At 67.3% G+C, this 55,710-nt stretch carries 56 protein-coding genes, 1 tRNA gene and 2 pseudogenes (1 of these 59 running past the window's edge); 20 read left to right on the top strand and 39 right to left on the bottom strand.

The features are described 5' to 3' along the window. The 4 genes from ABZW11_RS21720 to ndhC all read right to left on the bottom strand — a co-directional run. Positions 1-558, bottom strand: the 5' portion of a protein-coding gene (locus ABZW11_RS21720; protein ID WP_355419718.1) for a 2-oxoacid:ferredoxin oxidoreductase subunit beta. 489 nt of this gene lie to the left of the window's left edge; only the first 558 of its 1,047 coding nucleotides appear in the window; it begins with the start codon at positions 556-558; the stop codon falls past the left edge of the window. Next, a complete protein-coding gene (locus ABZW11_RS21725; protein WP_355419720.1) occupies positions 551-2,395 on the bottom strand; it encodes a 2-oxoacid:acceptor oxidoreductase subunit alpha in 1,845 nt (614 codons plus the stop codon). Before ABZW11_RS21725 ends, ABZW11_RS21720 begins: the two co-directional genes overlap by 8 nt. Positions 2,396-2,644: 249 nt before the next feature. Beyond that, a complete protein-coding gene (locus ABZW11_RS21730; protein WP_355419722.1) occupies positions 2,645-4,126 on the bottom strand; it encodes a polysaccharide deacetylase family protein in 1,482 nt (493 codons plus the stop codon). Positions 4,127-4,210: 84 nt separating this feature from the next. After that, the gene (gene ndhC / locus ABZW11_RS21735) at positions 4,211-4,582 is read right to left on the bottom strand and encodes an NADH-quinone oxidoreductase subunit A (RefSeq protein ID WP_345394563.1); all 372 of its coding nucleotides are present in this window, start codon (positions 4,580-4,582) and stop codon (positions 4,211-4,213) included. Between the two features lie 221 nt (positions 4,583-4,803). Between ndhC and ABZW11_RS21740 the strand changes: the two genes are divergently transcribed. The 5 genes from ABZW11_RS21740 to ABZW11_RS21760 all read left to right on the top strand — a co-directional run bounded on the left by ABZW11_RS21740 (position 4,804) and on the right by ABZW11_RS21760 (position 7,357). After that, positions 4,804-5,286 (top strand): NADH-quinone oxidoreductase subunit B family protein, encoded by a 483-nt coding sequence (locus ABZW11_RS21740; RefSeq protein ID WP_355419885.1) that lies wholly within the window; start codon positions 4,804-4,806, stop codon positions 5,284-5,286. Then, entirely contained in the window at positions 5,283-5,837 is a 555-nt protein-coding gene (locus ABZW11_RS21745) for an NADH-quinone oxidoreductase subunit C (protein WP_355419724.1), read from the top strand. Before ABZW11_RS21740 ends, ABZW11_RS21745 begins: the two co-directional genes overlap by 4 nt. Beyond that, on the top strand, positions 5,830-6,771 hold the full coding sequence (gene nuoH / locus ABZW11_RS21750; RefSeq protein ID WP_355419726.1) for an NADH-quinone oxidoreductase subunit NuoH: 942 nt from the start codon (positions 5,830-5,832) through the stop codon (positions 6,769-6,771). The genes ABZW11_RS21745 and nuoH overlap by 8 nt, the downstream gene beginning before the upstream one ends. Before the next feature lie 116 nt (positions 6,772-6,887). Next, a complete protein-coding gene (locus tag ABZW11_RS21755) occupies positions 6,888-7,019 on the top strand; it encodes a hypothetical protein (RefSeq protein WP_355419728.1) in 132 nt (43 codons plus the stop codon). 191 nt (positions 7,020-7,210) lie between these two features. Then, a complete protein-coding gene (locus tag ABZW11_RS21760; protein ID WP_355419730.1) occupies positions 7,211-7,357 on the top strand; it encodes a hypothetical protein in 147 nt (48 codons plus the stop codon). 32 nt (positions 7,358-7,389) lie between these two features. Here the strand turns inward: ABZW11_RS21760 and ABZW11_RS21765 are convergent, their stop codons facing one another. Further along, positions 7,390-8,640 carry a serine/threonine-protein kinase gene (locus ABZW11_RS21765; protein ID WP_355419732.1) on the bottom strand — a complete coding sequence of 417 codons (1,251 nt, stop codon included), beginning with the start codon at positions 8,638-8,640 and terminating at the stop codon, positions 7,390-7,392. Between the two features lie 167 nt (positions 8,641-8,807). On the opposite strand from ABZW11_RS21765, the gene ABZW11_RS21770 reads away from it, so the two are divergent. The 7 genes and pseudogenes from ABZW11_RS21770 to htpX all read left to right on the top strand — a co-directional run bounded on the left by ABZW11_RS21770 (position 8,808) and on the right by htpX (position 17,405). Further along, a complete protein-coding gene (locus ABZW11_RS21770) occupies positions 8,808-9,941 on the top strand; it encodes a 4Fe-4S binding protein (RefSeq protein WP_355419734.1) in 1,134 nt (377 codons plus the stop codon). Next, positions 9,938-10,684: an NADH-quinone oxidoreductase subunit J gene (locus ABZW11_RS21775; RefSeq protein WP_355419736.1), complete on the top strand. Its 747-nt coding sequence runs from the start codon at positions 9,938-9,940 to the stop codon at positions 10,682-10,684. Before ABZW11_RS21770 ends, ABZW11_RS21775 begins: the two co-directional genes overlap by 4 nt. Beyond that, positions 10,684-11,001, top strand: a pseudogene (nuoK, locus tag ABZW11_RS21780) (NADH-quinone oxidoreductase subunit NuoK); the annotation flags it as partial. The gene ABZW11_RS21775 and the pseudogene nuoK, both read left to right, overlap by 1 nt. Positions 11,002-11,162: 161 nt before the next feature. Beyond that, positions 11,163-13,076, top strand: coding sequence for an NADH-quinone oxidoreductase subunit L (locus ABZW11_RS21785; protein WP_355419738.1), 1,914 nt, complete (start codon positions 11,163-11,165; stop codon positions 13,074-13,076). Between the two features lie 84 nt (positions 13,077-13,160). Then, entirely contained in the window at positions 13,161-14,978 is a 1,818-nt protein-coding gene (locus ABZW11_RS21790; RefSeq protein WP_355419740.1) for an NADH-quinone oxidoreductase subunit M, read from the top strand. Beyond that, on the top strand, positions 14,975-16,450 hold the full coding sequence (locus tag ABZW11_RS21795) for an NADH-quinone oxidoreductase subunit N (protein ID WP_355419742.1): 1,476 nt from the start codon (positions 14,975-14,977) through the stop codon (positions 16,448-16,450). Before ABZW11_RS21790 ends, ABZW11_RS21795 begins: the two co-directional genes overlap by 4 nt. Before the next feature lie 103 nt (positions 16,451-16,553). Beyond that, positions 16,554-17,405: a zinc metalloprotease HtpX gene (gene htpX, locus ABZW11_RS21800; RefSeq protein WP_345394587.1), complete on the top strand. Its 852-nt coding sequence runs from the start codon at positions 16,554-16,556 to the stop codon at positions 17,403-17,405. Between the two features lie 3 nt (positions 17,406-17,408). Here the strand turns inward: htpX and ABZW11_RS21805 are convergent, their stop codons facing one another. Together ABZW11_RS21805 and ABZW11_RS21810 are read right to left on the bottom strand one after the other, a co-directional pair. Then, the gene (locus ABZW11_RS21805; RefSeq protein ID WP_355419744.1) at positions 17,409-17,873 is read right to left on the bottom strand and encodes an NUDIX domain-containing protein; all 465 of its coding nucleotides are present in this window, start codon (positions 17,871-17,873) and stop codon (positions 17,409-17,411) included. Positions 17,874-18,068: 195 nt separating this feature from the next. Then, positions 18,069-18,569 (bottom strand): YajQ family cyclic di-GMP-binding protein, encoded by a 501-nt coding sequence (locus tag ABZW11_RS21810; protein WP_355419888.1) that lies wholly within the window; start codon positions 18,567-18,569, stop codon positions 18,069-18,071. 272 nt (positions 18,570-18,841) lie between these two features. On the opposite strand from ABZW11_RS21810, the gene ABZW11_RS21815 reads away from it, so the two are divergent. Then, a tRNA-Tyr gene (locus tag ABZW11_RS21815) sits at positions 18,842-18,926 on the top strand. 245 nt (positions 18,927-19,171) lie between these two features. Here the strand turns inward: ABZW11_RS21815 and ABZW11_RS21820 are convergent. The 11 genes from ABZW11_RS21820 to ABZW11_RS21870 form a co-directional block, all read right to left on the bottom strand. Further along, complete coding sequence (locus tag ABZW11_RS21820) at positions 19,172-20,539, bottom strand: tyrosine-type recombinase/integrase (protein WP_355419746.1); 1,368 nt, start codon at positions 20,537-20,539, stop codon at positions 19,172-19,174. Between the two features lie 14 nt (positions 20,540-20,553). Next, positions 20,554-20,745: a helix-turn-helix domain-containing protein gene (locus ABZW11_RS21825; protein WP_345394610.1), complete on the bottom strand. Its 192-nt coding sequence runs from the start codon at positions 20,743-20,745 to the stop codon at positions 20,554-20,556. Continuing rightward, complete coding sequence (locus ABZW11_RS21830; protein WP_355419748.1) at positions 20,742-22,355, bottom strand: replication initiator; 1,614 nt, start codon at positions 22,353-22,355, stop codon at positions 20,742-20,744. Before ABZW11_RS21830 ends, ABZW11_RS21825 begins: the two co-directional genes overlap by 4 nt. Beyond that, positions 22,352-22,555 carry a hypothetical protein gene (locus ABZW11_RS21835; RefSeq protein WP_355419750.1) on the bottom strand — a complete coding sequence of 68 codons (204 nt, stop codon included), beginning with the start codon at positions 22,553-22,555 and terminating at the stop codon, positions 22,352-22,354. The genes ABZW11_RS21830 and ABZW11_RS21835 overlap by 4 nt, the downstream gene beginning before the upstream one ends. Further along, positions 22,552-23,970, bottom strand: a complete 1,419-nt coding sequence (locus tag ABZW11_RS21840; RefSeq protein WP_355419752.1) for an FtsK/SpoIIIE domain-containing protein — start codon at positions 23,968-23,970, stop codon at positions 22,552-22,554. Before ABZW11_RS21840 ends, ABZW11_RS21835 begins: the two co-directional genes overlap by 4 nt. 86 nt (positions 23,971-24,056) lie before the next feature. Next, positions 24,057-24,371 (bottom strand): hypothetical protein, encoded by a 315-nt coding sequence (locus ABZW11_RS21845; RefSeq protein WP_355419754.1) that lies wholly within the window; start codon positions 24,369-24,371, stop codon positions 24,057-24,059. Next, entirely contained in the window at positions 24,368-24,634 is a 267-nt protein-coding gene (locus tag ABZW11_RS21850; protein WP_355419756.1) for a hypothetical protein, read from the bottom strand. The genes ABZW11_RS21845 and ABZW11_RS21850 overlap by 4 nt, the downstream gene beginning before the upstream one ends. Beyond that, the gene (locus ABZW11_RS21855) at positions 24,635-25,060 is read right to left on the bottom strand and encodes a plasmid replication, integration and excision activator (RefSeq protein ID WP_355419758.1); all 426 of its coding nucleotides are present in this window, start codon (positions 25,058-25,060) and stop codon (positions 24,635-24,637) included. A gap of 122 nt (positions 25,061-25,182) precedes the next feature. After that, positions 25,183-25,899 (bottom strand): GntR family transcriptional regulator, encoded by a 717-nt coding sequence (locus tag ABZW11_RS21860; protein ID WP_355419760.1) that lies wholly within the window; start codon positions 25,897-25,899, stop codon positions 25,183-25,185. Between the two features lie 65 nt (positions 25,900-25,964). After that, entirely contained in the window at positions 25,965-26,444 is a 480-nt protein-coding gene (locus ABZW11_RS21865) for a hypothetical protein (RefSeq protein WP_355419762.1), read from the bottom strand. A gap of 298 nt (positions 26,445-26,742) precedes the next feature. Continuing rightward, complete coding sequence (locus ABZW11_RS21870; protein WP_355419764.1) at positions 26,743-26,919, bottom strand: hypothetical protein; 177 nt, start codon at positions 26,917-26,919, stop codon at positions 26,743-26,745. 358 nt (positions 26,920-27,277) lie between these two features. Here ABZW11_RS21870 and ABZW11_RS21875 point away from each other — a divergent pair, with 358 nt between their 5' ends. Further along, on the top strand, positions 27,278-28,495 hold the full coding sequence (locus ABZW11_RS21875) for an XRE family transcriptional regulator (protein ID WP_355419766.1): 1,218 nt from the start codon (positions 27,278-27,280) through the stop codon (positions 28,493-28,495). Here the strand turns inward: ABZW11_RS21875 and ABZW11_RS21880 are convergent. Both ABZW11_RS21880 and ABZW11_RS21885 read right to left on the bottom strand, forming a co-directional pair. Beyond that, positions 28,473-29,036: an NUDIX hydrolase gene (locus tag ABZW11_RS21880; protein WP_355419768.1), complete on the bottom strand. Its 564-nt coding sequence runs from the start codon at positions 29,034-29,036 to the stop codon at positions 28,473-28,475. The two genes, ABZW11_RS21875 and ABZW11_RS21880, sit on opposite strands and share 23 nt — an antisense overlap. 229 nt (positions 29,037-29,265) lie before the next feature. Beyond that, positions 29,266-30,582 carry a DNA methyltransferase gene (locus ABZW11_RS21885; RefSeq protein ID WP_355419770.1) on the bottom strand — a complete coding sequence of 439 codons (1,317 nt, stop codon included), beginning with the start codon at positions 30,580-30,582 and terminating at the stop codon, positions 29,266-29,268. A 216-nt stretch (positions 30,583-30,798) separates the two neighbouring features. Here ABZW11_RS21885 and ABZW11_RS21890 point away from each other — a divergent pair, with 216 nt between their 5' ends. Continuing rightward, on the top strand, positions 30,799-33,342 hold the full coding sequence (locus ABZW11_RS21890) for an ATP-binding protein (protein ID WP_355419771.1): 2,544 nt from the start codon (positions 30,799-30,801) through the stop codon (positions 33,340-33,342). A gap of 121 nt (positions 33,343-33,463) precedes the next feature. Here the strand turns inward: ABZW11_RS21890 and ABZW11_RS21895 are convergent, their stop codons facing one another. Beyond that, positions 33,464-35,299, bottom strand: a complete 1,836-nt coding sequence (locus ABZW11_RS21895; RefSeq protein ID WP_355419891.1) for an IS481 family transposase — start codon at positions 35,297-35,299, stop codon at positions 33,464-33,466. Between the two features lie 311 nt (positions 35,300-35,610). Between ABZW11_RS21895 and ABZW11_RS21900 the strand changes: the two genes are divergently transcribed. Then, the gene (locus tag ABZW11_RS21900; protein WP_355419773.1) at positions 35,611-35,745 is read left to right on the top strand and encodes a hypothetical protein; all 135 of its coding nucleotides are present in this window, start codon (positions 35,611-35,613) and stop codon (positions 35,743-35,745) included. A 699-nt stretch (positions 35,746-36,444) separates the two neighbouring features. Here the strand turns inward: ABZW11_RS21900 and ABZW11_RS21905 are convergent. Further along, a complete protein-coding gene (locus ABZW11_RS21905) occupies positions 36,445-36,714 on the bottom strand; it encodes a hypothetical protein (RefSeq protein ID WP_355419775.1) in 270 nt (89 codons plus the stop codon). A 256-nt stretch (positions 36,715-36,970) separates the two neighbouring features. On the opposite strand from ABZW11_RS21905, the gene ABZW11_RS21910 reads away from it, so the two are divergent. Beyond that, the gene (locus tag ABZW11_RS21910) at positions 36,971-37,438 is read left to right on the top strand and encodes an NUDIX domain-containing protein (protein WP_355419777.1); all 468 of its coding nucleotides are present in this window, start codon (positions 36,971-36,973) and stop codon (positions 37,436-37,438) included. 173 nt (positions 37,439-37,611) lie between these two features. Here the strand turns inward: ABZW11_RS21910 and ABZW11_RS21915 are convergent. From ABZW11_RS21915 to ABZW11_RS21950, 8 genes and pseudogenes are all read right to left on the bottom strand, one after another. Beyond that, positions 37,612-38,229: pseudogene (locus ABZW11_RS21915) on the bottom strand (transposase); the annotation flags it as partial. A gap of 147 nt (positions 38,230-38,376) precedes the next feature. After that, positions 38,377-38,664: a hypothetical protein gene (locus tag ABZW11_RS21920; RefSeq protein ID WP_355419779.1), complete on the bottom strand. Its 288-nt coding sequence runs from the start codon at positions 38,662-38,664 to the stop codon at positions 38,377-38,379. Beyond that, positions 38,657-39,475, bottom strand: coding sequence for a hypothetical protein (locus ABZW11_RS21925; protein ID WP_355419780.1), 819 nt, complete (start codon positions 39,473-39,475; stop codon positions 38,657-38,659). Before ABZW11_RS21925 ends, ABZW11_RS21920 begins: the two co-directional genes overlap by 8 nt. Before the next feature lie 6 nt (positions 39,476-39,481). Further along, the gene (locus tag ABZW11_RS21930) at positions 39,482-39,898 is read right to left on the bottom strand and encodes an RDD family protein (protein ID WP_355419781.1); all 417 of its coding nucleotides are present in this window, start codon (positions 39,896-39,898) and stop codon (positions 39,482-39,484) included. A gap of 30 nt (positions 39,899-39,928) precedes the next feature. Further along, a complete protein-coding gene (locus ABZW11_RS21935; protein ID WP_355419783.1) occupies positions 39,929-40,876 on the bottom strand; it encodes a hypothetical protein in 948 nt (315 codons plus the stop codon). Positions 40,877-41,282: 406 nt separating this feature from the next. Continuing rightward, entirely contained in the window at positions 41,283-41,975 is a 693-nt protein-coding gene (locus ABZW11_RS21940) for a GntR family transcriptional regulator (protein WP_355419785.1), read from the bottom strand. Between the two features lie 284 nt (positions 41,976-42,259). Continuing rightward, entirely contained in the window at positions 42,260-42,571 is a 312-nt protein-coding gene (locus ABZW11_RS21945) for a hypothetical protein (RefSeq protein ID WP_355419787.1), read from the bottom strand. Continuing rightward, positions 42,555-42,827 carry a hypothetical protein gene (locus ABZW11_RS21950; RefSeq protein WP_355419789.1) on the bottom strand — a complete coding sequence of 91 codons (273 nt, stop codon included), beginning with the start codon at positions 42,825-42,827 and terminating at the stop codon, positions 42,555-42,557. The genes ABZW11_RS21945 and ABZW11_RS21950 overlap by 17 nt, the downstream gene beginning before the upstream one ends. 138 nt (positions 42,828-42,965) lie before the next feature. Between ABZW11_RS21950 and ABZW11_RS21955 the strand changes: the two genes are divergently transcribed. After that, on the top strand, positions 42,966-43,421 hold the full coding sequence (locus tag ABZW11_RS21955) for a GntR family transcriptional regulator (RefSeq protein WP_355419791.1): 456 nt from the start codon (positions 42,966-42,968) through the stop codon (positions 43,419-43,421). Between the two features lie 1,447 nt (positions 43,422-44,868). Here ABZW11_RS21955 and ABZW11_RS21960 read toward each other — a convergent pair. Continuing rightward, positions 44,869-47,076: a helix-turn-helix domain-containing protein gene (locus ABZW11_RS21960; RefSeq protein WP_355419793.1), complete on the bottom strand. Its 2,208-nt coding sequence runs from the start codon at positions 47,074-47,076 to the stop codon at positions 44,869-44,871. Positions 47,077-47,208: 132 nt separating this feature from the next. Here ABZW11_RS21960 and ABZW11_RS21965 point away from each other — a divergent pair, with 132 nt between their 5' ends. After that, the gene (locus ABZW11_RS21965) at positions 47,209-48,012 is read left to right on the top strand and encodes a nuclear transport factor 2 family protein (RefSeq protein WP_355419795.1); all 804 of its coding nucleotides are present in this window, start codon (positions 47,209-47,211) and stop codon (positions 48,010-48,012) included. A 63-nt stretch (positions 48,013-48,075) separates the two neighbouring features. On the opposite strand, the gene ABZW11_RS21970 is transcribed toward ABZW11_RS21965, so the two are convergent. The 5 genes from ABZW11_RS21970 to ABZW11_RS21990 form a co-directional block, all read right to left on the bottom strand. Next, positions 48,076-48,318: a hypothetical protein gene (locus tag ABZW11_RS21970; protein ID WP_355419797.1), complete on the bottom strand. Its 243-nt coding sequence runs from the start codon at positions 48,316-48,318 to the stop codon at positions 48,076-48,078. A 97-nt stretch (positions 48,319-48,415) separates the two neighbouring features. Continuing rightward, positions 48,416-50,101: a hypothetical protein gene (locus ABZW11_RS21975; protein ID WP_355419799.1), complete on the bottom strand. Its 1,686-nt coding sequence runs from the start codon at positions 50,099-50,101 to the stop codon at positions 48,416-48,418. Beyond that, the gene (locus ABZW11_RS21980) at positions 50,098-51,228 is read right to left on the bottom strand and encodes a serine protease (protein ID WP_355419801.1); all 1,131 of its coding nucleotides are present in this window, start codon (positions 51,226-51,228) and stop codon (positions 50,098-50,100) included. Before ABZW11_RS21980 ends, ABZW11_RS21975 begins: the two co-directional genes overlap by 4 nt. After that, positions 51,212-51,592 (bottom strand): CU044_2847 family protein, encoded by a 381-nt coding sequence (locus ABZW11_RS21985; RefSeq protein ID WP_355419803.1) that lies wholly within the window; start codon positions 51,590-51,592, stop codon positions 51,212-51,214. Before ABZW11_RS21985 ends, ABZW11_RS21980 begins: the two co-directional genes overlap by 17 nt. A 570-nt stretch (positions 51,593-52,162) precedes the next feature. Further along, positions 52,163-52,783, bottom strand: a complete 621-nt coding sequence (locus tag ABZW11_RS21990) for a TIGR03086 family metal-binding protein (protein WP_355419805.1) — start codon at positions 52,781-52,783, stop codon at positions 52,163-52,165. A gap of 98 nt (positions 52,784-52,881) precedes the next feature. Between ABZW11_RS21990 and ABZW11_RS21995 the strand changes: the two genes are divergently transcribed. Then, positions 52,882-53,844, top strand: a complete 963-nt coding sequence (locus ABZW11_RS21995) for a WYL domain-containing protein (protein ID WP_355419807.1) — start codon at positions 52,882-52,884, stop codon at positions 53,842-53,844. Between the two features lie 139 nt (positions 53,845-53,983). Here the strand turns inward: ABZW11_RS21995 and ABZW11_RS22000 are convergent, their stop codons facing one another. From ABZW11_RS22000 to ABZW11_RS22010, 3 genes are all read right to left on the bottom strand, one after another. Continuing rightward, positions 53,984-54,610, bottom strand: coding sequence for an NTF2-like N-terminal transpeptidase domain-containing protein (locus ABZW11_RS22000; protein ID WP_355419809.1), 627 nt, complete (start codon positions 54,608-54,610; stop codon positions 53,984-53,986). Positions 54,611-54,624: 14 nt separating this feature from the next. Then, entirely contained in the window at positions 54,625-55,206 is a 582-nt protein-coding gene (locus tag ABZW11_RS22005) for a hypothetical protein (protein WP_355419811.1), read from the bottom strand. Between the two features lie 163 nt (positions 55,207-55,369). After that, a complete protein-coding gene (locus ABZW11_RS22010; RefSeq protein ID WP_355419813.1) occupies positions 55,370-55,693 on the bottom strand; it encodes a hypothetical protein in 324 nt (107 codons plus the stop codon). Between the last annotated feature and the right edge of the window lie 17 nt (positions 55,694-55,710).

Below are 55,710 nucleotides of genomic sequence, written 5' to 3' on the forward strand. Positions count from 1 at the left end.
GCGGGCCACGAACGACGCCTCGGCGCCGATGGCCAGCGAGATCGGGTTGAACGGCTTGTCCAGCGAGCCCATCGGGGTCGACTTGGTGATCTTGCCGACCTCGGAGGTGGGGGAGTACTGGCCCTTCGTCAGACCGTAGATCCGGTTGTTGAACAGCAGGATGTTGAGGTTGACGTTGCGCCGCAGCGCGTGGATGAGGTGGTTGCCGCCGATCGACAGCGCGTCACCGTCACCCGTGATCACCCACACGCTCAGGTCGGGCCTGCTGGCCGCGAGTCCGGTCGCGATGGCCGGCGCCCGCCCGTGGATGGAGTGGAAGCCGTAGGTGTTGAGGTAGTAGGGGAAGCGCGACGAGCAGCCGATGCCGGAGACGAACACGATGTTCTCGCGCTTCAGCCCCAGCTCGGGCAGGAAGCTCTGCACCGCGGCCAGGATCGCGTAGTCACCGCAGCCCGGGCACCAGCGCACCTCCTGGTCGGACTTGAAGTCCTTCAGGCCCTGCTTCACGTCGGTCTTGGGGACGAGCGACAGGCCCCTCCCGTTCACCAGCTCAGTCACTGTCGATCACGTCCTGGATGACTCCGGCCAGCTCCTCGGCCTTGAACGGGAGCCCGCGCACACGGTTGTAGCTGATCACGTCGACGAGGAACCTGGCCCGCAGCAGCAGCGCGAGCTGGCCCAGGTTGATCTCGGGCAGCAGCACCTTGTCGTAGCGCTTGAGCACCTCGCCGGTGTTGGCGGGCAGCGGGTTGAGGTGGCGCAGGTGGGCCTGGGCGACCTTGCCGCCGGCCTTCCTGATGCGGCGCACGGCCGCGGCGATCGGCCCGTACGTCGAGCCCCACCCGATGACCAGCACCTTCGCCTCGCCGTCCGGATCGTCGACGGCCAGGTCGGGCACGTCGATGCCGGCGATCTTGGCGGCGCGGGTGCGCACCATCAGGTCGTGGTTGTCGGGGTCATAGGAGATGTTGCCGGTGCCGTCGGCCTTCTCGATGCCGCCGATGCGGTGCTCGAGCCCGGCGGTGCCGGGGATGGCCCACGGGCGGGCGAGCGTCTCGGCGTCGCGCTTGAACGGCAGGAACGCGCCGTCGTCGCCGTTTGGCTCGGTGGTGAACGGCTGCGAGATGTCCGGCAGCTCCGACACCTCGGGCAGGCGCCACGGCTCGGAGCCGTTGGCGAGGTAGCCGTCGGAGAGCAGCATGACCGGGGTGCGGTACTTCACCGCGATCCTGGCCGCCTCGACCGCCGCGTCGAAGCAGTCGCTCGGCGACATCGGCGCCACGACCGGCACCGGCGACTCGCCGTTGCGGCCGAACAGCGCCATCAGCAGGTCGGTCTGCTCGGTCTTGGTCGGCATGCCGGTGCTGGGGCCCGCGCGCTGCACGTCCACGACGATCAGCGGCAGCTCGGTGGTGACCGCGAGGCCGACCGTCTCCGCCTTCAGCGCCACCCCAGGGCCGCTCGTGGTGGTCACGCCGAGCGCGCCGCCGAACGCGGCCCCGAGCGCCGCGCCGACGCCCGCGATCTCGTCCTCCGCCTGGAACGTGCGGATGCCGAACCGCTTGTGCTTGGACAGCTCGTGCAGGATGTCGCTGGCCGGGGTGATCGGGTAGGACCCGAGGAACAGCGGCAGCTTCGACTGCACGCTCGCGGCGATCAATCCGTAGGCCAGCGCCTGGTTGCCGGAGATGTTGCGATAGACGCCCGGCGCCAGCCTGGCCGGCCTGACCTCGTACGAGACCGAGAACGACTCGGTCGTCTCCCCGTAGTTCCAGCCCGCCTGGAAGGCCGCGATGTTGGCCTTGGCGATATCGGGCTTACGCGCGAACTTCAGCTCAAGGAACTTGATCGTGTGCTCGGTCGGCCGGTGGTAGAGCCACGACAGCAGGCCGAGGGCGAACATGTTCTTCGACCGTTCGGCGTCCTTTTTGGACAGGTCGAAACCCTCAAGGGCCTTCACGGTGAGCGAGGTCAGCGGGACCGCGTGCACGCGCCACTCGCTGAGCGAGTCGTCCTCCAGCGGGTTGGCCGCGTAGCCGACCTTCTGCAGGTTGCGCTTGGTGAACTCGTCGGTGTTGGCGATGATGTCCGCGCCCTTGGGCAGGTCGCCCAGGTTGGCCTTGAGCGCGGCCGGGTTCATGGCCACCAGCACGTTGGGCGCGTCGCCCGGCGTGAGGATGTCGTGGTCGGCGAAGTGGAGCTGGAAGCTCGACACACCCGGCAGGGTGCCTGCGGGGGCGCGGATCTCGGCGGGGAAGTTGGGGAGCGTCGACAAGTCGTTGCCGAACTCCGCCGTGCCGGCGGTGAAGCGGTCGCCGGTGAGCTGCATTCCGTCGCCGGAGTCACCGGCGAACCTGATGATCACGCGGTCGAGTTGCTGGACCTGCTTCGTCACAGCTCAGTCCTCCTCGACGCGCCACTGCGCGGTTGCCTTAGGCGCGTTCTCTGTTTCCATGCTAGATCCTCGGAAGGTCACGCGTTTGCATGCCACCCAAAGCGGGTAAACGCGGTCGGAGTCAGGTCAGGGTGAGGTGAGAGAGCGACGACACAGCCCGGCGGCCAGCCTGCAGAGGTCTACATGCAGGCGGGCGAACAGGACGGTTCGGGTCACGAGCGCCAACTATACGTCCCCCCAACACGTGCGCTACGTCAGGGGCTGCTTACCCGACAGCTCGTTCCCTGACCTGTACATGCGGCCGGCCTGCATCCCCGCAGAGCCGTACAACTCAGGAACGGTCACCAAGCTGTAACCCTTCCCGCGCAACCTTTTGAGGATGTCCGGAACCGCATCCACGGTTTCCCGATGAATGTCGTGCATGAGAATGATCGCACCTGGATGCGCTTCGCGCACGACCCGGTCCGCGATGTCGGACGCCTCGGTGGCCGTCTGGTCCTTCGGGTCCACGTCCCAGGTGACCACCGAGCAGCCCATCTCACGTGCGACGTCGCGTACCTTCTGGCTCACCGCCCCGTACGGCGGCCGCACCAGCGTGGGCGTCTGCCCGATGACCTCCGACACCGCGTCCGAGGTCTTCCCGAGGGAGTCGGCGACCTTGCTGCTCGGCTGCTTCGACAGGTCCCTGTGGGCCCAGCTGTGGTTGCCGACCAGGTGGCCCTCCATGCTCATCCGCCGGACCAGCGCGGGCTCCGACGCCACGCCGCCGCCGACCGTGAAGAACGTCGCCCGCGCCCGCCGCTCCGCCAGCAGGTCGAGGAGCCGTCCCGTGTACGGGCCAGGGCCGTCGTCGAACGTCAGCGCCACGCACTTGCGCTTCGCGCAGTCCACGTTGCCCGCCCGGTTGCTGACCGCGTCTGGGCTGCTCGTGGCCGCGAAGCCGGGGTTCACCGGGTGCGCCGACCGCCTGGCCGCCTCCCGCACCGCCTGCTGCGCCCGCCGTCCCAGGTCCGACAGCAGCGGCGCCACCTGCTGCGCCGGTACGGCCACCGCCACCCGGCCGAGCGAGCACCTGCCGACCTCGCAGTCGTCGAACTCGACCACCAGGTCGCCGTTCCTGTTGAACGCCATGGAGTCGAACGTGTCCGCGTCGGCCGTCACCCGGCTGCGCTCCACCTGCGCGCCGCGCTCCGCGAGCGCCTCCTTGACCAGGGCCGCCAGCCTGTCGAGCGCCGGCCTGCCCGCCAGCAGCCCCGTCGATCGCGCGGCCTTGCCGCTGCGCGGGTCGAACCAGTACGTACGCGTGGAGTTGCCCCAGTTCGTGCCCAGAAACTCGCCGGTCCGCAGGCGCACCCCGACCGCCTCGGGGGAGGTGGCGGCGAACTGCCACTCCACGTTCAGCTCCGGCTTGGGGAGGATGGGGGCCTCGCCGCGGGTCGTGCGCCTGAAGTCCTTGAGCTGCCGCTCCGCGCCGGCCTTGAGCATCCGGTTGAGTGCTGGGGCGCCGGCCAGCACCGGGTACTTGATGTGCACGTATCTGCCGGCCGTGGAGTCGCCTTCCGTGACGGTCGCGGTGGACAGGCCGACGACGGTGGCGGGATCGACGAAGTCGATCAGCGTCGGCTCTGCCGGGACCATGATGTTCCTCCCGTTGGAGGCGGCGGCGAGGCCGCAACCGGAGGCCGAGAGGGCCAGCAGAGCGATTCCCGTACCGAATCGCGATTTGTGCATGCTTGTCAGGTTATGGGTGCGATCTTCCGGTTTACCCGGATTTTGTGTGATCAGTCCGGACAATTTGACCGCTCTGGGCACCCGTCACGTCCAGCTGAGCACCCGCTTCCGCCACGCGTACAGGATCCCCAGCGCGATGAACCCCAGAAAGACGAACATCTCCACCAGCGTGGTCAGCCCGTACCCAGGCGCGTCGAACACCGTCGCCCACGGGAAGAGGAACACGGCGTCCACCGCGAACACCACGTACAGGTACGTGAACACGTAGTACCGAACCTGCGACTGCGCCCACCCCTCACCCACCGGGTCGACCCCGCACTCGTAGGTGGTCAGCTTCTCAGGAGTGGGCCGCGACGGCCGCAGCAACCGATTGGCGAAGAGCGCACCGGCGACGATCGCCACACCGATGGCAAGCAACGCGGCCACCAGCACATAGGAGCCGAAGTAGCCGTCCATGCCCGGATCGTAACCCGCCCCCGGCCCCCAACCCACCCCCACTCACCAACCTCGATTTCGTACTTCCTTCAACCGCCTCAGCCCTCACCCCACTCTCACCAACCCCTCCCGCACCACCCTTCCTTTGCCTGTCCTGTGATCCGCGCAAGAATGGCTGTATGGCAGCAACGGACCTCCCGATGCCCACAGTGGGCCCGGTTTCGCGCTTGGCGCCCAAGCCCATGCGCTTCATCCTCAACTGGGGCCGCCGCTACTCGCTGTGGGTGTTCAACTTCGGGCTGGCCTGCTGCGCCATCGAGTTCATCGCCGCCTCGACCAGCCGCCACGACTTCATCCGCTTCGGCGTCATCCCGTTCGCGAACGGCCCCAGGCAGGCCGACCTCATGATCGTCTCGGGCACGGTCACCGACAAGATGGCCCCCGCGGTCAAGCGCCTGTACGAGCAGATGCCCGACCCGAAATACGTGATCTCGTTCGGCGCCTGCTCCAACTCCGGCGGCCCGTACTGGGACTCCTACTGCGTCACGAACGGCGTCGACCAGATCATCCCCGTGGACGTCTACGTCCCGGGCTGCCCGCCCCGCCCCGAGGCCCTCCTGTACGGCATCACCAAGCTCCAGGAGAAGATCGCCGGTGAAAAGCTGACAGACCGCTACACCTGGTCCCGCTCCCACGCGGAGGACCCGTCCGGCGGCCAGGCATGAGCGCCGACCTCACAGCCGGCATCGAGGCCCATTTCGGCGACCACGCCGAGGTCACGGAGTCCTACGGCGACACCACCATCGACGTGCCCCCGACAGACTGGACGAACCTCCTCGAATACGCCCGCGACACCCTCGGCCACGCCTACTTCGACTGGCTGACGGGCGTCGACGAGCCTCCCGACACGTTCGCGATCGTGGCCCACGTCTACAACCCGGACACGCGACGCAGGCTGCTCCTCCGCACCCACGTTCCCCGCGACAACCCCCACCTCCCCACCGCCGTCCCCGTCTACCGGGGGGCGAACTGGCACGAGCGCGAGACGTACGAGATGTTCGGCGTGATCTTCGACGGCCACCCCAACCTCGTCCCGCTCCTGCTCCCCGACGGCTTCGAAGGCCACCCGCTGCGCAAGGACTTCATCCTGGCCGCCCGCGTGGCCAAGCCCTGGCCCGGCGCCAAGGAGCCCGGCGAATCGGGACACGGCGCCCCGAGCCGCCGCAAGACCCTTCCGCCCGGAGTTCCAGCCGACTGGGGGCCGCCCGATGCTTGAAGTGGTGCTGAGCTTCGTCGTCATCCTCGTCGTGTTCCTGGTGCTGCCGCTCATCGTCGGTCAGACGGAGCACAAGGTCATGGCCCACATGCAGTCGAGGCTCGGCCCCATGTACGCGGGCCGCTTCCACGGCTGGGCGCAGCTCATCGCCGACGGCGTGAAGTTCGCCCAGAAGGAGGACATCATCCCGGCCGCGGCCGACCGCCGCATCTTCATGATCGCCCCCGGGGTGGCGCTGGTTCCGTACCTCCTCGTCCTGATCGTCATCCCCATCGACCGCGGCCGTGCCGCCGTCGACCTCGACCTCGGCCTGTTCTTCGTCCTCGCCGTCATGGGCGTCGGCGTGCTCGGCTCGATCATGGCGGGCTGGGCGTCGGCCAACAAATACTCCGTGCTCGGCGGGATGCGCTCCGCGGCCCAGCTCATGTCGTACGAGCTGCCCCTCGTCCTCGCCGCCTCCTCGGTCGCGATGGCGGCCGGCACCCTGTCGCTGTCGGGGATCGTCGAGGTTTGGCAGTGGTGGTGGCTGCCGTGGCAGGCGATCGGGGGCATCGTCTTCTTCGTGGCCGGCCTCGCCGAGCTGCGCCGCCCGCCGTTCGACATGCCGATCGCCGAGTCCGAGATCATCATGGGCCCGATGACCGAGTACACCGGCATGCGGTTCGCCCTCTTCATGCTCGCCGAGTACGTCGGCATCGTCGTCCTGTCCTTCCTGACCACCGTGCTGTTCCTCGGCGGCTGGCACGGCCCGTTCCTGCCCGGCTGGCTCTGGACGCTGGTGAAGGTCTTCTTCCTGTCGTTCGTCGTGATCTGGCTGCGCGTGACGTACCCGCGGCTCCGCGAGGACCAGCTGCAGAAACTCGCCTGGGCGGTGCTCGTCCCCCTGGCCCTCGTCCAACTGGCCCTGACCGGCCTGATCAAAGTCCTGATCTGACCCGGTACGACCAATAATCCAATCTCTTTAGACCGAATTATTGGTCCTTGATACCCCTTCAACCGCCTACGTACGATCACCGTCCGAGAAGGAACGTCCCGTACGGAGGTGTTCACGTGCTCTCAAAGCGCCTGCTCGCGAAATTGGTCGTAGCCGCCGCCATCATCACCACCGGCATCCTGGCCGCCGCCCCCGCCAACGCCGTAACGGACCCGCCCAGCACCGACGGGTACATCTGGTCCAACTGACGGCACCCCGTCCAGCACCGACGGGTACATCTGGTCCAACTGACGGCACCCCGTCCAGCACCGACGGGTACATCTGGTCCAACTGACGGCACCCCGCCCAGCACCGACGGGGACACCTGGTCCAGCTGACCGCACCCGGCGCAGACCAGCTCCCCCGAGAGCCTCCAACCCACGCCCCCTGAAGGTGTCACATGATCTCGAAGAAAACAGCAGCGCAGGTCGTCGCAGCCATGGCGATCACCTTCGCCGGCATCATGGCCGCGAGCCCGGCCGATGCCGTCACCGATCCACCCAGTGGCGGCCAGGTCGGCACCAACGGCTTCACCTGGTCCGACTGAGAGCGCGGCCGGCGGGCATCGCGCCAGGCAGGTCAGCGGACGATGGCCAGCATCACGTCGGAGGCCGACGGACGATCCGTGGGCAGCTTGCTCAGGCAGGCGCCCACGACGTCGCGTAAGCCGGCCGGCAACCGCGACAGATCGGGAGAGTGATTGAGCACCCGATTGAACACCGCCGGCACCGTGTCCTCCCCGAACGCCGGCCGCCCGGTGGCCGCGAACACCATCGTCACCGCCCAGCTGAACACATCGGACGGCGGCCCCACGGTCTCGCCCTTGAGCTGCTCAGGCGACATATAAGGCGGAGTGCCCACCATCCTCCCGGACGTCATCGTCATCTGATCGAGCCCCCGGGCGATGCCGAAGTCGATCACCCGCGGCCCGTCGTGCCCGATCAGCACATTGCTCGGCTTGAAATCCCGGTGAACGACCCCCGCCTTGTGGATGGCCGCCAGCGCCCCGGCTGTGGACAACGCCAGCCGCGTCAGACCGTCCTCATCCCGGGGCCCGTGCTTCCTGACGAGCTGCTCCAGCGACGGCCCGTCCACGTACTCGCTGACGATGTACGCGTGCTGCCCGCCGATGTTCACGTCGAGCACCCGGGCTGTGGAAAACGTCGCCACCCGCCGCGCCGCCTCCACCTCCCGCGCGAACCTCGTCCTGGCCACGTCATCGACCAGATCGTGCAGCACCTTCACCGCCACCCGCACCCCGTTGGGCGCCATGGCGAGATAGACCGCCCCCTGCCCGCCGCGCCCGAGCTGCCGCTCCACGCGGTAGTGCCCGATCCACTGCGGCTGCCCCAGCGGCCGACGCACGGACGGAGCGGTGGTGCGCTGCCGCACGTCGACAGGGGGATGAGGAGTCGGAGTCGGAGTCGGGGTAGGAGTCACAGCCGGAGTGAAAACCGCAGTCATGCGAGCCCTGGCCATGAACGGCACCAGGATCCCTGAGTGGATGACCCCGCCGACCCAGCTGACCAGCAGTCCGATCGTGACGGGCACGGTCAGCGAGGCGGGAGCGTCCTCATAGGGGTAAGCCAGCACGGCGATGGTGAACGACCCGACGGCGATCAGATAGACACACGCCGCTACCCCATGCCAGACGTTACGCAGCCAGAACGCCGCGAACCCCACCGTGAACGGGGTCGCGAAACCGCAGGAGAGCAGCGGCAGACAGGCCCACACCACGGCGGCCGTCCACCGCAGGCCGCTCGGCCGGATCGGATGGCTGTGCTGCATGGCGGAGAGACTATCGCCCTGCCACCCGTTCATATCGGACATGCACACAGCTTGTGGATAACTACCCGCCAGCCTGTGGATAGCTGTGGAAAACCTGGGGACAACCCCCTCCCTCATTCACGTCCAGCCCCAAGTGCGTCATGATGTTGAACATGGGGCGGATACCGGGAGTGGGACTGGCGAAGGGGCTGTCCATCACCCTTCGCCACATGCTGCGCAAATCCGTCACGCAGCAATACCCCGAGGTCAAGCCCGACCTGCCGCCCCGCAGCCGCGGCGTCATCGCGCTGGTCGAGGAGAACTGCACCTCGTGCATGCTCTGCGCCCGCGAATGCCCCGACTGGTGCATCTACATCGACTCGCACAAGGAGACGATCCCGGCGCCTGAGGGCGGCCGCGCCAGGCAGCGCAACGTCCTCGACCGCTTCGCGATCGACTTCTCACTCTGCATGTACTGCGGCATCTGCATCGAGGTCTGCCCGTTCGACGCGCTCTTCTGGTCCCCGGAGTTCGAGTACGCGGAAGGCGACATCCGCAACCTCCTCCACGAGAAGGACAAACTGTCCACCTGGGTCCAGACCGTCCCCCCGCCGCCCGCTCACGACCCAGGCGCCGAGCCCCCCAAGGAACTGACCACAGCCCGCCGCCCACCCCGCCCCACCACCCCCAAGAGAGACCAGCCACCCGCGGCCAAGCGCACCCCAACCCCGGAGAAGGCCTCAATTCCCAGCAGGGAAGAGGGAACCACGGCAACTTCCGGCACAGACCAGGGCACAACGGTGGCTTCCGGCCCAGACCAGGGCACAACGGTGGCTTCCGGCCCAGACCAGGGCGCCACACCGGCAGTAGATGCGGGGCCCACGCAGGGCACCACGCCCGCCGAACAGGGCCCCACCGCCGGGCCGTCCCGCCCGGGCGGCCGGCCTCGCCGCGCCATGACGAACGTACGAGGAATCCGCCCTCCAGGCGCCCTCCCGTCGAAGGACGAACCCTCCGCAGGCCCAGCCCCGCAGCCCCCATCGCCCGCAGAAGAGGCAAAGGGCCCCGCGCCAGAAGCGGACCAGCAGCCCGCGCCTCAAGACGAGCAGTCCGCACCTCAAGACGAGCAGTCCGCACCTCAAGAGAACCCCGCACAGAAAGACCGAGAAGGGCCTTCATCCACAGGCGAGCCGCCTCCCGGCGAGTTGTCCACAGCCGAGGGCGAGCCGCCGCCGAAGCCCGATCAGCAAGGGCAGACTTCTGCCGCGAGCCGCCGCCGGCGCAGGATGGCCGATCCACGGTCCATCCGGCCCCCAGGGCGGCTCGGTCCTGACGAGTCGGAGGAGTCCGAGGAGGAGTCGTGACCGAGGCGGTGCCCTCCTACCTGTCACCCACCGGGCAAGAGATCGTCTTCTTGCTGCTGGGAGCGGTAGCGGTTGGATCGGCGCTGCTCGTCGTCATGACCAGGCAAATCGTCCACGCGGCCCTCTGGCTCGTGGTCTGCTTCGGCGCGCTCGCCGGGGGCTACCTCGTTCTCACGGCGGAGTTCGTGGCCTGGGTCCAGGTGCTCATCTACGTGGGCGCGATCATCGTGCTGCTCCTGTTCGGCATCATGCTCACCCGCGCGCCCATAGGCCGCTCAGCCGACCTCGACAGCGGCAACAAAGTGGTGGCGGCCGTAGTGGCGGTGGCGACGGCGGCGATCCTCGTCACGGTCGTGATCGACGGCTTCCGTACGGCCTACACACCTCTGACCCCGGGCCCCGGCGCCGCCAAGGAGCTGGGCGCCAGCATCTTCGCGACGTGGGTCCTACCCTTCGAGGCACTGTCCGTCCTCCTGCTGGCAGCCCTGATCGGCGCCATAGTCCTGTCCCGCACCGACATCCCGGGCGCCCCCGACCGCACCTCCGCACGGCAGCAAGGAAACAACGGCCCCGCCCTCACACCTGGCAGCCGGCAGAGCCCCTCACCATCCGACGGACCCGAGCGCAGCACATCCTCGGACCAGGCCGTGCACGACGTGTCATCCGACGAGAGCGTGAACGGCCCGGCACCCGACGAGGCCGCTGCGGACGGCGCACCACCCGACAAGACCGGGGGTCAGTAGTGCACATCGTCTACCCGGCGGTCGTCTCCGCGCTCCTGTTCTCCATCGGCGTCTACGGCGTGCTCGCACGGCGCAACACGATCCTCGTCCTGATGTCGGTCGAGCTGATGCTCAACGCCGTCAACCTCAACCTGGTCGCGTTCGACGTGTGGCTGGGTGACCGGCTGCACAGCGGCCAGGTGCTCACTCTCTTCGTCATCGTCATCGCCGCCGCCGAGGTGGGCCTGGGCCTGGCCATCGTGCTCGCCCTCTACCGCAACCGGCAGACCATCGACCTGGACCACCTCCGTGCCCTCACCGAACCCGCCGACGACGACACCCGCACCCCGGCCGGCCACGCCGGCACACCCCACGAGGTGGGGGACGGTCGTACGAGTCCACCCGACGGTCGCCCCAGCACGACGGCCGAGCCCGCGAGACCGGCCGGCCACACCAAGGACGACTCCGAGCGCCCCGTCAACCGAGGCGGTGGTAAGCGATGACGACCTTCCCCCTCCTGGCCGTGCTGCTCCCGTTCGCAGCCGCGGCGGCCGGTCTGCTGTTGTCCCGCTGGCGCCCAGGCAGACCGCCGACGACCACCAGACCGCCGACGACCACGACGGGCGCCGACCGGGCGGCCTGGATCGCCATCCTCCCCACCGCGGCAGCAGCCGTCCTGGCGGCCTGGCTGGCCTGGACGCCGGGTTTCAGTTACTTCACGCACACCACCACACCAGCCTCGCCCACCGGCCAGCCCTACGGCACGATCACCACCGGCGGCGTCCCGATCTCCCTGACGCTCCAGGCCGACGCGCTCTCCGCCGTCCTGGGCGTCCTCGTGACCCTGGTGGCGCTGGCCGTACAGATCTATTCGGTCGGCTACCTCAGAGACGACCCGCGCTACCCCTCCTACAGCGCCTTCATCAGCCTGTTCACCAGCGCGATGCTCCTGGTCGTCTACGCGGGCGACCTCCTGGTCCTCTACGTGGGCTGGGAGATCATGGGCCTCTGCTCCTACCTCCTCATCGGTCACTGGTGGGAAGACCGCGGCAATTCGCGCGCCGCGATCAAGGCGTTCCTGGTGACGCGGCTGGGCGACGTCGGCTTCCTGTTCGGCATCTTCGTGCTCGGCATGGGCGCGGGCAGCTTCCGCATCGCCGACGTCCTGGCGAGGGTGCCGGAGATGTCCACGGCGACGGTCGTGACGGCCACGATGCTGCTGCTGGCCGGTGTCGCGGGCAAGAGCGCCCAGGTGCCGCTGCACACGTGGCTGCCCGACGCCATGGCGGGCCCGACCCCGATCAGCGCGCTGATCCACGCCGCCACGATGGTCGCGGCCGGCATCTTCATCGTGGCCAGGCTGTTCCCCGCGTTCCTCGCCGCACGGCCCACGCTCGACGTGCTGGCCGTCATGGCGGCGCTCGGCATGCTGGGCGCCGCGCTGGCCGCCCTCGCCCAGGACGACCTGAAACGCGTGCTCGCCTACTCCACGGTCAGTCAGCTCGCCTACATGGCGGGCGGGCTCGCGGCCGGCTCCGACACCGCGGCCGTCTTCCACCTGCTCACGCACGGCGCGTTCAAGGCGCTGCTGTTCCTGTGCGCGGGCGTGGTGATCCACCACGTCGGCTCCAACCTGATGACGCAGATGGGCGGCCTGCGCAGGGAACTGCCGGTGACGTTCGTGACGATGACGATCGGGTTCGCCGCCCTGATGGGCCTCCCGCCGGCCAGCGGGTTCTTCAGCAAGGACGGCCTGCTCCTCGCGATGGACCGCGCCCTGGCCGGCCCTGGCCTGACCGACGCGGCGGCCCTCCTCCTGTACGGATGCGCGCTCGCGACCGTCGCCGTCACCGGCGCGTACGCCACCAGAGCCTGGCTGCGCACCTTCTTCGGCGAGCCCAGAGCCGTGGCGCTCCCGGAGCCGCCGCCCGGCACCGCCCACGTCGTGGACGTCAGGGAGGCTCCGCGCACGATGCTCGTCCCCGTCGCCGTCCTGGCCGTCCCTGCCCTGCTGCTCGGCTTCGCGGGTGAGCTGCACGTCGCGTTCGGCGTGGCCGCCGTCAGCGTCGTGCTCGCGCTACTCGGCGCGGGCGTCGTCTACGCGTTCTGGCGCAGCGACCCCCTCGCCGACCCGGCCCGCCTCCTGGGGCCGCTGCGGGCGCCGTGCGAGCGGGCGTTCTACGCCGACACCCTGTACGCGGCCCTGTTCGTCCGCCCGATCCTGGCCCTGGCCACGGCGGTCGTGCGGACGGACGACACGGTCGTGGACGGCGCCGTACGCGGATCGGGCAGGTCGGCCCGCGGCCTGTCGGGACTGTTGCGCCTGGCCCAGAACGGCAACGTCCAGCTCTATGTGAGCGGCCTCCTGGCCGGCGTCCTGCTGATCGCGGTGGGGGCGGTGGTGTTCACATGACGCGGCGGACCCGGGCGGTGATGTGCGCATGATGGCCTGGCCCTCGACGCCGATCACGGGGCGATTTCGGGCGGTGGTGTGCAGATGATGGCCTGGCTCCCGGTCGTCCTCCTGGCCGTGCCGCTGCTGGGCGCCCTCCTGCTCCTCCTCGCCCCAGACGCGCTGCGTCCCGTGCTCAGAGCGTACGGACTGGTCCTCTCGGCCGTCACGCTGGTCGCGAGCCTCGTGCTCGTGGCGGCCTTCGACTACGCCCGCCCGGCCGCGATGCAGTTCGAGCTGGACCTGCCGTGGATCCCCGACCTGGGGCTGCGCTTCCACCTCGGCGTCGACGGCATCTCGCTGCCGCTGGTCACGCTGACGGCGCTGCTGACGTTCCTGTGCTTCGTCTACCTCAGCCGGGGACGCGGAGCCGTGGGGGCACGGCCGAGGGCGCTCGTGTTCACGCTGCTGGTGCTCGAAGTGGGCATGATCGGCACGTTCCTGGCCCTCGACCTGCTGCTGTTCTTCGTCTTCTTCGAGATCGTCCTCATCCCGATGTACTTCCTGATCGGCATCTGGGGCGGCGAGGGGCGCAGGGCGGCGTCGGTCAAGTTCATCCTGTACACGCTGCTGGGCTCGGTCGTCATGCTGCTCGGCCTGCTGCTGGTCTGGGCGCAGGCGGGCACGCTGGACATCGTGGCGCTCACCGAGTCCCACGGGGCCGGGATGTCGAGGTCCGTGCAGATCCTGGCGTTCGTGGCGATCGGCGTGGGTCTGGCGGTGAAGACGCCGATGTGGCCGCTGCACACCTGGCTGCCCGACGCCCACACCGAGGCGCCCACCGTCGGCTCGGTGCTGCTCGCGGGCGTGCTGCTGAAGATGGGCACGTACGGTTTCGCCCGCATCGCCATCCCCGTCCTGCCCGAGGGGGCGGCGGCGGTGGCGCCGTGGCTGGGGGCGTTCGCGGTGGTCGGCATCGTGTACGGCGCCCTGGCCTGCCTGGCCCAGCATGACCTGAAGCGCATGATCGCGTACTCGTCGGTCGGCCACATGGGCTTCGTCCTGCTCGGCTTCGCCACGCTCACCCCGGTCGGCATCAACGGCGCACTCTTCGCGAACGTCGCCCACGGCCTCATCACCGGCCTGCTGTTCTTCCTGGCCGGCGCCATCAAAGAACGCCACCACACCGCCGACATGCCCACCCTGGGCGGCGGCCTGCTGGCACGGCTGCCCAGGCTGGGCTCGCTGCTGACGTTCGCGGCGATCGCCTCCCTGGGGTTGCCGGGGCTGGCCGGGTTCTGGGGCGAGATGCTGGCGCTGCTCGGGGCGTTCCAGCCGGGTGCCGGGCTGCCGCTCGGGTTGTTCCGTACGTACATGGTGATCGGCGGGCTCGGCGCGGTGCTGACGGCGGCGTACTTCCTGGTCATGCTGTCGCGTGTCACCCACGGACGGCCGCGCACGGCCGCCGGGACGGAACGGCCGGCGGTGGACGACCGCCTGATGCCCAGCACCGTCCCTGACGAGCGCCCGGTCACCCCGACCACCCCGGACGGGCGTCCGGTCTCGCGGACCACCTCGAACGAGCGTCCGGTCGCGCCGACCACCCCGGACGAGCGCTCGTTCGCGCCGGCCGGCCGGGAGCCCGATGCGGCGGCCACCGGGGACGAACGCGCCGCCGCGCCGAACGGCCCGGCCCGTGACGCGGGGTCCATCCCGGCGTCCATCCCGGCGGCCACCACCGCTGTGCACGGCTCCGCGACCGCGCTGGCGGAGCGTACGGCCCCGGCGCCCGACGTCGAGCCCAGCGAGTGGCTGGCCTGGACCCCGCTGGTGATCCTGACCCTGCTGTTCGGCCTCTGGCCCGGCCTGCTGCTCTCCCTGACCACACCCCCCGTGCAAGCCCTGCTGGGAGCCCTCTCATGATCCAGCAGATCGACTACTTCGTGATCGCACCCCCGCTGGTGCTGGCCCTGACGGCGGCCCTGGTGCTGCTGCTCGACGCGTTCCTGCCGTCCCGCCCGCTCCTGAGTGGCCTGCTGACGCTGGCGGGGGTCGTGATCGCGGCCGGGTTCGTGGTCGCGCAGGCGCTCGGCACAGGCTCGCGGTCGACGTTCTGCGTCCCGCGAAACCTGGGCGGAACGGCGATGACGTGCTCGTTCGTGGCCGACGGTTTCACGCTGGTGTTCGCCGGGCTGGTGCTGGTGGCCGCGGCGGTGGTCATCCTCATGTCGATGACCGAGCTGGCCCGCGGCGGCATCCCCGTAGGCGAGTGGTACTTCCTCCTCCTCTGTACCCTCGTCGGCGCGGTCAGCCTGCCCGCGTCCCGCGACCTGATCATGCTCGTCGTGGCGCTCGAGCTGGTCTCGCTCCCCGTCTTCGCCCTCACCGCGCTCAAACGCTACGACGGCCGCTCGTCGGAGGCGGCGGTGAAGCTGTTCCTGGTGTCGGTGGTCTCGACCGCGATCATGCTGTTCGGCGTCTCCCTCCTGTACGGCATCGCGGGCACGGTCTATCTGTCCCGCTTGTCCGGAGTGTTCGGCGGCCAGGTGGCGGCTCCAGGGGCTCCAGGGGCCATGCCAGAGGGCTTGCCCGCGGTCGTGACGGTCGGCGTGGTGCTCGTGGCCGCCGGATTCGCGTTCAAGATCGCCGCGGTGCCGTTCCATGCGTGGGCGGCCGACGTCTACCAGGGCGCGCCCGTTCCGGTCGCCGCGCTGCTCTCGGTCATCTCGAAGGCGTCCGGATTCGCCGGGTTGATCCTCGTGCTGGTCGCCGCGCTCGGCGGGCAGGCGGACACCTGGGCGCCGATCGTCGGCATCGTGTCCGCGCTCACCATGACCGTGGGCAACCTGCTCGCGATGCGCCAGCGTTCCGCCGTACGCCTGCTGGCCTGGTCCTCCGTCGCGCAGTCCGGCTACATCCTGGCGCCGCTCGCGGTAACGGGCGAGTCCGCGGTGCGGTCGTCCATCGCGTACCTGGTCATCTACGCCGCCATGAACCTCGGCGCGTTCACCGTCGTCATGCTCGTCTCGCGCACCGAGCTCGACGACTACCGCGGCCTGGCGTTCCGGCGCCCGGCGGCCGGGCTGGCGCTGGCGTTCTGCCTGATCTGCCTGGCCGGCCTGCCGCCCGGGCTGGCCGGGCTGTTCGCGAAGGTGTTCGTCTTCCGCGAGATCGTCGCGGGCGGCGCCGGCTGGCTGGCGCTCGTCATGGCCGTCAACACCGTGATCGGCCTCTACTACTACGCCGTCTGGACCGCCCGCCTGTTCGCCCCCGGCGACCGCGCGCCACTCAGGGCGCCCGCCACCGCCTGGTACGCCATGGGCGTGGCCGTGGTGGCGGCCGTGCTGTTCTCGTTCGCGCCGCAGCTCGTGCTCGACGTGTCGTCCCTGTCCTGACCCCCGCGCGTCGCGCTCCGCCCCCATGTGAGCACATTGGGGAACGAAGAGCCGGGTCGTCTTCGTTGGACGTGGTGAACCCGGACCACGAAGGGGGGGGACCTTGCACCACAACGGTCTGCGCACCGCCGTATTGCTCGGCGGGCTGTCGGCGCTGATTCTCGCGGTGGGCGCGTGGTTGGGCGGCGGTACCGGTGTGCAGGTCGCGCTCATGCTCGCGCTGGCGAGCAACGGTGTCGCGTACTTCTTCTCCGACCGCATCGCCCTGTCGGCGATGCGCGCCAGGCCGGTCAGCGAGGTCGAGCAGCCCACCCTCTACCGAATCGTCCGCGAGCTGTCCACCGAGGCCCGCCAGCCGATGCCGCGCCTGTACATCTCGCCGACGGCGCAGCCGAACGCGTTCGCGACCGGCAGAAGCCCGCGCAGGGCGGCCGTGTGCGTCACGTACGGGCTGACCCGGCTGCTCGACGAGTCCGAGCTGCGCGGCGTGATCGGGCACGAGCTGTCCCACGTGTACAACCGCGACATCCTGATCTCCTCGGTGGCGGGCGCGCTCGCCACGATGATCACCTGGCTCAGCTACGTGACCGTGTTCTTCGGCGGCTCCGACGACGACGAGGGGCCGGGCTTCCTCGGCGCGCTGCTGATGATGGTGCTGGGCCCGGTGGCAGCCATGATGGTGCAGATGGCGATCTCCCGTACACGGGAGTTCCAGGCGGACGAATCGGGCGCCCGGCTCACCGGCGACCCGCTCGCCCTCGCCTCGGCCCTCCGCAAGATCGAGATGGGCGCGCGCCGGCTTCCGCTTCCCGAGAACAGCCGCCTGACCTCGGCCTCGCACATGATGATCGCGAACCCGTTCAGCGGCTCCGGCTTCGGCCGCCTGTTCTCCACCCACCCGCCCACCTCGGAGCGGGTCGCCCGTCTGGAGCGCATGGCGGGCTACCGCCGCTGAGGACTACTCGACCGCGGTGATCTTCCGCAGGATCACCGCGAGGTCCTCGGGAAAGACGGTCTCGTCGGTGGCCTCGAGCTCCTCGGCGCTCCACCAGCGGTGCCCGAGCGTCGTGTCCTTCTCGATCTGCTCCATGTGCTCGAACGACACCACCGCCTGCCCGCCGAGCCGGATCGCGAAGAATGCCTGGTCCTGGGTGAAGGCGTAGTCGGCCCACTCGAACTCGACCAGCGCCTCGGCATGCGGCCCCGTGAACTCCTCGACCCGCGCCCGGACGCCGACCTCCTCATACAGCTCGCGCGCCGCCGCCTCCTGCAGCGTCTCGCCGTCCTCCCTGGCCCCGCCGATCGTGAACCAGAACCGCCGCTCCGGCTGAGCCGGATCGAGACCGTGCAGCAGGAGAACGCGGTCATGCTCGTCGATGGGCAGCACGCGCGCCGTGAAGCGACGCAGGGGGATTTTCGTCACGTCTATGGAGCATACGGTCGCAGTCGTACGACGGGACGTACCGGACCGAAAGGGTGCGGTCGCGGTCGTACGGCGGGACGTTTCGGATCGAAACGGTGCGGCCCGAGGCACAAGGCGCGTCGCTGACGGCGCTTCGCCGCCGTCCTGCCGCCGTTGTGCCCCGGATCACGAGCCGGCCCAGCATGCTCTGGCTGACTAGCGGTAGTTCACGAACTGCAGGGCGATGTCCAGATCCTTACCCTTGAGCAGGGCGATGACGTCCTGGAGGTCGTCCTTCTTCTTGGAGCTGACCCGAAGCTCTTCGCCCTGAATCTGCGCCTTGACCCCCTTCGGCCCCTCGTCGCGGATCAGCTTGGAGATCTTCTTGGCGTGCTCCTGGTCGATGCCCTCCTTGAGGGCCACCATCAGGCGGTATTCCTTGCCGGACAGCTTCGGCTCTTCGGCGTCCAGGACCTTCAGCGAAAGCCCACGCTTGACGATCTTCTCCTTGAAGACGTCGAGCGCCGCGTTCGCCCGCTCCTCACTGTTCGCCTTGATCTCGATGTTGTTCTGCCCGGACCAGCTGATGCTGGCCCCCGTACCCTTGAAGTCGAAGCGGTGCCCGAGCTCCTTGACCGTCTGATTGAGGGCGTTGTCGACCTCCTGGCGGTCGATCTTGCTAACGATGTCGAAAGATGAATCGGCCAAAGCACCCATCCTCTCAGCTGCGGTGAACCGGCCCGGCTTCGAACGCACGGACCCAGCGCACGAGCCTAGCCAGCATCGGCCCGCCGTGCAGGACCCCGCCCCCTTGCTCACCCCGTACCCCGACCCTCCCGCTCCCTCCCTTTCACCCCATCCGCCCCCTGCCGCGCAGGGGTGGTGAGCTGGACCGAGATCGAGAGAGCTCCGGCTCGGGACAAACCGGTGTCACGTACACCTCCGAAGTCCGCTATCCTTCTTTCTGTCGCCGCGAGAGCGGATGGCACGGCAGGTTGCCCGAGTGGCCAAAGGGAGCGGTCTGTAAAACCGTCGGCTCAGCCTACGCAAGTTCGAACCTTGCACCTGCCACCAGCAGTAAGTGCAGCTCAGAGGCCCTACGGGGCCTCTTCTGCATTTCAGGGGTGTGCAGCCGGATGCCGCTCTGAGCGGCCCGTTGCCGCAGGTCCCGGAATATGTCCGGAATGGATCTTGGAGTGTTTCCCCTGGTCGGAGGCCATGATCCGGAGGATTCGCGGAACGCGCGGGCGTGGGAACGCATGGGGAACGGCGAAGGGTCCCGGTGGCGTTCCGGGACCCTTCGGGGCGGTGCTGGTTGATCATGCGGGGAGGGCGTCCTCGATCCGCTTGTTGGCGATCTCCTGGTGGCCGTCGAGGCACTTGGCATAGACCCTGAGGAGCACGTCCACGCCGTGCCCGGCTCGTTCGGCCACGTCCGGAGCGGGCACGCCTACGTTCAGCCAGAGGGACACTGCCGCGTGCCTCAGGTCGTACGGGCGCCGAGCGAGCGGTGAGGCGAACTGGGCGGGCGTCAGGGCCAGCTTCCGGGCCTCTTGCCAGACCTCCGTGTAGGCCGTCGAGGCGACGACTCCACCACGCTCGCTGCGGAACAGCCGGCCATCCTCGGCGATGCCGAACTCCTCGATGTGTTGCCGAAGAATCCGAACCAGCTTGGGTGGGATGGGCACCGGCCGGACATCGTCGCGGCCCCGGTGCTTGAGCCCGCGTTCCTCGTGGGCGTCGCCGGTGTCGGTCCACTGGACGTTGACCTCCGGCCGGGAGACATCCACGAGGATGCGGCCCCAGCCAGTTGCCGGAAGATGACAGTCCTGGTGACGGAGCGCCACCGTCTCGCCGGGGCGGAGGGCGGCGTAGTACATGCAGGCGAACATGGCCTGAAGCCGACGCCCGCGGCCCCGCCCGCCCACTGAGGCAACTGCGGCCAGCAATGCCTCAGCCTGACGAGGATTCACCACCACCCGAGGGTCTACGGTCTCCGTGGTCTTGGGCGGTTTCCACTTGACCTTGTGCACGGGGTTGGAGGGCAGTTCCTCCAGCTCCACTGCGTACTCCAGAACAGCGTGAAGGACCGCGCGCTTGCGACGGACCGTGTTGGCGCTCGCGGGCTTGCCGTCGAGGCGGAGGGCGAGGGTGTCGAGCGCCAGACGTACCGTCTTGGTCTCGTTCAGGTCGGTCAGGTCGAGCGAGGCACCTTCCAGCCACCGAAGCGCCTGCTTGCTCTCCAACGGCATATCAGGGCGACGTCTGGCCTCAGGCAGGAGGGCGTACTTGCGCAGGGCCGTACGCAAGATCTCGGCGTCCGGACGGCCGGGGCGGTCCTTCGTGAGAGCGGGCAGGACCGTGGCGAGAGCGTCAGAGATGCTGTCACGTGTCTTGGCCGCCGCGTGCGGCCACTTCATGTCGATGTACGCCCTGACGAAGGCGTAGACGGTACGCGCCTCCTTCGCCTTGAGCATCGACTGAGGCAGGCCCGTCTCCAGGTCGAACAGCTCACCCTTCTTGGCGGCCTGGCGCAAGTCGGAGAGCCAGTTGTTCGCCTGAGCCGACGTGCGGAAGGTCTTGGACTTCTCCCGCGCCGCCACGGTCCAGCGCACTGTGTAGGAGATCGTTTTGCGGTTCTCGCCGGGCTTGGTGGACTTGTTCGGGCGGATGTCCCAGAACTTCACGTCGTATGAGGCGTTCACGCGACCTCCCTCAAGGACTCCAGCCAGATGTTGAGCTCGCTGCGGTAGATGCGGAGTTCGCCGTTGGGCAGGCGGATGCCGTGGGGAGCCTTGCCGATCTCACGCCAGCGGTAGAAGGTGCGTCGGGAGACTCCGCCGAGTTCGTCGAGGACCTGGCGGACGGTCAGTAGTTCGTCGTGCTTGCTCATGCGGCCCTCGCCATGTCCTCGGTTGCCGAAAGATCTTGTCCGGCTGCTCTGGCCTCCAGTTCGCGGAGGTGAGCGCGCCAGCGTTGGCGTTCGTGGACGGAGCGGAGAAGCCTGGCGGCGAGGGGTGGCACGTTTGCGTCACCGGCCGGGACGGGGCGCCAGATGTAGCGATGTGGATCGGTGGGTCCGTCGGTCTGTCCAAGGGCTTCCAGGACCCACGTTCGGCGGTCCTGCTTGTGTTCGGCGAGGGTCTTGTTGCTCCACTTGCGGGAGACCAGGACGCGGCGTCCGGCGTAGCCGAGGTGGTCGGGCTTGTGGGCTTTACCACGGCACCGGCCGGGCTGCATGCCGGACTTGGCTCCCTTGGGCTGGACGCCGTAGCGGAGCCAGTTCGGGCAGGTGGGCGAGCAGGGTTCGTAGCGGAGGGCGTCGAGCATGCGGGCGGCGTGCTCGCGTTGGGCTTGGCCGCCGTCGAGGGCGTCGCCGAGTGACTTGGTCAGGTACTTGGACAGGTAGCGGATGCACTGGTCGGCGTCTGGGGTGCCGGCCAAGACGCCTTGCACGTCGATCTGTTCGCCGAAGCGGATCATGTGGAGGGGTTCGGCGTCCTCGCCTATCGCGTCGAGGGCCTCGTCCCAGGTGGGCAGAACTTCTCCGGTGGCCGGGTCGAGGTAGCCGGCCTGCTCGTCCCAGACGGGTAGGTGGTCAGCGTCGAAGCGTACTTCGTTGGCCTGTGGCCACCAGACCTGGTGGTAGGTGGCGGCGGCGATCTGCTTGATTTCCGCTCGCGGGAGGGTGCCGCGGATGGCCATGTGCAGGTGCGGGGCGAGCCGCTTCTGAGGCTCCACCGAGGCGAAGTACTGCACGTCATAGCCTGCGACGCGGCGCAGGTTCTGCACGAACCGGTCCACGAGCTTGGAGAAGTGCAGGGCGTCTCGGGCGGCACGCCGGTAGTCGTACGCGTCCGGGTAGAGCGGTACGCCGTCGCGGACCTTGCCGTACGAGGGCAGGGTGAGTGTGACGAACAGGGACGGCCGGTAGACCTTGCCGTCGCTGCCCTGGAAGGTGCGTCCCAGGGTGGTGTGGGCCATCTTGCGCTTGGGCAGGTCAGGCGCGTCCTGTCGTCGCCGCGTGGAGCGGGAGCGCTTTGCGGCGGTACGACCGAGGACGTTGCCGCGCATCCCGGCGGCGTTGATCTCCTCGTCCAGGCCGCTGATCAGCTCGTCCAACTCGGCGGTCTCGTGGCCGGCCTTCTCAGCGGCCTCGCGCTGGGCGTGGACATCGGCGCGGAACTCGACCAGCCAGCGCTGTTCCTCGTTCGGCTCGTCCGGGGTAATTGCGGGTTCGGCGTCGAGGTGCCAGCCCTCGCGGCACTGAGCCTTGCGGAGCTGCTTGTTGCGCTTGGCACACGGCGGGCACTTGCTGTCGAAGGTGGCGCCGCACGGAACGTCGATGATCTCCCACTTGCCGGTGTACGTGTCGAGGCGCTTGAGCGGGATGGGCCGGATGCAGACGCCGTGCTGCTTGGCGACTTCCACGAGCACATCCCGAGCCATCGGCATGGACTGGCGTACGGCCCGGGGGAGTGCGCGGTCGTGCGGGTGGGTCATGCGGTCCTCCCTTCGCCGGTGGCTTCGGTCATGAGGGCGCAGAGTCGGTAGTGCTCCCGGTGGGGGTGAGCGTGGATGCGGGAGTGGTGGAGCTCGAAGACGCGCATGCGGGGGAGGTCACGGGCAGTCAGCAGGACCATCAGCGGGCGGGCGGCGACCAGGCTGATCTCATCGGCCGTCCCGTGGAAGCAAATCTTCACGCGGCCTCCCCGAACTGAGCGGCCATGGCGCGGATGTCGGTGTCGGAGACGTAGGCGGCGCGGACCCGGACGGGTTCGGGGCTGGCTTCCAGCCGGACATAGCCGACGCCCGCGCCCAGCTCCGGAATCGGCGAGATGTGATCTGCGAGCGCGCCCCGATCGCGAGCGCCGTCACCGAGGACCATGTCCACCTGTTCGGACTCGTCCAGCCGGAGGGCGATCTTGTCGGGGAACAGGTTGCGGATGTTCATGACCTCTTTGCGCGGGTCTTGGAGGGCGGCCAGGACGCCGACGCCGACCGCGCGGCCCTGTGTGGTGAGGGTGGCCAGCGCGGCGGAGATGCGCTGCCGGAGTTGCCGGTCGGACTGGTACGCGGTCAGGAACGCCACCTCGTCGACCACGACCAGGACGAACGGGTCATCGATGGTGGGGGTGTGGGAGCGCTGGAGACCGGCGAAGCGGGCGGCCCGCTTCTGCATGACGCTCACGGCCTCGTCCAGCAGGTCGGCGCACTCTTCCGGTGTGGCCGCGTACCGATCGCCGAACAGAGTGCGTCCGTAGGACAGTTCCATCAGCTTGGGGTCCAGCGCCCACAACTCGACCAGGCCAGCACGGGCGGCGGGCAGGAGGGCGCGGATGGCGGACCAGATGATTGACCCCTTGCCGGCTCCGGTCGCGCCCGCGACGAGGACATGGGTGCCGTGCACTTTGAGCCGCCATGGCCGCCCGTCCTCTTGCTTGCCGATCTCGACCGGCTCCACGGTCGGTTCCTGCGGTATGGGAAGCGCCGGGAGGGGCGAGGAGAGTGGATCGCTGCGCGGAAAGGTCAGGGTGAGCCGACCAGCGTGAGACAGGGACACCCGGCACGACGTCGCGCCGAAGCCTTGGGCCAGGTGGTCGAGGCGATCGGACCAGTCTTTGACCGCCTGGCCCTTGAGCATGCGCACGGTGACCAGGTCGGCCCACGAGGTACACGTGACCTTGCCCAGGCGCGGAAGGTAGTCACGGCCCCGGAGGTGACGGCCGAGACCAGAAACGATCATGACGGGTTGCCAGTGACGGCGGTAGACCCAGACGAGCCGCCACCAGGCCAGCAGCCGGTAGCCGACGAGGCGGGCGAACGACGGCCGGTCGAGGAACGCCCACGAGATCAGGGCCAGAACGATTGACCCGGACAGGGACGCCGTTGCAGGCCAGCCGTAGAAGTACCAGGCAGTGCTGAGGGCCACCGGGACGAGGGTCGCGATGGGGTGACGCCAGATCATGCGGACGAGTCCGGCGAGCACACGCCAGACGAGAATGACGATGGTCAGGATGGCGGGAGTGGTGACCACGGCCGGACGGAAGACGACGGCCGTGTCGGGCGTGGTGGAGACGAGGTTGCGCGCCTCGTCGCCAGGCAGCCGCTTGAACATAAGCTGGGAACCTCTCGTGATGTGGAGTCAGGGGAGAACCGAGGGGCCGCCGGAAGTTGCCGCTTCCAGCGGCCCCGCCTTATCTGTCAGGCCGCCGTGTCGCCGGCGTGCTTGCTGGCCTGTTCGGCGTGGAGCTGCTCGCAGTCGGCCAGGTAGCGAGCAGCGGCGTGGAAGATCTCGCGGGCCATGGTCAGGTCGTCGTCGGTGACCGGTCCGGCCCCGGTGGTGGAGATGTGCACGTTCGCCTCGTGGGAGGTGAAGTCCAGGTAGGGGCGCGGGTTGCTGAGCAGGAGTCCGGAACGCACCTTCAGGCGCGCGGTGTGGAAGGAGACGCTGACGTGCGGCGCGGAGTCGGCTCGCATGGACAAGGTGACGTAGGTGTAGGGCCGGTGCTCGCTCATGCCGCCACCCTGCGCCCGTCCGGGAGGCCGTAGAAGCTGCGTTCCAGGGAGCGGGCGAAGCGCGATGCTTCGCGGGCGAGCTGGCGTGCGAACTCCAGGTCTTCCTTCGTGACGGCCCCGTGGGTGGTGACCAGGACGGAGGTGGCGCCGAAGTCGAGTGCCAGGACGGGCTGACGGCGCGGGAACGGGTGGTTGAGCGTGTGGGCGGCGTGCCCGGTGGTCAGCCGGATCACGCTGTTCCGTGGCGTACGGCGTCGGGTCATTTAGGCGGCTTCCTTTCCGGCCGAAGCCTTGCTCTGGGCGGGCTGGTTGAGCTGGCGGGGTGCGTGCATTTCCCGCACTTTGATCGAGTACGCGAGGCGTCCGGCCGCGTTGACGTACGGGGTGACGGACATGCCGTCGAACTCGACGGGCGTGAACGGCAGCCCCGGCATGGGCTGCGGCGGCACCGGCTGGACCGGCGCGAGGATCTTGACCGCCACGGTTTTCTGGGCGGGCTTGAGGGTCGGGTCACCGTCCATGACCGCGACCTGCCAGACCAGCTCTGCGGTCTGCTTGTCGCGGGCCTGCACGAACCGGCCGTTCGTCGAGGCGTCGAAGTCCTTGACGGGCTCGACCTCGCCGACGATGTAGCAGCCGTGCGGGAAGACCATGGGGTAGGTGACGGGGATAGGTCCCTGGATGGCCATGTTGTTCCTCTCAGTAGCGGAGGACAGCTCTTCGTTCGCTCGTCCACTTGTCCGCATGAGTTGAGAGTAAGTGATCGCAACTCGTCCGCACAAGTGGTTGAGCAGTAAGTGGCGAGTAAGAGTTAGCTCACCTTGAAGACATCTTCGAGGACGTGCAGGCTCCCCGGCAGCGCCAGGTTCACCACCATCAGCACGTCGCCGGCCGGATCATGCACGGTGGCCAGCACCCCAAGGACCGGGTTGGACGACCCCAGCAGTTCCGCTTCCTCTTCGGTCGGCTTGCGTGCGCTGACCCGTTCGGTGATGTGGTCGAAGCGTAGATGCTTGACCGACTGAAGATGCTGGCGGAGTCCCCGCCGCAAGGGTTCAGGTCTGTCCAGGTCGGTGCCGATGGCGTGTTCCAGCGGTACCCAGATCGTCTCTACCGCCGAGACCACATCGGCTTGCCGCGCCACTCTCTTCCGTGCGATCAGCGGGGTTCCTTCGGCGACACCCAGCAGGCGTGCGACATGGCGGGGAGCCGGTACGCGCCCTGCCTCCAGGACCGCATCAGCGTCTTCGCCTTGCTCGGTTGTGTTCAGGCTGGGTCGTACGGCCTCGGCAGCGCTCTGCGGGCGGCCTTTGACGAACGACCCGCGGCCGTGCTCACGCTCGATCCACCCCTGCATGGCCAAGGTCTGGAGAGCACGCACGACAGTGGTCCGGCCGACGCCGAGTTCACGCACGAGCTGGGTCTCAGACGGCAGCATGTCACCCGGAGCGTACTCGCCCGATTCGATCCGCTCTTGGATCGTCCGCATGACCTGCGCGTACTTGGGTGGGGCGAAATCCATGCCCATCTCAACCGCCCGTTCACTCTTCCACTTGTGCGCATAAGCACAGTACCGGCTGAGGCAATGGTCTGTCAGTGGCCCTCGTCCAAAGGGCAGCAGGATGTAACCGGCTCAAGAGCCTTCACCATGGCAACGCATGTGGGACACGCTCTGGGCGCGGTCGCGGAGAAGGGCACCGACCAACCGCACATTGGCAGCGGCCGGGCCGGCGATGAGCACAACGCCACTCTGCTGCCCGGCTTCACGGCGTGCAGTTCGACCAACTGCCCCATCTTCCTCAGCCCGGTCACGAGCGCCGGGGGACCAGCGACCGTGGTGGGCTCCTTCAGTTCGAGGTCATCCCACTGGAGCGGCCAGCGCCGTATGCCATTGGGCAGTTCACAGGCAAGACCGTCGAGCTGAATCAAGGCCGTCGTGCCGTTGCTCAGAACCGCCGCCACCACGCCCTGACGCCCGACCAGTGCCGAGTGATGAGCTTGGGTGCGTGTATGGCTGTGGAAGGTGTCCACGATCGTCGCTTTCCAGCCGATGCGCGACCTCGGGCGGCTCACGATGGCTCCGAAGGCTGCCGAGACCGGAGTTCGGCGTAACGCATCGCCACCCGGCGAGCCGCCCCGAGAGGATCATTCGCCGGGTGCCACGCATAAATGACCCGGTGACGGTCGGGATTCCATCCGGTACGCCACCAGAACCGCCCACCGTCGCACCAGACGACCAAGCCCACCCAGACCGAAACCAGCGCCAGCCCATAACCATCATGGACATCGGCATCGATTCCATGGCGGCACAATTCCTGTCGCAGGAACGTTGCGGATCGACAGGAATCGCTGCTGATCAGCATGGGCGCGGTCACTTGACAATCCGCTCAAACATGACGGAACCTGCCGGATCGCGATATGCACGGAAGATCTGACGGATGGACAAAGCGTCAGAACCCGCGCCGAAGTCGAAGACCCTATGCACGATGCTGCCCCGGACAGAGACGTCATCCGGCACGCTCCGCATCGCTTTGCGCAGTTCGTCCATCGCCGTGGCTTGAAAAGCCGAGGACCCGCACGACCCCAGGGCATCGCCCTGCTCCGAGGGGATGCGGACCTCCCACTCGAACCGCTCCTGCGGTGTCTGGGCCGGCCCAGGGCAGTGCAGGCAGTCCTCTTGCGCAGACGCTGCCAGACCCAACCCGGTGGCCGCTACATGGCCGCGCCGAGTGACGATCTTCCAGCCCCGCCCGTCGCACTCTGTACATCTGACTGGCGTTGTCATGTCGGACAGCATGATTGCCGATACTTTTCAGACCTATCTCACGCTGATATACGACCTTGGGATATAGGCTCCGCCGCGCGAGGGAATGAATCGTCCGGGCATGAAAAGCCGGAGGTCAGCAATGCAGAATGGCGCGTTCGACCCCATCGAACTACCCGTGGCCGTTTGGGAGAAGGAACAGACCCGCGACATTCTCAAAGAACGCGACATCGCCGGACTTTTCGGTATCGCAGCCAAATACGGCGCCAGCCAAGTCCGCATCGGCACCGCCACCGGCCTGGGTCAGCCCCGCGTCAACGCCATCCTGCGCGGCACCAGCACGATCAAAGAACTCGCCGTCATCGAGCGCATCGCCGCCGGCCTACGCCTGCCCGATCACGCCCGCATGCTCCTCGGCCTGGCCCCGCTCGACATCGCCTCACCAACCGGCGACCACGACGACGAACATGAAGAACAGACCACCGAACTCCTCGGCCGCCTGGACGCCGCCTCAGCAGTAGACGACACCACGGTCATGATCCTGCGCACCGACACCAACAACCTCCGCCTGCTGGACCGCCGCCTCGGAGGACTCGCCATCGCCGACAAGATGCACGCCCAGATGGCCCAGATCCAGCGCGCCCACCGCCACGCCATCCGCCCCGGCCTCCGCACCCAACTGGCCCACCTCCTCGCCGAAACCGCCTCACTCGCCGGCTGGCAGGCCATCAACACGCTGGCCCTCAACGACGCCTGGACACACTACGAGCGCGCCAAAGCCGCCGCTTATGAGGCTGACGACGCGGCCCTACTGGCCTATGTCTCCGGCGAACAGGCATACGTCCTCATGGAACTCGGCCGCCCCGCCGAAGCCACCGAACTCCTCCAACACGTGCACCAGCAGCACCGCCACCACGTACCGGCGCGACTCCGCACCTGGCTCTCAGCCGCCGAAGCAGAAGCCGCCGCCATCCTCGGCGACGAGACCACCTGCCGCGCAGCTCTCGACCAGGCCAACGCCCTTCTCCCCGAAGGCGACAGCGACCCGGACATGCCTTACCTGTCCATCAACGCCCACCATGTAGCCCGCTGGCGCGGCAACTGCCTCGTCCGCTTCGGCGACCCCGACACCGCCGAAGACCTCCGCTCAGCCCTCGCCGGCATGGACGGCACCTACAACAGAGCCGAATCCGGCGTCCGCTGCGACCTCGGCCACGCCCTCCTGGCCGCCGGCGACCCCGAAGCCGCCCTGCCCCACATCCAACGCGCCCAGCAACTGGCCACCATGACGGGCAGCCGCCGCCAACGTCGCCGCATCGACGAACTGTCGAAAGCCGTCAACTGCGCCCTCGGCCGTTGAGCCACACCTGAGCCTGAAGCAACCCAATCAAGGTGCCCGACGTCCAGATGTCCCCGCGGGCAATCATGCCCGGGACCTCGCTCATAGGGACCCATTCAAGCCGGTCGGCCTCAATTTCGCCCTCAGGCTTGCCCACCAGCTCGGCCCCGCGCCCCACGAACAGGGTGTGCTCGGAGTCGACCATGCCCGCCATCGGCTGATATGAGACCAGATGCTCCAGACTCTCCGGCCGATACCCGGTCTCCTCCTCAACCTCGCGCAGCGCGGTGACCATTGGATCCTCACCGGCCTCGATCAGGCCGCCCGGAAGCTCCCACCCCCACCGGTCGAATACGAACCGATGTCGCCACATCAGCAACACACGATCCTGTTCGTCGACGACCACAGCAATCGCGGCCCGATCTAGATGCACCACGTGATGCTCAAACCGTTCCCCGCCCGGGATCTCCACATCGGCTAGCCCCAAGCGGATCCACCGGTTGTCGTAGACCAGGCGCTCCCCATGCACGATCCAACGCGTTAGCTCAGCGTCATTAGCCACACCCGCGAAGCTATCGTCTTGGACCCCCTCGGTACATGCCTTCCAGCTGAGAGGGGCTAGTAACCTCCTGTTACGACGAGGTGCGGTGTGTGAAGCCTGCCGCTCATCGAAGCCAGCATGTCCTTCACGTACAAGCGTTGGGACAGCCGCCTTACAGCCCCATCATTCGGCCAAGACCAAGCCTGATCCGCTGCACATATTCGCGCACTAGGGATACTTACGCTTCGCGTTACAGCCGTTTGAATGTTAGAACGTACTCTCTATCGATATTCGCAGCATTTTTCCTAGAGTAGGACATGTACCTATTCTTCACCGGATATGAAAATTGTTCCTCAAGGGCGAAGTTCGAAGAGGCGAGCTCTTCGAGAAGTCTGCGTGTAGATATCTCTTCGCCGTTCCATGTTGAGTGGCCAACAACAAAAACGGCTGGCGTGCCACCCGGTAGTACACGAGCCAATTCTTCGAAGACCTGCGTCATAGCTGTAACATAATGGCGGAAGTCCGTTGCTCGCTGCTGGCTCACCTGCGACATGCGGCGCTCGAGATCACGAGCGAACTCTTTAGGCTCCCATGGCAAAGATAGCAGTGGGTCTTTGGCTGCGATTCTCGGACGGCCAATATAACCAGGGAGCAGGGCGAGTCTCTCGGCTTGCGAGTTTGTTAGGCCGAGCCAGAACATTTCCAATTGGTGGCGGCGATAATAATCGACCGCATTATGGTAAGGCGGCGAGGTGATGACGGCGTCGACTTTGCCTGATATCAGGCCGCTGAGTCCAGTGGAGTTTGCGCAGTGGACGATGGGTTCGAAGGCGTCATCGTCCTGTAGAACTGAATATTCTTCAACGGCCGAGATGGAGCGCTTCAGAGCTCCCCGCAGAAGGGCGAACGGGTTGACTAGGCGCCCCTTGGCATCCCGCTTCTTCATGTGGCTCGTATATTCTAGACCTGACACCGGAACGGGATCAGCATTCGACGAATTACGAATGATCGATCCAAAAATGGTGTCTAGGAAAAGGCGCGCCTTGTCGGACGCCGTGAGAGAATCGATCGCCTTCTTGATGCGGGAAAGATCGATAACCACATATCGACGAAACCAATGATCAAGTCGAGGAATCTCCGGAACCCAAAGCCCCTCTGCGGTTATCGTGGCCCGGTAGTCGGTTTCGGGAATATCGTCGAACATGAGACGTTCGTAGTCGCCAGGCGCGCGTTCTACGTTCTTGAGATAACTGTGAAGCTCAGCAGCAAGGAACCTAATCTCGGAAATATCGTAAGCACGCGTTTTCGCCAGTGATATCTGGGTTGCCAATGGATCCACGTCGATTCCGATGCTATATCGCCGTGCTAGCGCCGATTCAACAAGGGCCGTTCCGCTACCTACAAACGGATCTAGGATGACATCCCCAGGAACTGTGTACCGATTGATCAGTGTTTTGCAGACCGGCGGATGGAACTTGGCCGGGTATCGGAACAGTTGGTGCGTCGCCTTGCTAACGAGCCCTTCCAGAGCCAGTTGTGGGACCTCACGCTCTGGGTGCTTGCTCATGCATCTCCGCCTCGACGTCGACACGAGCACCCCCGCACGGGGATGCTCGTGGTGGGAACCAACTTCTCTAACAGCTCGACACCAGGCAAAATGAACGCTTGTTCGACGCAGGAGTCCAACAAAACGCTACCAAGCCGATTACTGCCCGTTGACGAGTGAAGGCTCGCGTGATACTAGCACAGGAGTAGCCCATATCCCTACAAGAGGCGAGCCTGCATGACCAGTTTGTCCGATCGGATTCGTGACTTCGGCGATGCGGAGGATGACCTTAAAGTCGTTCTCTCCAGCGAACTCATTGGCCTCCTCTCTCAACAGCTGTACAAGTCACCCATCAAGGCGATCGAAGAGTTGGTCGTCAATGCGTACGATGCGGACGCATCTGAATGCTGGATCGGAATCCCTGGCGGAGGAGACGGTCTGTTCCTGAATGCCGTCTATGTTTTCGATAACGGAAGCGGCATGGACCACGCCGGCCTAGCTGATCTGTGGCACGTGGGCCACTCGAAGAAGGCTGAAGAAGGCCGAATCTCATCACGGCTCGCCAGGAAGCAAATTGGCAAGTTCGGCATTGGAAAACTTGCAACCTATTCGCTCGCCTATAGGGTTACGTATCTAACTCGTACTGACGGCAGCGAAGACGTGCGGGCTACCACGCTCGACTACCGGAAGTTCATGTCAGACCCACAAGGTGCTGGGGTACCTGTGAGTCTCCCTGTACGCCGCGTAGATCTAAGCGAGCTTATGGCCGAAGAGGATTTCACTCGAAACCTTCAAACGGTGGGCATAGACTCCCAGCGCTTGAGCGATGAGCCGCAATGGACCCTTGTGATCCTTGAAGAGCTCAAGAACTCGGTCCAGGAGATGAAACACGGAAGGCTCCTATGGGTGCTCTCAACTGCTATGCCCTTGGGTAGCGAATTCCGGTGCTATGTCAATGGCGATCAAATCCACTCATCCAAGGAAAATCTCGAAAAGCTGATCACCTTCTCGATTGTCGACATAGCGCAGTCTAGAATCGACGCGTTGAACGACAAATATGATGAAGATTGGCGCGTCGAAGGCGACGCTCTCGTCAGCTCTTCTTTTCCTAGCGGCGTTACCGGTGACGCCTTTGTCACGCGCCAATCTCTATATGGTAAGAGCGATGATATTGCTCGCTCAAATGGTTTTTTCGTCCGAGTCAGAGACAGGCTCGTAGATACGGACGATCCGCTTTTTGGTATGCGGCCCCTCTCTTACGAGGTGTTCTCACGCTTCCGTGCGGAAGTGTCTGCAGATGACCTAGATGCGATCATCACCGCGCCACGCGAAGGGATCGAGCAAGGAGGGCTGCGGATCAAGTTCACAGCCCTCCTTGAAGCCATCTATTATGAAGCGCGTTCACGATATGGTGAACTTCAACGCCAGGGGCTTAAGGCCGAGAAGCAGAAGAATGAGGGTAAGAGGGACTTTGTAGACAAGAAAAGGCTTGTCGAAAGGCCTACGGCCGACGCGCTGACAGCAACAGCTGCGGAAAAAAGAGCAGGAGAGGATGGCAGCGGGGCCGAGGCGGATGGGAGTTGGTTCTACCTAGACGTGCAGCAGGATGATGACCTGTCACAGGTTGTTAGTACGCTGTACAATCCGGATGTCGATCGCATATATCGTTATCAGCGAGTCGGTCTCGGTCGTTCGGCCCGGATGGTGGCCTTCGATCCTCTCAACGCAACATTCACTCTCAATGCGGATCATGATGTTGTGCGCGCATATGACGGTGATGCAGCATCCAGCAAACTTCTGGAAGACCTTGTCTGCGCTGAGGCCCTCTTGGAGGTGTATCTCCGTGAGCGAGGACTATCGGCTGATGTCATCGGTGAGGTGCTGGAGCAACGAGATTTGCTCCTGCGAAATCTCACCAGAGATAATGTTTATTCCCTTCGAGCGATCGCTCAAGGACTCCTTGCCTCGATGGATGATGAGCGCGACCTAGAAACCAACCTCGTAGTTGCGGCTCGCGCTCTGGGCTTCGTCGCGAAGCATCTCTCTGGTGCAGGAAACCCAGATGGTCTCGCAAGGTTCACCGACTATCCGACGGGCGTTATACTTATCACTCTTGAGGCGAAATCATCCTCCAAGGTTCCTAGCTTGAGTGCAATTGACTTCGCCGGTCTGATGGAACACGTAGTCAACGAGGACGCGCATGGGTGTCTCTTGGTCGCGCCAGCCTATCCCGGCGACTCAGACGACGACAATGCGGCGGCGCGGCGCGCTCAAGAACTGAAGATATCATGCTGGACCGTTCAGCAGCTCGCAGACGTGCTTCTAGCAGTCGAGACGCGACATCTAACGGCGCGTCATGTTCTAGACATCGTGCTGAATCATTTCAGGCCGGCAGACGTAGCGGCTGCGGTTCGGGACCTGTTGGCTGAAGAAAGGCCACACAATCGGGCCCTATACGGAGCCGTAGTTCGCGCCTTGACGATATTGGAGAACCGCCTACTCGACCGGCCTCGCACAAAAGAGTTCGTAGAGGCGACGGTTGTTACTCAAGTTGGTTTCGAAGAGGTGCAAGGAGCTGAGATCAGCCGTGCGATTGAGGATCTAGCAGGAGCGAGTATGGGGGCAATGGACCTCTCTGGTGAAAGGATCATCCTTCACACAAGTGTCGAAGAGCTCGCGCGGCGCGTCAGTCACCTACTTGGAGACCCGGGGCCTGTGTTGGGGCCAGGCACGTTCCGGCAGCCCTCAACTGGATCTCCCGACTCGGAGGTGGAAGGTTAAGCATCGGGAAGTTTGGCCGCTCACGTTGCTGGTGCACGCATAGAGTGGGATGGTTGGAAACCGTTCGTGTCTGGTCTCACTTGATGCTTGACGCTTTGGCATCGGATGATGCTTGACACTCCTAGCCGATCTTTCGCTTCTTAGTATGCGCCTGGGACTTGATCCGGGTGATCTCCTGGGTGGTGGTTCGCGGCACGACGCGGATGGGTTCGCCGTTGTCGTGGACGGTGATGTGGGTGTCGTCCACGGTCACGTCCAGGATCTTGCGGGCGTGGACCCGTCCGACCTGGACCTTCTGGCCGACGACCTGGAAGTGGCCGCGGCTGCAGACCACGCGCTGGACGGTGACGGGCCCGGCCGGGGAGGTGGGCGGTGCTCCGGCGGGGCGGGCGTTGCGCAGGGTGAGGCACTCGGCGAGCGGGAGCGGGCAGGGCACGGCGCGCAGCAGCTGGCGGTCTTCATCCATGACGCGGGCGGTGATGCCGTCCAGGCGCACGGTGACGCGCCGGCCGGCCAGGTGGGCGCCGATGCACAGGGCTCGGCCGGCCAGGCTGATGGTGCCGATGGAGCTGACCTGCCGGTCGATCTCGACGGCGCTGGCCTCGATCGGCGGTTCGGGCACGGGCTCGTTGGCTGCCGGGCGGGCTTGCCCGGAGGCGAGCAGCGCGGCCAGGTCTTTGACGGTCAGCCGGGAGGCCACGCTCTTGAGCCTGCCGCCGCCGGTGGTGAACACGTGCAGCCGTTGCGTGCTGATCCACATGGTGATCGGCAGGCCCGCCCGGTCAGGGCCGAGCCACAGTTGCTGGCCACCGATCGACAGGTTGCCCGAGGCGGGCACGATCCGATCGACCTCGATCGCCTGGCGCGACAGCGGATCGACCGAGGTCCGCACAACGGGCTCGGGCCGTTCAGGCTGATCACCATGGTCGCCGGCCGGGATCGGGACAGTCGCGGGCGCAGGCCCAGCTTCAGGATCGGAAGCGGTCACCGTGGTCAGAGCGGCGGGCAGCTGCAGCGGCAGTTCCCGCTCAGCCCGGCGCTGTCCGTCGCTGCGCTCGGCGAAGAACCGGTCGGCGGGGAAGCTCATGTCCAGCGCCTGGTGCGGGCGGGCGGTGTTGTAATGCTTCACGAACGCGTCCGTCTCGGCCTGGGCGGCTTCTATCGAGGCGAACGGCAGCGCCTCATCCAGCCATTCGCGGCGCACGCTCTGATGAAAACGCTCGATCTTCCCCGTCGTGGTCGGGGTTCTCGGGGCGGTGTGACGCAGCTTGATGCCGTTCTCCCGGCACACCCGCTCGAACAGCACCTCACCCGCCTTCGGCCCGCCGAACCGGCCGGTGAACTGCTTACCGTTGTCCGTCAGCACCTCCAACGGCACCCCGTAGCCGCGCATCGCCTCGGCGAACGCCGCACACACCATCCGCCCGGTCGGCCGCGCCACCACCGAAGCGATCACACAGAACCGCGAGTGATCGTCCACCCCGGTGATCAGCTTGGCCTCGCTGCCGTCGGCCAGCAGCAACCCGCCCATGATGTCCATCTGCCACAACTGCATCGGCCCCGGCCGCTCCCACCGCCGGTAATCCTCGCGCCTGCGCCGCCGCGCAACAGGGTCGACCAGCCCGTTGCGCACCAGCACCCGATAGATGCTCGCCCGCGACGGCAACGGCTCCGCCCCGCGCCGGCCCAGCTCCCACAACAGGGTGCGCGGCCCCCACCGCGGATGAGCCCGCCGCAGCTCGCAGATCAACGCCTCAACAGCTGCCGGTGTCTGCATCGGATGCGCCTTCGGTGCATGCGACCGGTCGGCCAGTCCCGCCAGGCCATCGTCTTGATATCGGCGCACCCAGGCATGCACCGACTGCCGTGACACCCCATACCGTCCGGCCACGTCAGTGATCTTCGCCCCCGACAACACCTCGATCACCGCGTGATAGCGCTGCTCCACGACACTCAACTCCACCAATGCCACCTGAGCCTCCCCCGAAGCGCCGATAACGCCACGAGCAGGCACAGATAACGATCAAGGTGTCAAGCATCAAGCGAGGCCAGAGTGTCAACCATCAAGCGAGACAGGACAGTTGGAAACCGTTCGCCTTTGCCGAGTTGCTCTCATAGGTATCAAGGGCGGCGCTCCGCGCCGCCGCGCGGCCCTGCGCTCGGCCGCACGCTGCGCGTGCGGCCTGGGGGCCGTTCTCGCGCGCGCCGTGCTCGGGCCGCGCTGGCAGAGGTAGCCCGGCTGGCACTCAAAGCGGATAGTCTCACAGCGTGGACAACGAGGAGCCCGCAATCTGGCTATGGACCGACGCCGAACTCGCTCTCGCGATTGGCCTCGTGGTGCTGCTAATCCTCCTGCCCACCATCATCTGGCTGGCCACGACGATGCTGCGCCGCCGCAGATAGAGCCTCTGGCGGGGCCTCCAACTCCGGCATGATCGCCGTGCCGAGTGCCAGAGCCGTGAGTTGCTGAGGTGGAAGCCTGATCATCTTTCATCCGGAACGGACATGAGCTGATCGAGCGCACTGACCGGGGGTTGCCACCCCGCCGCACAGATGCAGCCCTTACGATCGCCACGGCGTGGCTGGCCGACGTAGCTTGCTGGGGGCGATCGACGATCCGTGCTTCGTTCCTCAGCACGGCTCACCGAACAACGTGGTTGCGGTCCGGTTCCGAACTGAGGCATGTACCAGCGGGGCGTGATGCGCATCTCTCGTGATCCGGAATATGCACGGAATGATCTCTGAGGCCAGCGATCCTCCGTACGGCTGCACTGGTGGTCAGAGGCCGTAGATGGTCGGAACGGGTGACGCCCTGTAAAACCGTCGGCTCAGCCTACGCAAGTTCGAACCTTGCGCCTGCCACCAGCAGTAACAGCAGCTCAGAGGCCCTACGGGGCCTCTTCTGCATTTCAGGGGTATGCAGCCAGATGCCGCCCTGAGCGGCCGCTTGTCGGTGGTCACGGGATATACGCGGGATGGATCCGGGGACGTTTCCCCAGGTCGAGGCCCATGATCCGGAGTATGTGCGGGATGACGTGGCCCCTGCAACGCCGAAAGGCCCCAGGGGAAGCCGGAGCCCTTCGAGCGATGCCGTTCGTGATCTCATGCGGTGAGTACGTCCACGATCCGCTGGTTGACGATGTCCTCCTGGCCGTCGATGCACTTGGCATAGACCCTGAGCAGGACGTCCACCCCGTGACCGGCACGGGCCGCCACCTCCGGAGCCGGTACGCCGCCATTCAGCCGGAGCGAGACTGCCGCATGCCGCAGATCGTACGGCCGCCGCGCGAGCGGTGAGGCGACCTGGGCAGGTGTGAGGGCGAGGGTGCGGGCTTCCTGCCAGACCTCTGTGTAGGCCGTCGAGGCGACCACGCCGCCGCGCTCACTGCGAAACCTTGATTCAGGCCCAGATCCCATGTCCAGGGGTCCCGAGCAACGTACGGCGACGATGTACCCGTGCGCGGGTACGCGCGCACCTCGCCTGCCTGGCTTCCACCTCAGCCACTTCACGGCCCAGAGTCCTGGTGCGATGATCATCCCGGAGCCAGAGTGCCCCCGCCGGAGGCAGGAATCGACCGAGGTCGATAACGTGATGTGCGGTTCTTGAGCGCTGACGTAGCGTACGGCAATGAGCTTCCGACTGGCGGCATACGCCGTGTGCATTGAGGACGGGCGAGTGCTGCTCGCTCACTACGTAAAACCGAACGGTGAGCGGCACTGGACCCTTCCGGGTGGGAAGGTCGAGCACGGGGAGGACCCCTTCGACACGGTCATCCGGGAGGTTGCTGAGGAGACCGGCTGTGACGGGGTTGTTGAACGTCTGCTGGGTGTGGACTCGCGTGTGATCCCCGCTGCCGTTGCTCGCGCTGGCATCGAGCATCAGAATGTCGGCATCTTCTACCGGGTCCGGATCACTGGTGGCCAACTCCGACCTGAGCCGAACGGCGAAACCGCTGAGTCGGTCTGGACCTCGTTTTCCGACGTTGAGTTCCTCCGCCGATCATCGTTGGTCGATGTCGGTCTCGCTCTGGCGCAGACCCTTCCGGCAACCGGCCACGCGGATCCCGTCCCGGTCGGCGGCTTGATCCAGCACTGATGACGCACGCGAATGGCGGCGTGGCGCCCGGGTCGGCGGGTCCGTTCGGTCAACGGCGGGGTGTGGGTCGGCGTACGACCCGGGCTGCCGCTGGCCGTGACCGGCCCCCAGGCCGCATGCGCGGCCAGCGGGGCGACTGAGGGCCGGGTACGGCGGCGCGCCGCGCCGCCGCTTGAGGCCTTCCAGCGGGTGATCGAGCGCTTGCGGCCCTTGCCGGTCGGGTCCAGGCTCGTGATCGCCATGTAGACGCACTTGAGCGCGGCCTGCTCGTTGGGGAAGTGGCCGCGGGCCTTGACCGCCCGCCGGATGCGGGCGTTGACCGACTCGATGGCATTGGTCGAGCAGATCACCCGGCGGATCTCGGTGTCGGAGTTGAGGAACGGCACGAACTCGGCCCAGGCGTCCTCCCACAACTTCACGATCGCCGGATACCTGTCGCCCCACGTTTCGGCGACTCGTAGAACCGCTCCAGCGCGGCCGCCTCGGTCGGGGCGGTGCAGACCAGCTTGAGCGCCTTGGCGATGGCGTCCCAGTGCTGGCGGGCCGCATACCGGAACGAGGCGCGCAGCAGGTGAACGACACGCGTTTGGACCACGGCTTGCGGCCAGATGCACCATCAGCGCATCGGCCACGCCGCGGTTCTTGATCTCTGTCAGCACATGCAGCCAGAACTTGGCGCCCTCACCACCGTCGCCGGCCCACAAGCCGAGGATGTCGCGCTCGCCGTCGACGGTCACCGCCAGCGCCACGTAGATGGGCCGGTTGGCGACCTGGCCGTCACGGGGCTGGAGTCGACTCCGTAGCAGGATGCCCTCTTATCGTCGTATCGGAGGTCTTCGACTCGGGGCTATGCCGTCGGTTCGTGGTAGGTGCTCGCCGCAATCAGCAGCGGAGCAGCATGCGTGCAACCGCAGGAGAGAAGCCTAAGTGATCGCTGATCAGTAAGCGCTTGCGCGTGGTCCGCTCGGGTTGCCCATGAGGCGTTGTTCTTCCTCGCGTTTCACCCTTGCCGTGATCTCCTGTGCCTGCGTTCTGACGTCGTTGAGCGCTGCTCGGATCGCCACCCGCTGCTGAGCCCACTCGTCCCGGAAGCGGTCCCCGGCGGGGCCGGCCCAGATGCTGCTGTCGCAGGTGGCGTCTACGGCTTGCAGGGTGCGTTCGATGCCGTCAGCGGCCTCGGCGATGACGCGCATGTCCGCCTGCCACTCGCTCAACCGATCAGGCACGGTCGGCTTCCTGACTGCTCAGCATGTCGGCGATGGCGGCCGAGAGGGCGGCGTGGCTCACCGGCCTGGCCGTGATGCCGGTTGGCGCGTGCGGGCTGTCCACGATCACGGCCCAGACGGCGCGGTCGGTGGCGTACGTCGTGATCATTGGGCCGGGTGGGTCGCTGAGGAGCACGAGTTCGGCCACGATTCGGGCGTTGTCGATTACTGCGGTGAGGGGGCCGACGTGCTCGGGTTCCAGGGCCGAGGGGTCGAGGGGGATGCTCGGGCCGTCTCGGTCGGCCACGCCGAAGGGATCCAGCAGTGGCTGTACGAGGTCCACCGCGTCCTGCACGCTGTTGGCCAAGGTGAACACGTGCATGCCGCCGGCCGTGATGCGCTCCACCAGGAGCAGGTTCGCTGTGTGGATGTGGACGTGAGCGAAGGCGGTACCGGCGCCGCTGCGCTGCCTGATCACGAGGGCACGGTCCGCGGTACGGCGCAGCGTGAGAGCGAGGTCGACGTCCATCCTGATGCGCATGTCGACCGTGGACGCCGGGGCGCCGTGCAGGGTGGCGGCGAGGTCCTCGATGTTGTCGATCTCGATGGTTTCGCGGGCGACAAGGGAACGCAGGGCCGTGGCCATGGCCCATTCGCGCTGTTGGGCGTCCATGGTGGACAGGTGAGGCTTGGGGACGAGGGTCTCTTCGGGGTCGAGGACGGCGAGTTCCTCGTCGGTTAATCGGATCAGTGGTTGGGTGCCGCCCTCGGCCATGGCCTCGCTGATCTGCGTACGGAACTGGGCCAGCTCCATGTCAAGGCGTACGTCCACCGTCGATCAGCCCTTCAAGCGGCGGACGTCGGCTCTCCGCACGATCCGCAGGCCGGCGATGTCATGGTGATCCATGTCGGTGCCGGTGAGGACCATGATGGGGATGTACGCGATGTAGAAGAAGCCCCACAGCCAGCGCCGAGTCGCCTGGCCGAGGGCCGGCTTCTCAAGGTCGCTCGTACGAACGGTCCGCAGGCCGGTCAGCAGCTTGCCGACGCTTCCGCCCAGCGCGATCGTCAAGAGCACGTGGTTGCAGAAGGACAGCACGAGCAGCGCTCCGACGAAGGCCGGCCAGTAGGCGAGCGTCCCGTTCAGCGGGTCGCTGACGATGACCCCGGCCAGCAGTGCGAGCAGAGCGTCCACGCTGGGCGGAATGATGCGGCGGTTGCTGCTCGCCCGAGGCGGTACTTCGGTTGACGTCATGGAGCCTCCGCACGTCAAAGGATCAGGGTCTCACCAGAACTTGAATTTCTCGATGAACTCTTTGGCGCCTTGTACGGCCTTTCCCGCGCCCGCCTTGATGTCGTCTCCCCAGTTGTCCCACGCCCAACTACCGAGGAAGTAGGCGCCGGCCACGCCCAACGCGACCCATCCCGCCACGGGTACCGCCGCAGCCACCGCCGCCGATGCGCCGAGCGCGGTGGCGATGCTCGCGCCGCCCATGACCGCGACCGCGCCGCCTACTTGGACGGCGCCCATGCCGCGATCCACCCAGCCCTGCGCACCGTCGTGTGTGGGCGCCACCGCTTCCTTGACGCCCGTGACGGCGGCCGCCGGGAGGGTGACACGTGCGAAGATCCCGGCTCCTGGAGGGTTCCTGGTCAGGAGGTCGGCGCCAGGGATCTTCAATCGCTTCAACGCGGCCGACAGCGTTTGCTGCCATTTCCACGGCTGCTTGTAGAGATCTTGAATTTTCCGCGCCTTGAGCATTTCCGAGATCAGCTCGGAGAGCTTGCGGTTGCCGGGGAGGGCTCCCATGTAACGGCGGATGTCGTAGACGGCGCGGGCGCCGGCCACATTTCTCCCTTGTGCCCATCGTCGCTGTAGCTGAACCGCGGCCTCCACACCGCTCATGATCGCCATAACCTTGAGCGGCTTGATCACCGCCTGGGCTTGGGCTTTGTGGTCTTCCCAGAAGTCCAGTACGGAGGTCATGGCCGCGAACAGTGCCGTGCCCTCCGGGTCTTTCTCAAGGAGGTCGGCTCGACGCCGAATGTCTTTGGCTTGATCTTGCGCCCATGACGCACGCGCTGGAAATGAGGCCAGCCGGCTGACGTCGCCGTTCCAACGCTCCAGGAGTCGCCGGATCACCGCGCCTTGGACCGCGAGCGACCCGCCCGTGACCTCGGCAGCGGCTGCCAGGTTCCGAGCTTGATCCGGCTTCATCCCGACGAGACTCATCGGATTGAGCGTATCGCTGAGGCTACAAATATGCGGGTAACTCGTATATCGGTGATATGGGATGAAGCGAATGTGGCGTAACCGGCGTGGCGGCGTAATGAACGCGCCTACCTGGACATTTGGCAGGTGTGTAGCTGGAGTGGCGGACGGGGAACAAGAATTTTCCGTGCCCAACCGGTATGGCGCTCAACGTTCGTGTCGTTTGCTGCGTACATGGCATTCCGGATGTGCGGGTCGGGCGCTTATAGGGTGCTCAGAAAGCGCGCCAGCGCCGGGGCGTGTCAGGGTGCCGTAGCGAGCGCATGCGGGTGCGAAACTCGTGGGCTATGGCTTCGTTCTCGCAGGTCGTGGAGGGTCGCTAGGGCTTCGGTGGTGGTGAAGGGGATCGAGGGCGTCTGCGATACGGTCACGTGTCACCTTTGGCTCGTGCTTTGACGACGCGGCCCATGCCGGGCCTCTTCTCGATGACTCCTTCCGCTTCCAGGAGCGCGTACGCGCGCCGGATGGTGACGCGGGCGACGCCGCGTTCTTGGGCTAGGGCGTTCTCGCCGGGCAGGACGGATCCCGGGGTGAGCTTGCCGGTGGCGATGTCCTGCCGGAGGTCGGTGGCGACCGCGTCCGCTCGAGTTCGGGCGTGTTCGGGGCCGCCCACGAACCAGCCCTTGCCGTGGACGGGCGCGATGAGGCGTTGGCCGGCCAGGAGTTGCAGTGCCTGGCGGGCCGTGCCCTTCGACACTCCGTACTCCTCGGCGATGGCGGCCTCGCCGGGCAGCTGCTGGCCGGCGACGAGGTCGCCGTTGTCTATGCGCTTGCGGAGTGTCTCGGCGATCGTTTCGTACTGGGTGGCGGCGGTGCGGGTGGTGGTCGCCGGGTCGCTGCCCATGACGCGTCGGCCGCGGCCGGCCTCGCTCGCCACCAGCCCTGAGCGTTCCAGCTCGGCCACCGCCTGGCGGACCGTTCCTCGCGCGACGCCGTACGTGCGGGCGAGCGTGGCTTCGGAGGGGAGCATGGCGCTGGCGGGGGGATCGCCTTGGAAGATGCGGCTGCGGATGTCCTGGGCTATTCGAACGTAGGTAGGGGCATCCGTTGCCTTGCTCATCGCGCTCCCTCGCCGAGGCACAGTGTCTCTAGGGTAGGGCGGGCACGCGTGGCCGGCTGGGGTTACCGGCCTTGCGTTCCTCTGTTCCTTTCCCGTCACGAGGGTGCTGGACGCGGGACGGCAGGAGGTTGTTGCCGCGGCGATGGGCTGCGATCTTGCGGTGGTACGGCCGCGTTATCCGCAGAACGCCTCGGCGTGCGAACGGGCCGGGACGGCGGGTGGCCCGTGTGCGTCTCGGTGAAGATCCGCGTAATGCCGCAGAAACTCGCAGTTTGCTTGGCAAGTTATGCGGCTTGTTCGTCGTCACGTGATCTGCGGGGCTGGCGTTTGCTCTTCGTAGCTTGCTCGTGTTTGTGCTGTAGCTCGTGGTACGTCAGGAGTTCTTCCCAGACCTCGCGGGCGTGGCGGTAGAGCCCTCGGCCTGTCTCCTCGTAGCGGCCGGGTCGGGCGGCGGGGCGCAGGATGAGGAAGAGCCCGCCTTGTGCGGCCCACTCGTAGGCGCCGCAGCATGAGGTCTCGGTGATGCGGATACGGTCGCGGGGACGGCGCTGGTATGGCTCCCACTGCACCAGCGGGAGTTCAGGGGGCCGGCTCAAGGGCCGCGCTCCTTACCTCGTACTTCTGCAGGTAGCGGTAGACCTTGCGGCGGCTGCGCTGCCAGGTGCACCGATAGGCGAGCTGGATGGGGGTCTCGGCGACCAGCTCCGGGAGGATTTGGTAGGCGATCTCTCCCTCGCTGAGCTTGGGGAGTGGCTTGGCGTGCCAGAGGCCGTCGGGGGTGCGCCAGACGTAGAAGCGTCGGAACGCGCCACGCAGGTCAGGGTCAGACAGCGCTTCGCGGGCGGTGGTCATGGGGGATTGCGTCCTCCATCCTAATTTCTGATAATTGGTTCCCTGAAAACTCGCGTGGAGAGGTGTTTGCCCACGTTAACGGTAGGGGCTCATGGCCACAAGCCTCATGGCAATATGGCCCTGTGACACTTGTGTGCCGTGATCGACTACAGCTCTGGGGTGCCGGTCTACCGGCAGGTCGCGGCTGCGATCCGCGACGACATCACGGCCGGCCGCTACCGGCCCGGAGCGTGGCTGCCCTCGGAGGCTCAGCTTTCACAGAAGTACGAGGTGGGCCGCGACACCGTACGCGAAGCCCTGGCCCATCTCCGCGCCGAGGGGCGGATCACCACGGTGCGCAAGCGGGGGTCGATGGTGGCCGCTGAGCCGAAGCGCGAGCCGTACGCGGTGCCGGCCGGGGCGCGGGTGATCACGCGGATGCCTACGCCGGATGAGCGGCGGGAGCTGGCTACGTCCGCTGAGCTGCGGGAGTTCGGTGGGATGCCGGAGGGCGTGCCGGTGTTCGAGGTGGTGCCGGGGGCGCGGAAGCATCGCAGGGTGCTGCGTGGGGATCGGGTAGAGCTGGTCGTGGAGGATGAGCCGTCCAGCGAGTGATGGTCGGCGGGCGGCGGTTCTGCGGATACTGCGGGAAAGTGCTGACCCGCCTGGACCGCTCTTCGGAAGCTGCGGCTGAGCCGCTTGAGCTGCGTCGACGCCTTGTCGTGCCAATTCTGCGGATAACGCGGAACGGTGCCACGCTCAGCGCTTGAACAGCGTCCTGCAGACCCGCGCCTTGAGTCCCTTCAGCCTGCTGCACGGGCCGCGATGGTCGGCATGCGCTCGAACCCGCTTGTGCGTCTTGGCCTGGCCGGGCGTGCGGGTCTTGCCGTCCCTGCTGGGGACGGACAGGGCGTGTTTGGCTGGCTCAGGGGTTGCGGACGGTTTGGGGGACGCCGGAGTTATGGACGTGGATTGACTCGGCGTAGCAGACGGCGGGGACATCATGGCGAAGTGAACAGCCACAGGAGGAGGCGCGACGGGTCGCGATTCCTGGGTAGCGCGTCCCAGCGAGAAGCCGCAGGTGGCACTGATGGCCAGTGCGAGACCAGCCCACAACAGACTGTGGTTGTGCCTCGGGTCGGACGGTGACCTGCGGAGGAACGCGGACGGCGGAAGGTCGTTCATGGTCGCCCCCAAGCTTGTCGACGTGAGTGTCGGACGCATCGGTCTGACACTCTCGTCGGAGGGCTCGTTCGCACCTTGACGAAGACATTGCTGAAACAATCCCGCCAGGGGCGCCGTCAGTGGCTGCTCGTATGAGCACTGATCGGCAGCTCTCACGACCCGTAATCAACTTTCCAGTGCCGCCCGGGATCAGATCCTGCAGCCGGTCGTCGAGCTGGTCGAGCACGTGGCAACCAGCACCGATGAGCTGGCTTTTGAGGACGGCGCCACGGCGGTTGAGCCGCGCGGTCATGGGCGCTTGCGGAGCTGCCCTGGAGGGCGACCGCTGCCTCGGGTACGACACCATGCCGGACAACGCGCTCGCGTTGCGATCCTCGGTCGCCCCGGAGGGCGACCGCCACCAGTCGCCCTCCGGGGTGGCTGAGGATCGCAACGACGTCGGCCGGCTCGACCCGTTCGTACGCCTGGCCTGTGGCAGTCGCCCCCCGGGGTGACTGAGAATCGCAACGGCGAGTTCATCAGCCACCAGCAGTAAGTGCAGCTCAGAGGCCCTACGGGGCCTCTTCTGCATTTCGGGGTGTGCAGCCAGATGCAGCTCTGAGCGGCCGTTCGTCGGTGGTCACGGGACATACGCGGGATGGATCTGGGAGGCGGAGTGCGAGGGCGTCGAGGGCCGGGCGTACGGCCTTAATCTCGTTGAGATCCTCCAAGCTGAGCGATGCCGCCTCCAGCCAGCGGACGGCCCGCGCTGCGCCGCTTGTCCTCGGGCAGCAGAAAGTACTGGCGCAGGGCAGTACGGAGAAGGGTGGCATCCGGCCGTCCGGCCTCGTCCGTCGTCAACGCAGGAAGAGCCGTCGCGAGGGCGTCGGACATGCTGTCACGGCTCTTGGCGGCGTACGGAGACGGTGTCGGCATGTCGGACAAGCTCCCGGAACCGCTCGCCAAGCTCATCGGTGTCCACCGGGGCCGCGGACCTCGCCACGCCCTCCCACCACCGCGCCGACGCCACGTCACCGAGGTCGGCCGCCACGGCCGAGGCCACGCCCGCCAGGTGTGCCCCCAGCCGGTGACCGTCCCGCTGCGGGGCCAGCTCGCCGGCGACGGCGAGCATCACGGCCGCGTCGTCCAGGCGCCCTTCGCCGCGGGCGGCCTGCGCGCACTCCGCAAGAACCGCGGCCACCGAGAACCCGCTGCCCAGCTCCTGCGCCGTGGCCACAGCCGCCCGCCAGTACCGCGCCGCCGCGGACCGGTCACCGCGCAGCAGCGCGCCGTCACCACGGCCGATGGGCACGTGTACGGCCGCCCACACGTCGCGTTCAACGTCGAGGCGCGTCTTCATGTGGGCCTCTGCCCTGGCCAGCAGAGCCTCAGAACCGTCGAAGTCGCCCAGGCGCAGCGCCGCCGCCGACGCGAAGATCGCCGCCTCCGCGGCAAGCGAGGCGTCGTCGATCCGCTCGGCCAGCCGCATCGCCCGCTCCGCAGTGACGAACAGGTCCGCGGCGACGCGGTTGAACCCGGCGCGCGCCACCAGCCAGCGGGCCTTAGCCCGCTCGCTCAGGGCGTCCTCGTGCAGGCGGCCTGTCCAGGCGAGGCCTTCGTGGGTGTGCCCGGTCATCCACAGCGGCAGCCACACCGACCACAGCAGCTCGGCGGCGTCGTCGTGCCGGTGGTCGTCGACGAGCTGGTCGAAGCCGAGCCGCAGTACGTGGCGATCGACCTCGACCTGCTCTACCGCCGTCATGTCGCCGTGGCCCCGGATCCGCGCACCCTGTTCGCGCGCCGCCCGCAAGGCCCATCGAGCCACACCCCGACGGACCTGTTTCCGGTCGGCCGGTTCGAGTGTTTTCAGCGCGTACTGGCGGACCGGCTCCAGCAGCCGGAACCGCCCGACCAGCCCCGCGTCGTCGCCGCGGGTGACCAGTGAGTGCTCGATCAGCTCGGCGAGCGCACCCGCCGCACCCGTCGCGTCCGGCGCAGCGATCGCGTCGACGGTGTCGAGGGAGAAGCTGCCCGGGACCACGGCGAGCCGGGGGAGCAGTCGCCGGGCCGCGGGGCCGAGCATCCGGCAGCTCCACTCGACGGTGGCCGCAATGGTACGTTGCCGCGCCGGCAGGTCCCGAGGGCCGGCCACGGGCAGATCCGGTAGCTGATCGACCCACGTGAGCAGTGCCCGTGGCCCGAGTCGGGCGGCCGTGGCGGCCAGGAGCTCGATGGCCAGTGGCAGCCCGTCGACCCGTCGGCACAGTTGCGCGACCGCATCGTCATCCTCGCTCCCGGTGGGCGGTGGCACGCCGGCGGCGGCCAGCCGTTCGTTGAAGAGCCGCACGGCCGCCGCCGGGCCGAGCGGGGCGATGCGCACTTCACGTTCCCTGCGCACTCGGAGGGGGACGCGGCTGGTGGCCAGGATCACGGCGCCGGGGGATGCCGTCAGCAGCTCGACCAGTTGCGGGCCGCAGGCCGTCACGCGCTCCAGGTTGTCGAGCACGAGCAGGACCGACGCCCCGGCGAGGTGCGCGGCGAGGCCGGTCACCGTGTCGGCGTGGGATCCCGCGGCGCGGGCCATGACGGCGACGGCGTCGTCGGGGTCGGTGACGTCGGTAAGGTCGGCGAAGTACACGCCGCCCGGGTGATCGGCGGCCAGCATCTCCGCAGCCACCAGCGCGACGGTGGTCTTGCCCACCCCGCCCGGGCCGGTGAGCGTCACCAGCCGGCCCGGCGTGGTGCGCAGGGCGGCGACGATCTCGGCGGCCTCGTCGTCCCGCCCGAACACCGGGACGGCAGGAGGTGACGGCCGGTGGGGCGTCAACGTGCGGGGCGGCATTTCGAGGGCTCCGTCCCCGGCCCGGCCCAGGGTGGACAGCAACGCCATGCGGTCGGCGTCGCGGAGTTGCAGCGCCGAGGCCAGCGATCGCACGGTGTGCGGCTGCGGCTGGGTCCGCCGCCCGCGTTCCAACGCGCTGACCGCGTCGACGGACAGTCCGGCGGCGGCCAGCTCCTGCTGGGTCAGCGACCTGGCCTCCCGCAGGTGACGCAGCATGGCCGCGAAGCTGCTCGTCTTCCGCGCCGGTCTCGCCGAATCGGTCATGGGCTGAATTATGGCCGCCAGGGCCAGGGGGTGTCCGGGCGGTGTCCGGGCGTTGTCCGGTTGCCGGGCAGCACCACCGATCTTCATGATCGAGAGTGTCAGAACGAACCAGACAACCAGGAGATCGACGGCATGCTGCCCCAGGCCCTCCACGCTCTGCGCGAGGCGATCAACTCCCACGTACCGGAGCGGATCGCCGGCTGCTTCACCGAGGACTACGTGGCCGAACGACCGCTGCGACCGGCCGAGGGGTTCATCGGTTCCGACCGGGTCGCCGCGAACTGGACGAGGATCTTGGCCGGGCTGCCCGACCTGCAGGCCGAGATCCTGCGCCACGCCCAGAACGGTGACGAGCTGTGGTCGGAGTGGGAGATGCGAGGTACGGCCCCGACCGGGGCGACGGTGGTGCTGCGCGGCCCGGTGGTGCTCACCACCCGCGACGGGCGGATCGCGTGGGCTCGCTTCTACCCCGACCCGGTCACCATGGACGGCCCGACCCACACCACCGTCTCCCGGGTGCTGGACGCCCCGGCCGAACGCATCTTCGCGGTGCTCCGCGACCCCCGCCGCCACCCCGAACTCGACGCCACCGGCCGCCTGCGGCAAGCCAAGACCTCCGACCTGGTTGACGCTGTCGGTGACACCTTCGTCATGGCTATGCACAACGACGAGATCGGCGACTACCTGACCGAGAACCACGTCGTGGCTTTCACCGAGAACCGGGTCATCGCCTGGGCCCCCGGCCAGCCGGGTCAGCGCCCGGCCGGTCACCGCTTCACCTGGAAGCTCATCCCGATCGACGACGGTCACACCGAGGTGACCCAGACCTACGACTGGGCGGCGGTCACCCACCCGGCAGAGGTGCCTCGCCTGCCGGTCATCTCCGCCGAAGAGCTCGATGGGTCGTTGACCCGCCTGGCAGCGGCGGTGGCGTAGGGCCGCCGAAGGACTCGGGCACTGTCCGTGTACCGGCTGAGGCGACGTTGCGCGCCTCAATGGTCATGGCGGCGCAGGGGCCAAGGCCGTTGTGTTCTCGACTGGTGAGACTCCTGCACCGGCGGTCAGATCGGTCTTGGCTTCCGTGTGGAGTCCTGTGATCAGGAAGGCTCCGCCGTCATCCACCCGTATGATCCCGACAGGATGCTCAGGATGATCGGCGGGTATTCCCTCGGGGTCCATGGCGTCGTCGGTGTCGTCGACGAGGTACGCCTGCCGACAATGAACGCCGAGATCGAACGCCACAGTGCGAGGACCGGACATGGCTGGTGAGCCCACGATCATGAACTGACATCTCTGGCCGTGCAGGGTCGTGCCATATGCGTGCCCGGACGGCGCACGGTCATGATTCGGGATGGTCGGCGACCCATCGCTGGGCCGCCTCGGAGTAGGCGCCGGGCACCACCGCGACGGCGCCAAGGAGTTGTCTTGCTTCTTGGATCCTCCCGGCCGCCGAGAGAACCATTCCCCGGATGAACATCGAGGCCATGACGATCTCCACCTTGAGAGAGTGTCTCCCGAGCATGGCGAATTCATACGCTTGGGCCGGCTCGCCCCGGCGGAGGCAGAGGTCGGCGAGTACCACTCCTGCTACCTCGGTCACCGTGCCGTAGTTCCCTCGCGCGAGCTGGGTCAGATAGGCCATCTGGGTCTCCTGCCTGCCGAGCTCGGCTTCGCGGAGCGCCAGGAGGTAGAGGGCTTCGGGCGATCCCCGATCACCGCCGAGCCTCGCACTGAGCAGGAGCTGTTCGTGGTAGAGCTCGGGCATGCCCCTGCGCTGGGCGATGAGCGCGAGTCCGAGGTGCGCTAGAGCCCGAGTGCCGGATCGGCGGGAGCCCAGCGCCTTCCTGAGCCACTTCTCCGCCTCTTCGGCGTCGGACGCGGACAGCAGCGAGCCGATCCAGCGGGCGGCCGCGAACCTCACCTCCGGCAGGCCCGTGCGTTCGGCACGTCGCAGCAAGGCTAGGGCGAGGTCGGGCTCTTCGGCCTGGGCAAGGACTTCGCCTGTGCGCAGCAGCCGCTCGGGGTCCTGCTCGGCGTCGAAGTCACCGCGGGCCCGTTCCTTGCCGAGGGCGCACATCTGCATGAGCCTGGCGGCGTTCGCCTTGCGCGCGTGTGAGCCGTCGATCCAATTCCGGAAGCTCCCCAGGCTGGAGCTGTGCAGGGATTCGAGCGCCGCAACGTCCTGGTCCGGCAGGTCGATCAGCGCGGCCTGAATCGCGCCGATGCCGTACCCCATTCTCTCGGCGGCCGCCTCGTCGGCTAGCTCGGGACCGAACATAAGCAGTCGCCGGCGTTCCTCGACGGCCGCCGCGAGCTGCGGCAACCGGACTCCGGAAACGTCCGCGAGGCTCTCGTCCGCGTCCAGAGGGTTCAGCGGAAGATGGGAGAGCTCCCGCGAGGCCGTCGCCGCCCGCGCGAAAGCGGCCTCCGCCGCGTCGAGCGAGCCCGCCGCCACGGCATGCTTGCCGTAAGCGGCCCAGTAATCGGGGCTGCTCACCTTCGCGAGTGGTGCTCGCCGCAGGATGTCGAACGCCTCGCCGGGCCGGTTCGCCCGCGCGTACGCCGCGGCGACCTGCTGCAGATTCATCACGGCGTGATGGTCGCTCGGAACCTCCGCCATCAACAGGCCACGAGAGGCGAGTATCCGGTCGCCGCGAGCGATCAGCTCCCGTAGGGCGGACACGCCTGCGACCACGAAGTACGGGCTGTGCCAGGCCATGTCACGGACATCCGGCGGTATGGTGTCCAGGCAGTTCACCAGTGTTTCGTGGTATTCGTCCATCAACGTTGTGCGGTCTTCGTCGGCCACGAAGAAGAGGGCTGCCGTGGCCGCGTCACGGCAGATCAGGGGCAGCCATCTCGCGGCTCCGCAACTGCACGCCACGGTTGCCGCGGGCAGGTCCGGGTCTTCGAGGAGCCTCCGGGTCTCCTCGGTCGAGTCGGAGGTGTCGAAGAAGACGCGGCCTGACAGTGGCAGCCTGTCTCCGCATTCCCCGCAACGGGCCAGGGCCTCCTCGCGGGTCATTGTGTCCCGCCCGGATTCGTCTCCCTGGCGGCACGGAGCAGCTCGTCGGGATTCGTGATCTTGAACGCGAGTTCGAAGGGCGGGCTCTGCCAGACCTCCAGATCCGGGCCGCCCGGTTCCCGCCACCGCACATGCAGCGACAGCAGATAGATCCAGCCCTCCGCCGCATGGATCTCCAGACTGTAGCCCTCGGTCTCCTGAGACCGCAGCATGTGGGCGTGATCGAGCAACTCGTACACGCCCGGCGACGGATCGATTTCGACCGAGAGGGAGAACTGCTCCGGCAGTCCCTCCGGCAGGTCATGGTGCGGCGCGGCCGTCCTGCGGCACGAAATCACTTCGAGCGCGATGGAGACCAGTTTGACGAGCGCGCCGCCGGCGTTGGTGACGGTGAAGAGGACGCCGGCCGGGCGGCGCGCGGGCGTGCGCTCTCTGAATGCGTGGATGTCGACGATTACCCCGCTGTCATAGGCCTTGCCCGCCGAATTGACGACATTGCGCCACTGCGGATCGCTCTCGCCGCACTGAACGTTGAGTTCCTTGAGCCCCGGCATCGCGGCGAAGGCCGCCCTCATGGGGATGCCCCATCCGCCGCCCCGCTCGCCGCGGCTCGTCTTGACGATCCCGGCGACGGCAGCGTTGGCCAGGTTCAGGAGCGGCGAGCCGCTCATGCCCGGAACCGCATCGCCCGACGACAGCTTCAGCAGTTGCCCGCCCGCGACATCGTGCAGCCCTTCGTACGTGAACGTGCTCGGCTCCTCCGACGGCATCGGCGAGAAGGTCGTCGTGTAACCACGCGTGTACAGGCGCTGATCGATGGCGGGAATGCGATCATCCAGCACCATGCACGGATGCTGTTCGTAGCCGCTGATCCGCAGCAGGCACAAGTCGGGATAGGGGTAGAAGGTGTCCTCGCCGGCCGCTGCCGGAAAGCGGGATTCCACCTCGGCATCGAGCGCGACACCCAGGTGCCGCACTTCGACGGCCTCGCCGGCTGGCTCGTTGACGACATGAGCGCACGTGAGGACAGCGCCTGGCGCGACGAGAAAGCCGGTGCCGCCGACAGCGGAGTTGATGAACACCAGGCGGGGTTTCAGGAGTTCGTCAATGCTACGCGTCAGGTTCACCCGTGCCCTCGCCCTCGTCCTCGCCGTCACTGTCCGCCGCGCCGCGTGCCTGCTTGTCACGCGCCGTGTCCCAGGTCAACGTGAGCTTGAGGTTCGCCTTGCCGCCGGCCTCCGCCAGCACGCTCGCGACCTTGCCGGTTTTGAGCGCGATCTCGATGCCGAACTCCACGCTGACCTGGTCGGGCCGCACCGACTCGACCGCGTCCGCGACCGTTCCGGCGACGCCTTGAACGACCTTCCTGAGGTCGTCGATCGGCAGTTTGTGCAGGACCCGAGTCGCGCCGACATCCGACGGGCCTTCGGTGCGGACGCGGGCGAGAATGACCTCGCCGTCCTGCAGCTCGATAGGGACGACGTTCGACATGCCCGATCACTCCTCTTCCGTCGGTGTGGCGTCTCCACGCCCAGAGATCGTCATCTCATCATGATCGCTGGGCCGGGCACTCAAAAATTTCGTCGAGGAGCGATGAGCCACTGGGCTCGGCCTGTCATGGGGGGTGCCAGGGGACCGTACATCATGCGTGCAATGACCTTGCTGTTCGTGGCGGCATGGCGAGATGGCACCGCGGCAGAAGCGTGGAGTCGATAGGAAAGGTCACGAGCTGTGAAAGCGTCGGTGGGGCTGTCTACGGCTCACACGGGCGAACTACGGGTGATCGTTCCATCTCGTTCCCGAACGATCAAGCTGGATGAGCGGTTGCGAGGCCCCTGGTTCACCCCCACGTGCGTGGTGGGCACTGGAGCGTGCCTCGCGTGTGAGGTCGATCTCGTTGCTGGGCCGCGCAGGGGCAGGGGCAGGGGCAGGGGCGGTCCAGCGGTGTCGCTGTCCACGCGCTACCGGCGACCGCGTCCTGGACAGCCCACCAACCGGCAGCTCCAGGCGCCTCCCGCGTTCCGTGCCACCCCCGTTCCGGCCTGCCGGCGTATGAACCGCTCAGCGCGGGACGCGGCCGAGGTAGCGGAGCAGCTCGGCGGCCACCGGGGTGGCGGACGGGGCGCCGCCGGCCTCGACCACGGCGGCATAGGCGCCCCACTGGCGCAGCGGCTCGACGATCTGTCGCGCGGCGGCGAGCAGGTGGCCCGCGAGCTCCTCGTCCAGCGGGGACGGCCCTCCGGTGGCGATCGCGATGTCCCAGGCGTGCACGGCGGCGTCGAGCGCGCACATCACGGCCGCGACCGGGGTGGGCAGGTCGCCGTGCGGCAGCGGCGTCGGCACCGTCTCGGTGTCGTCGGACACCGTCGCCCACGCCGTGGCGGTCTGCTCGATGGCCTCCTTCACCAGGGCGGCGGCGGTGCCGTCCACGGTGCCGGACGGCGAGAAGGGGTCGTAGGACGGGCCGGCGCCGATGCCGAGCATCTTCGCGTAGGCGAGCTGGTCGCCGGCAGCGTGCTGGATCACCTGAGTGACCGTCCAGGCCGAGCAGGGGGTGGCGTTGTCCTCCTGGCCCGGCCGCACCCCGGCGACGCTGTCCTCGAGTGCCCGATAGGAGGCGGCCAGCACCTGGCGCCAGACCGGCCGCAGGGAGGTGACGGTGGCGCTGTCAATGGCGTTCATGGACTCACCTTTCGGGGTTCTTTCTCGCTGGTAAGACCAGATTAGAACGCAATTAGGCTATTTTTCTTCCTAATAGCTCCGCGCGAGATGAGGAATCGATGGCTCCTACGACGACCCGGGTGCTCCGGCTGCTGTCCCTGCTGCAGGACCGGTCCTACACGGGCCGCGAACTCGCCGCGCGCCTCGGCGTCACCGAGCGCACGTTGCGGCAGGACGTGCAGCGCCTGCGCGAGCTCGGCTACCCGGTGCACGCCGCGCGCGGCGCCGTGGGCGGATACCGGCTAGGGCAGGGCGCGAACATGCCCCCGCTGCTGCTCGACGACGACGAGGCGGTGGCCGTGGCCCTGGCCGTCGGCCTCGCCGGGGACGGTTCCACCAGCATCGCCGACATCGACGCCAGCCTCGGGCGGGCACTCGCCAAGCTCCAGCAGATCCTGCCGAAACGCCTGCAGCGCAAGGTGACCGCGCTGCGGTCGGCCACCGCGGTCGGGCCCGCCACGGTCGGCTCCCGCGAGCCGGACGCGCCGGTGCCCGCCGCCACCCTCACCGTGCTGGCCGGCGCGATCCGGGACGGCGCGACCCTCCTGGCGGCCCTCGCCGGCGTCGAGACCGAGGTCGAGCCCTACCATCTCATCAGCTGGCGGCGCCGCTGGTTCCTCGTCGCCTACGACCTGGGCACGCACGCCTGGCGGGCGCTGCCGGTCGCCGGCCTGACCGAGGTACGCTCCACGTCCCGCCGCTTCGCCGCCCGTTCCCTGCCCGACGACGACCTCGTCGCCTTCGTCCTGCGCGAGGTGGCGCAGACCGGCTGGAAGGTGCACGCCCGCGTCACCGTCCTCGCGCCCGCGGAGACCGTGATCGCCCGCATCAACCCCGCCGTAGGCGTGGTGGAGGCGGTGGACGCGCGCACCTGCGTCCTCGTCACCGGCGCCGACGCCATGGAGACCATCGCGATCTACCTCAGCATGCTGATGATGGACTTCCGCGTGGACGGCCCGCCCGAGCTGGTCGAGCACGTCCGCACGCTCGCCCGCCGCTACGCCGAGGCCGTCGGCGGATGAAGCGGCCCGCCGCCGGCCGCGGATGACGCCGCGCGTCCGGCCATGGCTGGCTTGTGTCGGGCGGATGCGCCCGTTCACCTGCTCTGCGAGGTAGGGCGGCATGTGGTGACGCGCGATGAATCGACCTTCGCGGTAACGATCACCGAGTGACCCCGGGTTGCGCTGAGTCGGCCAGGATGGCCGCCAGTTTGAGGCCTTCGTCGGCGAAAAGTCGTCCTGCCTGCTCTCCCTTGGCGCGTGTTTCCAGAAGGACGAGCCAGGAGGAGCCGTCGTGTTGGGGTACGACGCGGATCTGCCGCACCTCGCTGAAGCCGACCTCCTGTAGTTCGGGGTGGATCGCCGTCGGTGACCAGTGCACCTTCCAGGCGCGATCGAAATCGATGATCTCCAGGTGTCCGTCATAGGTGTAGGGGACCGGTCCGTCGAGGGTGACGGTGAACGAAGCGTAGTAGGTGGCGGTCTCCCCGAAATTCAAATAAGCCTTGGGGCGGACGCGGATGTCCTGGATGATTATCCGCTTGGCCCGCGAGCCCTTGGTGAAGGCGTTGTAGATGCCGTCGAGGTCTCGGGGCGGCTCCAGCACCTGGGCTTTCATGGCGGACAGGTCGCCGCGCTGCCAGGCCGTCAGGAACGCGGTCGCCGTCTGCTGGGGCGAGCCCTTGGTGCGTACCGTCAGGTAGACGGCAATGCCCAGACCGAGGAGGGCAATCAGAGCTACGGCGATGGGGACCGCTGTCCGTCGCCGCCGGCGAGAAAATGCGGGCATATCGGGGGCGCCGGCTAGAGCTTGCCTTCGAGGAGTACGGTGCGATGGCCGGCGAGGTGGCGAGCGAGCTCATCGACGAACTGCGGGCGTAGCGGTGGCCAATTCCAGAACGTGAAGCCGAGGTAGGCGAGTACGAAGTAGTCATCGGCCCACTTCCAGGAAGTCGGATCGACCGGCTGCGTGCAGGCTGGACAGGCAATGACGATGTCGTCTCCTTCGTCCCAGCCTCGTACGACTGCACGGAAGGGTTCCCATACCTCGTAGTTGAGTTCAAAGCGCTCGTCGACCAGGTCGGTTGTCGTCGAGCAGTGCGGGCAGGTCACGGCCATGGGGTCGCCCTGCCCCGCGTCGAAGACGGTACGGCCGACAGTGATGGCGAGGCCGTCATGCCAGGGCACGCTCCAACCGGACGGGTCCACCGCTGTTGCGGCGCGCGGGCCGGGCGGGTGCCCGGGATCGGCGCCCAGGACGCAGTGCGTGGGCTCTGCAGACACGATTCCTGAGGAGATCAGCCAGCTCCGAACGTCCGCCGCCAGAGTTTCCGCCTCCTGAGGAGTCGCCTGGACGTCCACGATCGTCTGAAACCAATCTCCCATGATCTTTCCTTACCTATTGCCGCTGGACGCCGTGAAACGATACAAGCAGTCACTGACAGAACCATGGGTGTGCGCGCCGTACAGGCTGTTCAGAGGTTCGCCGGCGAGGGGATGCGATCAGCCCCGGAGTGGCGATTGAGTCGCGCCGGCTTTGATGGAGACCTCAGCGGTTGAGTGCCAGGGCTTGGTTGGGGGTGATGTCGAGCGTAGTAGATCGCCCAAATGTTAACGATCTGTGTAACGCAGATCGCGGGAGACACGCATGCCGGATCACCCCCAGCCCTCCGCACGAGCCCGTGACCTGGTCGCGGACGCCGCGGGTGGTGTCGGCTTCGGCGAGGGCGCGGGTGAGGTGGTCGATCGCGGCGGCGTGCTCGCCCAGGACGAGCAGGCCCACCCCCAGTGCGCGCAGGGTGGTGTAGTCGGTGGGGATCATGCGCTGGCGGTCGTCGTACGTGATGAGCTCGTTGATCTCTTGGAAGAGCACAGGCAGAAGATTAGGGG

The sequence above is a fragment of the Nonomuraea sp. NPDC004580 genome (assembly GCF_040609855.1).
Classification (GTDB): Bacteria; Actinomycetota; Actinomycetes; order Streptosporangiales; family Streptosporangiaceae; genus Nonomuraea; species Nonomuraea salmonea.

Excerpts from the sequence above, each read along its gene's own strand:
- ABZW11_RS21730 (WP_355419722.1), bottom strand. The coding sequence starts at position 4,126 with ATGCACAAATCGCGATTCGGTACGGGAATCGCTCTGCTGGCCCTCTCG.
- ndhC (WP_345394563.1), bottom strand. The coding sequence starts at position 4,582 with ATGGACGGCTACTTCGGCTCCTATGTGCTGGTGGCCGCGTTGCTTGCC.
- ABZW11_RS21740 (WP_355419885.1), top strand. The coding sequence starts at position 4,804 with ATGCGCTTCATCCTCAACTGGGGCCGCCGCTACTCGCTGTGGGTGTTC.
- ABZW11_RS21745 (WP_355419724.1), top strand. The coding sequence starts at position 5,283 with ATGAGCGCCGACCTCACAGCCGGCATCGAGGCCCATTTCGGCGACCAC.
- nuoH (WP_355419726.1), top strand. The coding sequence starts at position 5,830 with ATGCTTGAAGTGGTGCTGAGCTTCGTCGTCATCCTCGTCGTGTTCCTG.
- ABZW11_RS21760 (WP_355419730.1), top strand. The coding sequence starts at position 7,211 with ATGATCTCGAAGAAAACAGCAGCGCAGGTCGTCGCAGCCATGGCGATC.
- ABZW11_RS21765 (WP_355419732.1), bottom strand. The coding sequence starts at position 8,640 with ATGTCCGATATGAACGGGTGGCAGGGCGATAGTCTCTCCGCCATGCAG.
- ABZW11_RS21770 (WP_355419734.1), top strand. The coding sequence starts at position 8,808 with ATGCTGCGCAAATCCGTCACGCAGCAATACCCCGAGGTCAAGCCCGAC.
- ABZW11_RS21785 (WP_355419738.1), top strand. The coding sequence starts at position 11,163 with ATGACGACCTTCCCCCTCCTGGCCGTGCTGCTCCCGTTCGCAGCCGCG.
- ABZW11_RS21790 (WP_355419740.1), top strand. The coding sequence starts at position 13,161 with ATGATGGCCTGGCTCCCGGTCGTCCTCCTGGCCGTGCCGCTGCTGGGC.
- ABZW11_RS21795 (WP_355419742.1), top strand. The coding sequence starts at position 14,975 with ATGATCCAGCAGATCGACTACTTCGTGATCGCACCCCCGCTGGTGCTG.
- ABZW11_RS21810 (WP_355419888.1), bottom strand. The coding sequence starts at position 18,569 with ATGGGTGCTTTGGCCGATTCATCTTTCGACATCGTTAGCAAGATCGAC.
- ABZW11_RS21825 (WP_345394610.1), bottom strand. The coding sequence starts at position 20,745 with ATGAGCAAGCACGACGAACTACTGACCGTCCGCCAGGTCCTCGACGAA.
- ABZW11_RS21830 (WP_355419748.1), bottom strand. The coding sequence starts at position 22,355 with ATGACCCACCCGCACGACCGCGCACTCCCCCGGGCCGTACGCCAGTCC.
- ABZW11_RS21840 (WP_355419752.1), bottom strand. The coding sequence starts at position 23,970 with ATGTTCAAGCGGCTGCCTGGCGACGAGGCGCGCAACCTCGTCTCCACC.
- ABZW11_RS21845 (WP_355419754.1), bottom strand. The coding sequence starts at position 24,371 with ATGAGCGAGCACCGGCCCTACACCTACGTCACCTTGTCCATGCGAGCC.
- ABZW11_RS21850 (WP_355419756.1), bottom strand. The coding sequence starts at position 24,634 with ATGACCCGACGCCGTACGCCACGGAACAGCGTGATCCGGCTGACCACC.
- ABZW11_RS21855 (WP_355419758.1), bottom strand. The coding sequence starts at position 25,060 with ATGGCCATCCAGGGACCTATCCCCGTCACCTACCCCATGGTCTTCCCG.
- ABZW11_RS21860 (WP_355419760.1), bottom strand. The coding sequence starts at position 25,899 with ATGGGCATGGATTTCGCCCCACCCAAGTACGCGCAGGTCATGCGGACG.
- ABZW11_RS21870 (WP_355419764.1), bottom strand. The coding sequence starts at position 26,919 with ATGGACGAACTGCGCAAAGCGATGCGGAGCGTGCCGGATGACGTCTCT.
- ABZW11_RS21875 (WP_355419766.1), top strand. The coding sequence starts at position 27,278 with ATGCAGAATGGCGCGTTCGACCCCATCGAACTACCCGTGGCCGTTTGG.
- ABZW11_RS21885 (WP_355419770.1), bottom strand. The coding sequence starts at position 30,582 with ATGAGCAAGCACCCAGAGCGTGAGGTCCCACAACTGGCTCTGGAAGGG.
- ABZW11_RS21890 (WP_355419771.1), top strand. The coding sequence starts at position 30,799 with ATGACCAGTTTGTCCGATCGGATTCGTGACTTCGGCGATGCGGAGGAT.
- ABZW11_RS21910 (WP_355419777.1), top strand. The coding sequence starts at position 36,971 with ATGAGCTTCCGACTGGCGGCATACGCCGTGTGCATTGAGGACGGGCGA.
- ABZW11_RS21930 (WP_355419781.1), bottom strand. The coding sequence starts at position 39,898 with ATGACGTCAACCGAAGTACCGCCTCGGGCGAGCAGCAACCGCCGCATC.
- ABZW11_RS21935 (WP_355419783.1), bottom strand. The coding sequence starts at position 40,876 with ATGAGTCTCGTCGGGATGAAGCCGGATCAAGCTCGGAACCTGGCAGCC.
- ABZW11_RS21940 (WP_355419785.1), bottom strand. The coding sequence starts at position 41,975 with ATGAGCAAGGCAACGGATGCCCCTACCTACGTTCGAATAGCCCAGGAC.
- ABZW11_RS21950 (WP_355419789.1), bottom strand. The coding sequence starts at position 42,827 with ATGACCACCGCCCGCGAAGCGCTGTCTGACCCTGACCTGCGTGGCGCG.
- ABZW11_RS21960 (WP_355419793.1), bottom strand. The coding sequence starts at position 47,076 with ATGACCGATTCGGCGAGACCGGCGCGGAAGACGAGCAGCTTCGCGGCC.
- ABZW11_RS21965 (WP_355419795.1), top strand. The coding sequence starts at position 47,209 with ATGCTGCCCCAGGCCCTCCACGCTCTGCGCGAGGCGATCAACTCCCAC.
- ABZW11_RS21975 (WP_355419799.1), bottom strand. The coding sequence starts at position 50,101 with ATGACCCGCGAGGAGGCCCTGGCCCGTTGCGGGGAATGCGGAGACAGG.
- ABZW11_RS21985 (WP_355419803.1), bottom strand. The coding sequence starts at position 51,592 with ATGTCGAACGTCGTCCCTATCGAGCTGCAGGACGGCGAGGTCATTCTC.
- ABZW11_RS21990 (WP_355419805.1), bottom strand. The coding sequence starts at position 52,783 with ATGAACGCCATTGACAGCGCCACCGTCACCTCCCTGCGGCCGGTCTGG.
- ABZW11_RS21995 (WP_355419807.1), top strand. The coding sequence starts at position 52,882 with ATGGCTCCTACGACGACCCGGGTGCTCCGGCTGCTGTCCCTGCTGCAG.
- ABZW11_RS22000 (WP_355419809.1), bottom strand. The coding sequence starts at position 54,610 with ATGCCCGCATTTTCTCGCCGGCGGCGACGGACAGCGGTCCCCATCGCC.
- ABZW11_RS22005 (WP_355419811.1), bottom strand. The coding sequence starts at position 55,206 with ATGGGAGATTGGTTTCAGACGATCGTGGACGTCCAGGCGACTCCTCAG.